The 57671-nt window shown below is 32.4% G+C and carries 61 protein-coding genes (1 of these 61 running past the window's edge); 41 read left to right on the forward strand and 20 right to left on the reverse strand.

The window, feature by feature from the left end; genetic code table 11:
* The coding region (locus tag ACVBFA_RS06365) for an MSCRAMM family adhesin SdrC (protein WP_221843846.1) at positions 1-181 on the forward strand (181 nt) is incomplete at its 5' end.
* Positions 182-546: 365 nt separating this feature from the next.
* On the opposite strand, the gene ACVBFA_RS06370 is transcribed toward ACVBFA_RS06365, so the two are convergent.
* From ACVBFA_RS06370 to ACVBFA_RS06400, 7 genes are all read right to left on the reverse strand, one after another.
* Complete coding sequence (locus ACVBFA_RS06370; protein ID WP_126122480.1) at positions 547-2049, reverse strand: glycosyltransferase; 1503 nt, start codon at positions 2047-2049, stop codon at positions 547-549.
* A 370-nt stretch (positions 2050-2419) separates the two neighbouring features.
* The gene (gene arsC / locus ACVBFA_RS06375; RefSeq protein WP_002486806.1) at positions 2420-2818 is read right to left on the reverse strand and encodes an arsenate reductase (thioredoxin); all 399 of its coding nucleotides are present in this window, start codon (positions 2816-2818) and stop codon (positions 2420-2422) included.
* A 16-nt stretch (positions 2819-2834) separates the two neighbouring features.
* Positions 2835-4127: an arsenite efflux transporter membrane subunit ArsB gene (gene arsB / locus ACVBFA_RS06380; protein WP_002486830.1), complete on the reverse strand. Its 1293-nt coding sequence runs from the start codon at positions 4125-4127 to the stop codon at positions 2835-2837.
* Positions 4124-4441: an ArsR/SmtB family transcription factor gene (locus ACVBFA_RS06385; RefSeq protein ID WP_126122481.1), complete on the reverse strand. Its 318-nt coding sequence runs from the start codon at positions 4439-4441 to the stop codon at positions 4124-4126. The genes arsB and ACVBFA_RS06385 overlap by 4 nt, the downstream gene beginning before the upstream one ends.
* Positions 4442-4584: 143 nt before the next feature.
* The gene (folE2, locus tag ACVBFA_RS06390; RefSeq protein WP_126122482.1) at positions 4585-5463 is read right to left on the reverse strand and encodes a GTP cyclohydrolase FolE2; all 879 of its coding nucleotides are present in this window, start codon (positions 5461-5463) and stop codon (positions 4585-4587) included.
* Positions 5464-5476: 13 nt separating this feature from the next.
* Positions 5477-6142: a bacillithiol biosynthesis deacetylase BshB2 gene (bshB2, locus tag ACVBFA_RS06395; RefSeq protein WP_126122483.1), complete on the reverse strand. Its 666-nt coding sequence runs from the start codon at positions 6140-6142 to the stop codon at positions 5477-5479.
* Between the two features lie 15 nt (positions 6143-6157).
* Entirely contained in the window at positions 6158-6520 is a 363-nt protein-coding gene (locus ACVBFA_RS06400; protein WP_002445755.1) for a YojF family protein, read from the reverse strand.
* A gap of 284 nt (positions 6521-6804) precedes the next feature.
* On the opposite strand from ACVBFA_RS06400, the gene nagB reads away from it, so the two are divergent.
* From nagB to ACVBFA_RS06440, 8 genes are all read left to right on the forward strand, one after another.
* Positions 6805-7536: a glucosamine-6-phosphate deaminase gene (gene nagB / locus ACVBFA_RS06405; RefSeq protein ID WP_049386393.1), complete on the forward strand. Its 732-nt coding sequence runs from the start codon at positions 6805-6807 to the stop codon at positions 7534-7536.
* Positions 7537-7645: 109 nt separating this feature from the next.
* Positions 7646-8278 (forward strand): 3-hexulose-6-phosphate synthase, encoded by a 633-nt coding sequence (hxlA, locus tag ACVBFA_RS06410; RefSeq protein WP_001832167.1) that lies wholly within the window; start codon positions 7646-7648, stop codon positions 8276-8278.
* Position 8279: 1 nt separating this feature from the next.
* Positions 8280-8828 (forward strand): 6-phospho-3-hexuloisomerase, encoded by a 549-nt coding sequence (hxlB, locus tag ACVBFA_RS06415; protein ID WP_049386394.1) that lies wholly within the window; start codon positions 8280-8282, stop codon positions 8826-8828.
* A gap of 120 nt (positions 8829-8948) precedes the next feature.
* Positions 8949-9596: an HAD family hydrolase gene (locus ACVBFA_RS06420; RefSeq protein WP_126122484.1), complete on the forward strand. Its 648-nt coding sequence runs from the start codon at positions 8949-8951 to the stop codon at positions 9594-9596.
* Positions 9597-9713: 117 nt separating this feature from the next.
* Positions 9714-11075, forward strand: coding sequence for a long-chain fatty acid--CoA ligase (locus ACVBFA_RS06425; RefSeq protein WP_049386396.1), 1362 nt, complete (start codon positions 9714-9716; stop codon positions 11073-11075).
* Positions 11076-11077: 2 nt separating this feature from the next.
* Complete coding sequence (locus ACVBFA_RS06430) at positions 11078-12226, forward strand: acetyl-CoA C-acyltransferase (RefSeq protein ID WP_002445760.1); 1149 nt, start codon at positions 11078-11080, stop codon at positions 12224-12226.
* A complete protein-coding gene (locus ACVBFA_RS06435; protein ID WP_002475544.1) occupies positions 12192-12554 on the forward strand; it encodes a protein VraC in 363 nt (120 codons plus the stop codon). The genes ACVBFA_RS06430 and ACVBFA_RS06435 overlap by 35 nt, the downstream gene beginning before the upstream one ends.
* Before the next feature lie 3 nt (positions 12555-12557).
* Positions 12558-12818, forward strand: coding sequence for a hypothetical protein (locus ACVBFA_RS06440; protein WP_002486809.1), 261 nt, complete (start codon positions 12558-12560; stop codon positions 12816-12818).
* Between the two features lie 283 nt (positions 12819-13101).
* Here the strand turns inward: ACVBFA_RS06440 and vraX are convergent, their stop codons facing one another.
* A complete protein-coding gene (gene vraX / locus ACVBFA_RS06445) occupies positions 13102-13281 on the reverse strand; it encodes a C1q-binding complement inhibitor VraX (RefSeq protein WP_002445763.1) in 180 nt (59 codons plus the stop codon).
* Positions 13282-13713: 432 nt separating this feature from the next.
* On the opposite strand from vraX, the gene ACVBFA_RS06450 reads away from it, so the two are divergent.
* Positions 13714-13860, forward strand: a complete 147-nt coding sequence (locus tag ACVBFA_RS06450) for a hypothetical protein (RefSeq protein WP_002486814.1) — start codon at positions 13714-13716, stop codon at positions 13858-13860.
* Between the two features lie 212 nt (positions 13861-14072).
* On the opposite strand, the gene thiD is transcribed toward ACVBFA_RS06450, so the two are convergent.
* Both thiD and ACVBFA_RS06460 read right to left on the reverse strand, forming a co-directional pair.
* On the reverse strand, positions 14073-14903 hold the full coding sequence (gene thiD / locus ACVBFA_RS06455; RefSeq protein WP_002458379.1) for a bifunctional hydroxymethylpyrimidine kinase/phosphomethylpyrimidine kinase: 831 nt from the start codon (positions 14901-14903) through the stop codon (positions 14073-14075).
* A 106-nt stretch (positions 14904-15009) separates the two neighbouring features.
* Positions 15010-15990, reverse strand: a complete 981-nt coding sequence (locus ACVBFA_RS06460) for a linear amide C-N hydrolase (protein ID WP_237638971.1) — start codon at positions 15988-15990, stop codon at positions 15010-15012.
* A 166-nt stretch (positions 15991-16156) separates the two neighbouring features.
* Here ACVBFA_RS06460 and ACVBFA_RS06465 point away from each other — a divergent pair, with 166 nt between their 5' ends.
* From ACVBFA_RS06465 to ACVBFA_RS06480, 4 genes are all read left to right on the forward strand, one after another.
* Positions 16157-16807 (forward strand): uracil-DNA glycosylase, encoded by a 651-nt coding sequence (locus ACVBFA_RS06465; protein WP_002486815.1) that lies wholly within the window; start codon positions 16157-16159, stop codon positions 16805-16807.
* A gap of 9 nt (positions 16808-16816) precedes the next feature.
* Complete coding sequence (locus ACVBFA_RS06470; RefSeq protein ID WP_002445766.1) at positions 16817-17176, forward strand: DUF5327 family protein; 360 nt, start codon at positions 16817-16819, stop codon at positions 17174-17176.
* A gap of 24 nt (positions 17177-17200) precedes the next feature.
* Positions 17201-17569: a DUF423 domain-containing protein gene (locus ACVBFA_RS06475; protein WP_002495847.1), complete on the forward strand. Its 369-nt coding sequence runs from the start codon at positions 17201-17203 to the stop codon at positions 17567-17569.
* A 115-nt stretch (positions 17570-17684) separates the two neighbouring features.
* On the forward strand, positions 17685-19175 hold the full coding sequence (locus ACVBFA_RS06480; RefSeq protein ID WP_002458375.1) for an APC family permease: 1491 nt from the start codon (positions 17685-17687) through the stop codon (positions 19173-19175).
* Between the two features lie 160 nt (positions 19176-19335).
* Here ACVBFA_RS06480 and ACVBFA_RS06485 read toward each other — a convergent pair whose 3' ends face one another.
* From ACVBFA_RS06485 to hemQ, 3 genes are all read right to left on the reverse strand, one after another.
* On the reverse strand, positions 19336-19788 hold the full coding sequence (locus tag ACVBFA_RS06485; RefSeq protein WP_002456857.1) for a threonine/serine exporter family protein: 453 nt from the start codon (positions 19786-19788) through the stop codon (positions 19336-19338).
* A 12-nt stretch (positions 19789-19800) separates the two neighbouring features.
* Positions 19801-20565, reverse strand: a complete 765-nt coding sequence (locus tag ACVBFA_RS06490) for a threonine/serine exporter family protein (protein WP_002456858.1) — start codon at positions 20563-20565, stop codon at positions 19801-19803.
* 503 nt (positions 20566-21068) lie between these two features.
* Complete coding sequence (hemQ, locus tag ACVBFA_RS06495; RefSeq protein WP_002486821.1) at positions 21069-21818, reverse strand: hydrogen peroxide-dependent heme synthase; 750 nt, start codon at positions 21816-21818, stop codon at positions 21069-21071.
* A 170-nt stretch (positions 21819-21988) separates the two neighbouring features.
* Between hemQ and pta the strand changes: the two genes are divergently transcribed.
* The 6 genes from pta (at position 21989) to ACVBFA_RS06525 (ending at position 28070) form a co-directional block, all read left to right on the forward strand.
* A complete protein-coding gene (gene pta / locus ACVBFA_RS06500) occupies positions 21989-22978 on the forward strand; it encodes a phosphate acetyltransferase (RefSeq protein ID WP_002486803.1) in 990 nt (329 codons plus the stop codon).
* Positions 22978-23817 (forward strand): lipoate--protein ligase family protein, encoded by an 840-nt coding sequence (locus ACVBFA_RS06505; protein ID WP_002445773.1) that lies wholly within the window; start codon positions 22978-22980, stop codon positions 23815-23817. The genes pta and ACVBFA_RS06505 overlap by 1 nt, the downstream gene beginning before the upstream one ends.
* A 703-nt stretch (positions 23818-24520) precedes the next feature.
* Positions 24521-25441 (forward strand): mevalonate kinase, encoded by a 921-nt coding sequence (gene mvk, locus ACVBFA_RS06510; RefSeq protein WP_002445774.1) that lies wholly within the window; start codon positions 24521-24523, stop codon positions 25439-25441.
* 4 nt (positions 25442-25445) lie between these two features.
* Positions 25446-26429 (forward strand): diphosphomevalonate decarboxylase, encoded by a 984-nt coding sequence (mvaD, locus tag ACVBFA_RS06515; RefSeq protein ID WP_002490253.1) that lies wholly within the window; start codon positions 25446-25448, stop codon positions 26427-26429.
* A gap of 12 nt (positions 26430-26441) precedes the next feature.
* Positions 26442-27518 (forward strand): phosphomevalonate kinase, encoded by a 1077-nt coding sequence (locus ACVBFA_RS06520; RefSeq protein WP_001832075.1) that lies wholly within the window; start codon positions 26442-26444, stop codon positions 27516-27518.
* Positions 27519-27728: 210 nt separating this feature from the next.
* Positions 27729-28070, forward strand: coding sequence for a DUF1450 domain-containing protein (locus ACVBFA_RS06525; RefSeq protein WP_126122485.1), 342 nt, complete (start codon positions 27729-27731; stop codon positions 28068-28070).
* Positions 28071-28518: 448 nt separating this feature from the next.
* On the opposite strand, the gene merA is transcribed toward ACVBFA_RS06525, so the two are convergent.
* Together merA and hypR are read right to left on the reverse strand one after the other, a co-directional pair.
* Positions 28519-29850, reverse strand: a complete 1332-nt coding sequence (gene merA, locus ACVBFA_RS06530) for a hypothiocyanous acid reductase MerA (RefSeq protein ID WP_164539691.1) — start codon at positions 29848-29850, stop codon at positions 28519-28521.
* Between the two features lie 4 nt (positions 29851-29854).
* Positions 29855-30277: a redox-sensitive transcriptional regulator HypR gene (hypR, locus tag ACVBFA_RS06535; protein WP_002468721.1), complete on the reverse strand. Its 423-nt coding sequence runs from the start codon at positions 30275-30277 to the stop codon at positions 29855-29857.
* A gap of 156 nt (positions 30278-30433) precedes the next feature.
* On the opposite strand from hypR, the gene ACVBFA_RS06540 reads away from it, so the two are divergent.
* The 8 genes from ACVBFA_RS06540 to ACVBFA_RS06575 all read left to right on the forward strand — a co-directional run bounded on the left by ACVBFA_RS06540 (position 30434) and on the right by ACVBFA_RS06575 (position 40164).
* Positions 30434-31372 carry an aldo/keto reductase gene (locus ACVBFA_RS06540; RefSeq protein ID WP_002475598.1) on the forward strand — a complete coding sequence of 313 codons (939 nt, stop codon included), beginning with the start codon at positions 30434-30436 and terminating at the stop codon, positions 31370-31372.
* Between the two features lie 460 nt (positions 31373-31832).
* Positions 31833-34514: an MMPL family transporter gene (locus ACVBFA_RS06545; RefSeq protein ID WP_001832045.1), complete on the forward strand. Its 2682-nt coding sequence runs from the start codon at positions 31833-31835 to the stop codon at positions 34512-34514.
* 23 nt (positions 34515-34537) lie between these two features.
* On the forward strand, positions 34538-35482 hold the full coding sequence (locus tag ACVBFA_RS06550) for a glycine betaine ABC transporter substrate-binding protein (protein WP_001832065.1): 945 nt from the start codon (positions 34538-34540) through the stop codon (positions 35480-35482).
* Between the two features lie 349 nt (positions 35483-35831).
* The gene (locus ACVBFA_RS06555; protein WP_126122487.1) at positions 35832-36401 is read left to right on the forward strand and encodes a TetR/AcrR family transcriptional regulator; all 570 of its coding nucleotides are present in this window, start codon (positions 35832-35834) and stop codon (positions 36399-36401) included.
* A gap of 210 nt (positions 36402-36611) precedes the next feature.
* Positions 36612-37286: an IS6 family transposase gene (locus tag ACVBFA_RS06560; RefSeq protein ID WP_046044337.1), complete on the forward strand. Its 675-nt coding sequence runs from the start codon at positions 36612-36614 to the stop codon at positions 37284-37286.
* A 448-nt stretch (positions 37287-37734) separates the two neighbouring features.
* On the forward strand, positions 37735-38211 hold the full coding sequence (locus tag ACVBFA_RS06565; protein WP_001832180.1) for a GNAT family N-acetyltransferase: 477 nt from the start codon (positions 37735-37737) through the stop codon (positions 38209-38211).
* A 91-nt stretch (positions 38212-38302) separates the two neighbouring features.
* On the forward strand, positions 38303-39601 hold the full coding sequence (locus tag ACVBFA_RS06570) for an HD domain-containing protein (RefSeq protein WP_001832138.1): 1299 nt from the start codon (positions 38303-38305) through the stop codon (positions 39599-39601).
* A gap of 56 nt (positions 39602-39657) precedes the next feature.
* Positions 39658-40164 carry a YwhD family protein gene (locus tag ACVBFA_RS06575; protein WP_001832182.1) on the forward strand — a complete coding sequence of 169 codons (507 nt, stop codon included), beginning with the start codon at positions 39658-39660 and terminating at the stop codon, positions 40162-40164.
* An 86-nt stretch (positions 40165-40250) separates the two neighbouring features.
* On the opposite strand, the gene larC is transcribed toward ACVBFA_RS06575, so the two are convergent.
* The 4 genes from larC to larA are packed head-to-tail and all read right to left on the reverse strand — an operon-like array spanning position 40251 to position 44341.
* Positions 40251-41438 (reverse strand): nickel pincer cofactor biosynthesis protein LarC, encoded by a 1188-nt coding sequence (larC, locus tag ACVBFA_RS06580; protein WP_001832070.1) that lies wholly within the window; start codon positions 41436-41438, stop codon positions 40251-40253.
* On the reverse strand, positions 41435-42211 hold the full coding sequence (larB, locus tag ACVBFA_RS06585) for a nickel pincer cofactor biosynthesis protein LarB (RefSeq protein WP_001832104.1): 777 nt from the start codon (positions 42209-42211) through the stop codon (positions 41435-41437). Before larB ends, larC begins: the two co-directional genes overlap by 4 nt.
* Before the next feature lie 14 nt (positions 42212-42225).
* Positions 42226-43053, reverse strand: a complete 828-nt coding sequence (gene larE, locus ACVBFA_RS06590) for an ATP-dependent sacrificial sulfur transferase LarE (protein ID WP_001832048.1) — start codon at positions 43051-43053, stop codon at positions 42226-42228.
* A gap of 19 nt (positions 43054-43072) precedes the next feature.
* Positions 43073-44341, reverse strand: coding sequence for a nickel-dependent lactate racemase (gene larA, locus ACVBFA_RS06595; protein WP_002495845.1), 1269 nt, complete (start codon positions 44339-44341; stop codon positions 43073-43075).
* Between the two features lie 288 nt (positions 44342-44629).
* Here larA and adhP point away from each other — a divergent pair, with 288 nt between their 5' ends.
* From adhP to ACVBFA_RS06660, 13 genes are all read left to right on the forward strand, one after another.
* The gene (gene adhP / locus ACVBFA_RS06600; protein WP_002487606.1) at positions 44630-45646 is read left to right on the forward strand and encodes an alcohol dehydrogenase AdhP; all 1017 of its coding nucleotides are present in this window, start codon (positions 44630-44632) and stop codon (positions 45644-45646) included.
* An 88-nt stretch (positions 45647-45734) separates the two neighbouring features.
* Complete coding sequence (locus ACVBFA_RS06605; RefSeq protein ID WP_002445784.1) at positions 45735-46127, forward strand: hypothetical protein; 393 nt, start codon at positions 45735-45737, stop codon at positions 46125-46127.
* A gap of 450 nt (positions 46128-46577) precedes the next feature.
* Complete coding sequence (locus ACVBFA_RS06610) at positions 46578-47033, forward strand: DUF1934 domain-containing protein (protein WP_002445806.1); 456 nt, start codon at positions 46578-46580, stop codon at positions 47031-47033.
* A complete protein-coding gene (argS, locus tag ACVBFA_RS06615; protein WP_002487632.1) occupies positions 47030-48691 on the forward strand; it encodes an arginine--tRNA ligase in 1662 nt (553 codons plus the stop codon). The genes ACVBFA_RS06610 and argS overlap by 4 nt, the downstream gene beginning before the upstream one ends.
* A 254-nt stretch (positions 48692-48945) precedes the next feature.
* Positions 48946-49581: an endonuclease III domain-containing protein gene (locus tag ACVBFA_RS06620; protein WP_126122662.1), complete on the forward strand. Its 636-nt coding sequence runs from the start codon at positions 48946-48948 to the stop codon at positions 49579-49581.
* A 54-nt stretch (positions 49582-49635) separates the two neighbouring features.
* Positions 49636-50388, forward strand: a complete 753-nt coding sequence (locus ACVBFA_RS06625; protein WP_126122659.1) for a MerR family transcriptional regulator — start codon at positions 49636-49638, stop codon at positions 50386-50388.
* Positions 50389-50840: 452 nt separating this feature from the next.
* Positions 50841-51728, forward strand: a complete 888-nt coding sequence (locus tag ACVBFA_RS06630) for an ABC transporter substrate-binding protein (protein WP_126122660.1) — start codon at positions 50841-50843, stop codon at positions 51726-51728.
* Positions 51729-52004: 276 nt separating this feature from the next.
* Entirely contained in the window at positions 52005-52949 is a 945-nt protein-coding gene (locus ACVBFA_RS06635) for a FecCD family ABC transporter permease (protein WP_002469602.1), read from the forward strand.
* Between the two features lie 58 nt (positions 52950-53007).
* A complete protein-coding gene (locus ACVBFA_RS06640; RefSeq protein WP_002445812.1) occupies positions 53008-53736 on the forward strand; it encodes an HAD family hydrolase in 729 nt (242 codons plus the stop codon).
* Positions 53714-54511: an alpha/beta fold hydrolase gene (locus ACVBFA_RS06645; protein WP_164539707.1), complete on the forward strand. Its 798-nt coding sequence runs from the start codon at positions 53714-53716 to the stop codon at positions 54509-54511. The genes ACVBFA_RS06640 and ACVBFA_RS06645 overlap by 23 nt, the downstream gene beginning before the upstream one ends.
* 204 nt (positions 54512-54715) lie before the next feature.
* The gene (locus tag ACVBFA_RS06650; protein WP_126122661.1) at positions 54716-55225 is read left to right on the forward strand and encodes an SA0570 family protein; all 510 of its coding nucleotides are present in this window, start codon (positions 54716-54718) and stop codon (positions 55223-55225) included.
* A 244-nt stretch (positions 55226-55469) separates the two neighbouring features.
* Entirely contained in the window at positions 55470-56189 is a 720-nt protein-coding gene (locus ACVBFA_RS06655) for a hypothetical protein (RefSeq protein WP_002445816.1), read from the forward strand.
* A 207-nt stretch (positions 56190-56396) separates the two neighbouring features.
* The gene (locus ACVBFA_RS06660; RefSeq protein WP_002445817.1) at positions 56397-57173 is read left to right on the forward strand and encodes an alpha/beta fold hydrolase; all 777 of its coding nucleotides are present in this window, start codon (positions 56397-56399) and stop codon (positions 57171-57173) included.
* Between the two features lie 172 nt (positions 57174-57345).
* Here ACVBFA_RS06660 and sarA read toward each other — a convergent pair whose 3' ends face one another.
* Positions 57346-57671: the 3' portion of a global transcriptional regulator SarA gene (gene sarA, locus ACVBFA_RS06665; RefSeq protein WP_002475867.1), read on the reverse strand. The gene runs 49 nt beyond the window's last position; only the last 326 of its 375 coding nucleotides appear in the window; its start codon lies beyond the right edge, outside the window; it ends in the stop codon at positions 57346-57348.

Genomic DNA, 57671 nt, shown 5'->3' on the forward strand with positions numbered 1-57671 from the left:
AGATAGCGACTCAGACTCAGATAGTGACTCGGACTCTGATAAAAATGCAAAAGATAAATTACCGGATACAGGAGCTAAAGTAGATCATGATTCTAAAGGCACATTACTTGGAACTTTATTTGCAGGTTTAGGAGCGTTATTAGTAGGGAACCGTCGCAAAAATAGAAAAAATAAAAATTAAATTATTCAAATGAAATTATTAGAAAGAAGCAGATACGACATTTGAATAGAAAGTATATTTAGTCCAACAAATGTAAGGTGTTGATTAAAACTATAATATAACTTTCACGTTTATCATATCTTGTGAAAAAGATGATGCAAACAAGGTCATTTTTATTAAAAATGACTGAAATGTATGATTTATAGAGAAATAGATACAACTCACAATCTGACAGTGATTTAATAGGGGAACCGTGAATTTTAAATGAATTCATGGTTCCTTTCTATCGAATTAATAAAAAATTCTTTTATTTAATACAAAAAATACTATGAAACCATTTAATGATAAATGACTTCATAGCAAAATTTGATTTTTGTTTTTATGCTTTAGTTAAAATGTTGAAGTAAATTTTTCCACAGTAACATGATTTGTGTTTGAGAATACTTTTGTGCAGTTTCAATACAATGGTGAGAAAAAGATTGTTGAAGTTGGGGGTTGTTGAGCAATAATTTTACTTTTTCAAATAGCATGTGTTGATTATTCTTTTCTATTAAATATCCATTCTTACCGTCCTGTATCAATTCACCTGGACCATATTGAATATCATAACTGATAGAAGGCACACCATGTGATTCACATTCTAATAATGCTAAGGAAAAGCCTTCCATATTACTTGTTATTAAATTTAGATATGCATTCTGATATTCATCAGTTAAATCTTTTAAAAAACCTCTTAATATTACGTGTTTTTCTAGTCCTAATTCTTGAATGCGTTCTTTTAAATGTTGTTCTTCTTTACCAAAACCATACATATGTAGTTCGATATTTGGAAACGCATCTTTAAGCCTATTAATAAGTTCAATTTGTTGTATCAATTGCTTTTCAGGTGAGTATCTTGCGACAGAAATAATTTTTTTAGGTGAAACATAGTTATTTTTATTAGAGTCATCGTTCATATCAATGGATGAATAACCAACTGGAATAGCATATACTGGAATGACTCCTCTGATTCTCTCAATTACGTCAGCTTTTTGCTGTTGTGTTGAAACAATGATGGCTTTATACCTTTGTAAATATTCAAAAACCCCTTTATAAACATTTTTGATTGGTGAATGCGTTAAATCAGTAACATCTTTAACATGAGTGCTATGTAACACTGCAATAACAGGGATGTAAGATGCAACCATGTTAAATATATGTGATGTAACAAGGTTACGATCGCTAAAGAATAAGTCACTACTTTGATATATTGTTTCAATAAAAAAAGCGCCTAGCTCAGTTTCATTGTTTAAAAAGTGCGTTTTACCTAAATAATTTAATATAATCTTTTTTGCCACATAGGGATGATTTGAATCAATATCATAATACTTTTCAATTTTCACTTTTCCTTCAGGAGAAAGATAGTACTCTGCTTGTATTTTTTGGTCCGTTGATAAAACTCTAACGCAACTTAAAAATCCACGTGTATCGTATAACTCTCTTTTTATTTTTCTTCTAGATGTATCAAAGTAATTAATATAATCAATTTTTTGATAAGCTTCATCAGCAAAATGCGCATACATTATAAATTGTTGTTGATCATAAATCCGGACGTCATTTGTCTCAGAAACAGGTTTTATAGTATAGCCACATTCATTTCTCCAGTAATGAATCCAATTTTTACTGAACACTGATGTTACGTTACTTGCTTCTTGAAAATAATCATACATGTTTATATAATCTTCGCTATTAATATATTGCGATGCTGTTTGAGTTAAATAGCGATTCCATGCTAGTAATAAGATTTTAGCTTGATAATGATATGCTTTAAATAGGTTTAACCGATTAATCATTGCTTTTTCTATACCAGCAGTTTTATGACCGATGTTATTACCTACAAAATAGTACATAATTTACCTCATATAGTTAAGTTTATTTTACAAACATTGTAACATAATAAAAACTTATAATATTAATAAAACTAATAAACATTTAAAAATAATTTATACGAAAATATATACTACTAACTATATTTACCTCTTTATAATCAAAAAATTTAAAATAACGAGTCACTTACAAACGAGCTTATAATAAAATTTATTGTGTGTGAATACAACTATTGTGATAGCACCCACAATAAACGATTTTAGTTGTTTATCATGATTACTCCACTTAGTATATTTCTGTTATTGTAGTTTCACTCATCAGTATGATAGCCAAGTATGTTGTTAAATTTGTTGAAAAGTATAAATAATAGTGAGTTTTAAGTTTTGAGTTAAGTTACTTTCTATGAGCAAATGTTTCGATCGCTGCTTTAATCTCATCTCTTACACGTTGAAATTCTGACCAATCTTTACCAGCAGGATCATCAAATCCCCAATGTTCTTTAGTGACGTTTTTAGGTAAAACTGGACAGTTTGCATCTGCATCACTACACAATGTGACAACTATATCAGACGCTATTAAAATGTCATTGTTTATTAGGTCAGAAGTGTGATGTGAAATATCAATACCGACTTCTTTCATAGCTTTTATAGCATGCGGATTAACACCATGTGTTTCAATGCCAGCAGAATATACATTCCATTTATCACCTAATATTAATTTTCCAAAACCTTCAGCCATTTGACTGCGACAAGAATTACCAGTACAAATAAAATAAATAGTTTTCTTTTGCATAAAAAAATCTCCTAATTTAAAAGATAATAAGTGTTAGGTAAAGACCTAACAAAGTAAAGAATAATACAGGTATAGTAATTACAATACCCGTTTTAAAGTAAGTACCCCAAGAAATTTTAACTCCTTTTTGAACTAAAACATGTAACCATAATAATGTAGCAAGAGATCCAATGGGTGTGATTTTTGGTCCTAAATCTGCTCCGATCACATTGGCATAAATCATTCCTTCTTTTATAGAACTTATAGCATGCGATTGATCGATGGCTATCGCATCAATAAGTACGGTAGGCATATTATTCATAATTGCTGAAAGAAATGCGGATACAAATCCCATGCCCATAATACTGCTAAAAAGTCCGTGCTGAGCTATTGATGATAAAATATCTGCTAAAATCAATGTCATCCCTACATTCTTTAAGCCAAAAATAACAAGATACATACCGATAGAAAATATCACGATATTCCACGGAGCCCCTTTGATAACTTGTTTCGTATGCACTACATTAGACTGACGCGCTAATAATATAAAAATCACAGCTATAGCTCCAGTGATAAATGATACAGGTATATGTATGAACTCACTCACTAAGTAACCTACAAGTAATAAAGCTAAAATAATCCATGAAATTTTAAATAATCGTGTGTCTCGTATAGCATCTTTAGGTTCAGAAATACTTGATATATCAAAAGTTTTAGGGATGGATTTTCTAAAGTAAAACCATAAAACTAAGATACTAGCTAATAGAGAAAATAAATTAGGTATAAACATACGCATTAAATATTCAACAAATTTAATACCAAAGTAATCTGCTGATACAATGTTAACTAAATTACTTACAACAAGTGGCAATGAGGTGGAATCTGCGATAAACCCACAAGCTATAATAAAAGGAAATACTAACTTATTATTGAAACCTAAATTTCTTATCATTGCTAAAACAATAGGCGTCAAAATTAAGGCTGCACCATCATTAGCAAAGAATGCTGCAATAAGCGCCCCTAATATCATGATATATATAAACATCTTTAATCCATGTCCATTAGATGCCTTAACCATATGAATAGCTGACCATTCAAAGAATCCTATCTCATCAAGAATCAATGATATAAGAATGACTGATACAAAAGTTAGTGTAGCATTCCAAACAATTCCGATCACTTCTAATATATCTGTAAAATTTACTACACCCGTAATAATAACTAAAAGTGCTCCAATGATTGCTGAAATACCTATGTCTAACCCTTTAGGTTGCCAAATGATTAAGGTTAAAGTGATGAAAAATATTACAATTGCTAATACAGTAGTCATGAAATTTCACCTTTCTTTATAGTATGACAAATACATTGGTTATGAGTTGAATGAAGTAAATTTAATTGATTTGTCACTTGTTCAAATAAGTGGTGATTAAGTTCGTATATTTGTTTATTGCCAACTTTGTTTGCAAACACTAATTTGCAATCAACAAGTAACTTCATATGGTGGCTTAGTGTTGGTTGTGAAAAGTTAAAATGTATAAGTAAATCACACGCACACAATTCACCACAAGACAATAAATCTAAAATTTCTAATCTGCTAGGATTCGCAATGACTTTTAATATGTTAGATAATTGAATATATGACATAGCATGGCCTCCTATAACATAACATAGATTATCATCTATATAGATAAACGTCTATGCTATATTGGCATTTTAGTTAAAAAAACATGCCAGTTGTATCTTATAAAATAAAAATACAACTGGCATTGTAATTGAAACTTGATATTTTATTTGCGATATTTCAGGCGTGCGAAAGCATCATGCTGGTGGATAGACTCTTCATTACGACATTCAATATCAAACCCTTCAATCCAATCAAATTCAACTAAGTCTGCTGCAATTAGTCGAATTAAATCTTCAACAAATCGTGGGTTTTCATAAGCACGTTCTGTTACTCGTTTTTCATCAGGACGTTTTAAGATTGGATATAAGATAGAACTAGCGTTGGCTTCCATAGCGTCTAAAATTTTATCTTTATAATCATCGATGACATTATTATTTTTATCTAAATATGCTTTAACTGTAACGATACCACGTTGATTATGTGCAGAATATTCACTAATTTCTTTTGAGCAAGGGCATAGTGTTGTTACTTTAGCTTGAATAGTTAATTCTTTGCGTGTAACGGTATGATTTTCAATAGCCAAACCATAAGTAACATCTGCATGGCCTACAGCTTTAATATGCGTAACAGGACTATAACGATCAAAGAACCATTTACCTGATACATCAACACCTGCAGCATTTTGATTCATTTTATCTTGTAGCATACGCAACAATTGATGTAGTGTGTTAAATTCAAGTTCAATGCCATTATCATAATGTTTTTCAACGCTTTCTAATATGCGACTCATATTAATGCCTTTTTCATTTTTATTTAAACTCGTTGAAAAACTAAATAAACCAGCTGTTTGATACTGATCAATTAAAACTGGATAAGTTAAATTTTTAATGCCTACTTCCTCTATTTCAAATAAGAAATTTTTGTGAGTGCTTTGTAAATCGGTCATTTCATTTTTAGTAGTTGGTTTCGTACCTTTGACAGGGTCAACAGAACCGAAATGTTTCCAACGACCCTCTCTAGTGGATAAGTCAAATTCTGTCATGTTTTACCTCCATTTAAGATTCAAAGTGATATGTCCAAAATGGCTCTATTTTTAAGAAACTTTGTGCTTGACCATCTATTTCGGGACTAGCAAGTTGTTTTAAAAATGGTCCTGTTTGTGAAGCATGCGCTTCGAAAGCTTTGAGTTTTATATCACTATATTGCGATATGTCATTTTGAATATCAGGTTCTCCAAGAATTTCCGGTGCATCATTGCTAAACGCTACAAGTGTAAGACGTGGGCGATCTGATACATGCATGCGCCCAACTGTACGTACTACAGCTTCTGCAGTTGCTTCGTGATCAGGATGGACTGCAAATTTAGGATAGAAAGAAATAATTAATGATGGATTTGTTTCGTCAATAAGTGATTGAATCATTTGATCCATTTGATCGTTAGGTTCAAATTCAACAGTTTTATCTCTTAACTCCATTTTCCTTAAATCTGTAATCCCAATTGCTTTGCATGCTTCTTCTAACTCACGCTCACGTATAAGTGGTAAAGATTCTCTTGTTGCAAAAGGAGGATTACCTAGATTACGTCCCATTTGTCCTAGGGTGAGACATGCATATGTGACGGGAATACCTTTTTCAATGTAACTTGCGATAGTTCCAGCAGACGAAAAGGTTTCATCATCAGGATGAGGGAAAATCACAAGTACGTGTCTTTCATCAGTCATGAATAGCAACCTCCTTTATATAGTAAATGGCTGTTTACTTATTTCTATTGTAGCAGCCAATTGTCCTTCATAATTAAAACCTGCAATTAAAAATTCGTTGTTCTTATTAACTTCATAGTGCGTAAGTCCTTGCACGTAAACCCAGCCACCATCTTTTAATTTAAGACCTACACGATATGGATCTTTATCGCCGCCTTTAAGTTGTGCATGTTCAAAAGTCACGACAATATTTCTTAAAAATGTTCCAGCGTTAAATACGCGTTGATCGAAATGATTTGCATAAGCACCATTTGTTGTTTCAACGTGTAGGTAAACAGGCTGATTTGCGTAAGAAGTTAATAAATCTAGCACTTCTTGTTCTTTAATTGGTTCCAACACGTTCACTCCCTTAAACTAAATAATATGTTACTGACGGACTACCGATAAACATATTCTTTACCAGCAAACTCGTTTATCTATCTATTTTACTAGAAAGCTATGTATATTTGTACACGAATGCTCGATTTAATTAGGAAAAATTCAAGAAAAAACGTTGAATACTACATATAGAGCGTTAATATGTTTAAAATCTTAATCATTTGTTACATTATAGTTTAAGAGATACAAAAGAGTAAGGCGTAAGTCATCAATCATTGCGATATTGAAATTAGAGGTGTTTGATATTGAAAATTATTAATTTAGATTCAAAAAATCTTGCGTCATTTTATGTAGCATGCGAGTTGTTTAAACAGATACAGCAGTCCCCTCATACCAAACTCGGTTTAGCAACTGGTGGAACTATGACTGACGTATATCATTACTTAGTAAATTTATTAACCAAAAATAAAGCTGATGTATCGCAGGTTGAAACATTTAATTTAGATGAATATGTAGGTTTAAAAGCAAGTCATCAGCAAAGTTACCATACCTATATGAATAAAGTGCTATTTGAGCAATATCCTCATTTTGCTAAAAATCACATTCATATTCCTGATGGCTATTCAGAAAATCTAGAAGCAGAAGCGGAACGATATAACAAATTATTAGATGAAAGAGGTCCGATTGATATTCAAATTTTAGGAATTGGAGAAAATGGTCACATTGGATTTAATGAACCAGGAACAGACTTCAATAGTGAAACACATGTGGTGAACTTAACAGAAAGCACTATAAAAGCAAATAGTCGATATTTTGACAATGAAGCGGATGTTCCTAGACAAGCAGTTTCAATGGGATTAGCAAGTATTTTAAAAGCTAAAAGGATTATACTACTTGCATTTGGTCCAAAGAAAAAAGAGGCCATAAGTAAACTGTTAAATGAACAGGTTACCGAAGATGTACCTGCGACCATTTTACACACACATCCTAATGTTGAAGTTTATGTAGACGATGAAGCAACACCAGATTGTTTATAATTATTTAGTTGTTTTTATATACAAAATATTTTATATGTTTAATAAGTTTAGTGAAGGGTATGAAATTATAAGCAAAAGAGAATTTCTCAAAACGAAAGGATGAATTTCATTGGAACTACAGTTAGCCATTGATTTATTAAATAAAGAAGAAGCAGCAAAATTAGCGCAAAAAGTTGAAGAATATGTAGATATTGTTGAAATCGGTACACCAATTGTAATTAACGAAGGCTTACCTGCAGTTCAACATTTAAATGAAAATATTAATAATGCTAAAGTATTAGCTGACTTGAAAATTATGGATGCAGCAGATTACGAAGTAAGCCAAGCAGTAAAATATGGTGCAGATATTGTTACAATTTTAGGTGTTGCTGAAGATGCTTCGATTAAAGCAGCAGTTGAAGAAGCGCATAAACATGGAAAAGCATTGCTTGTTGATATGATAGCAGTGCAAAACTTAGAACAACGTGCTAAAGAACTAGATGAGATGGGTGCAGACTATATCGCAGTTCATACAGGTTACGACTTACAAGCAGAAGGAAAATCTCCATTAGATAGCTTGCGTACAGTTAAATCTGTAATCAAAAACTCTAAGGTTGCAGTAGCAGGTGGTATTAAACCAGATACTATCAAAGATATTGTAGCTGAAGATCCAGATTTAGTTATTGTTGGTGGCGGTATTGCGAATGCTGACGATCCTGTAGAAGCAGCAAAACAATGTCGAGCAGCTATTGAAGGTAAATAAGATGAGTGAATTTAATAATTATCGTCTTATTCTTGAAGAGTTAGATGCTACTTTATCTCAAGTAGACAATACAGAATATGAACGTTTTTCTAATGATGTTATAGGTGCAGATCGCATATTTACAGCTGGTAAAGGTCGTTCAGGTTTTGTTGCAAATAGTTTTGCAATGCGCTTAAATCAATTAGGTAAAAATGCCTACGTTGTAGGTGAGTCAACAACACCTTCAATTAAAGAACATGATTTGTTTATTATTATTTCAGGTTCAGGTTCTACAGAACATCTAAGATTATTAGCTGAAAAAGCACAATCTGTGGGGGCAAAAATTGTCTTATTAACTACAAATGCGGAATCGCCAATTGGTAATCTTGCAGAGACGGTTGTTGAATTGCCTGCAGGTACTAAACATGATGTTGAAGGTTCAAAGCAACCACTTGGTAGTTTATTTGAACAGGCCTCACTTATATTCTTAGATAGTATTGTATTACCTTTAATGGATGCATTTCACATTAGTGAAAAAACAATGCAAGAGAATCATGCTAATTTAGAATAACTAAAATGAGAGATAAGCACTTTTGTCTATGATTAGACAAAAGTGCTTTTTTAATAAATGGTGCAACATTACTCCTTTAAGTGTATATTTATAATATAACTAAACTATGAGGTGAACATCATGAATTTTGATAGTTATATTTTTGATTTTGATGGAACGCTAATTGATACAACAACGTGTCACGTCAAAGCTACGCAAAACGCTTTTAAAAGATTAAATTTAGATGAACCTGCAGAACAAGCTATTTTACATACATATCATTTAAATTTATACAACAATTTTAAAACGCTAGCTTCACATGAATTGTCTTTTTATCAAATAGAAAAATTAATAGATGAATATCATCGTTGTTTTAGCAACGATGAAATACATCAATCAAAAGAATATACCGGAATAAGTGAAGCATTACAATTTTTACATAACCAAAAGAAAAAAATATTTGTAGTATCTAATAAAGAGACACTAACAATGCAAAGGTATTTAGATTATCTCGGATTAAGCCGTTTTATAACTGATTCATTAGGTGTCTGTATTAAAAATGAAGACAAACTTCTTTGTGAAATGATCCAAAATTTGATACAAAAACATCATTTAATGGTAGGTAAAACCGTGTATATAGGGGACACAGCACAAGATATCAAGAATGCGAATCAAGCTCATGTGCAAACATGCGCTGTCACATGGGGAGCACAATCTGCACACGAATTGTTGCATGAAAATCCTCATTATGTTGTTAATGATCCAGAAGAACTTTTAACAATTTTATAATATTTTCAATGGTAGGATAATCATTCATGAGGAATTTTATCCTGCTCTTTTTTTAAAACTATGAAGCAAGTATAATGTAAACATAATTATATAGAGTGTTTACAAGTGGTGATGAAGATGAAAAAAATAATGGAATATTTACAGCATTATATTAATCAATACCCGCATCGATTAGCTTTAGTGTTTGAAGATCGATATCTAACGTATGGAGAATTAAGTAAAGAAATTCATCAGGCTAGTATGCGCTATAATGAAGTAAAATTAAACGAAAAAGTAGGGCTAATGGATGACCATCCTGTAAATAATATTATTAACTATTTTGCGGTACATCAAAGAGGTGGAATTCCTTGCTTTTTTAATCATCAATGGAGTAATGAAAGGATACATCAACTTGTAAAAAGTTATGACATACAATGGTTAATTAAAGATAATCATCTTATCTTAAATCATGATAACTCAATTTATAGTGATGAGGTTATCCCACGTAATGTTATACATATAGGTTTCACGTCAGGAACTACAGGTTTACCCAAAGCATTTTATAGAAATGAACATTCTTGGATAGTTTCTTTTAAGGAAAATGAGAAATTACTCCAGAATTGTGAAGAAACCATTGTAGCACCTGGTCCTTTATCACATTCACTTTCATTGTACGCATGTATTTATGCATTAAGTACTGGAAAAACATTTATAGGTCAAAAAAATTTTAATCCACTATCTCTTATGCGTCTTATTAATCAGTTGAACAAATCGACAGCAATATTTGTAGTGCCAACGATGGTACAACAACTTATTTCTACACAACGACATTGTTCATCGATTAAAAGTATTTTGAGTAGTGGTGCTAAACTTACATTGCAACAGTTTCAACAAATCAGCACTTTATATCCACAAGCAAATTTAATAGAATTTTTTGGGACATCTGAAGCAAGTTTTATAAGCTACAATTTTAACCAATCATCTCCTGCTCATTCTGTAGGTAAACTTTTCCCTCATGTCGAAACGCGATTATTAAATCAAGATGATGATGCAGTAGGATTATTAGCCGTTAGAAGTGAAATGGTGTTTAGTGGTTATGTGGGACAGAGCAATCAAGAGGGGTCATGGATTAAAACAGGTGACTTCGCTTATATTAAAAATCAACATTTGTTTTTAGTAGGTAGAGAGAGTGACCGTATTATAGTTGGGGGAATCAATGTATATCCAACAGCTATTGAAAGCTTAATTATGGATATTGAAGGCATTGATGAGGCGCTTGTCATCGGTATACCACATGCTAAATTTGGAGAAATAGCGATATTACTTTATTCAGGTAAAGTACAATTGAATTACCGACAAATTAAATCTTTTTTAATGAAACAGCTTTCAAGACAAGAAGTTCCATCAAAATTAAAGAAAATTGACCATATGATATACACAGAATCGGGAAAGATTGCTAGAAAAGAGATGAAAAATAAATTTATTAATGGAGAGTTATAAAAATGAAGCAACCTGTTATTATTGCAGCAAAACGTATAGCCTTCGGTAAGTATGGTGGCCGATTGAAGCATTTAGAACCTGAATCATTACTAGAACCTTTATTTAATCATTTTACAGATCAGTATCCAAAAGTAATGTCTCTTTTGGATGACGTCATTTTAGGTAATACGGTAGGTAATGGTGGTAATTTAGCTAGAAAATCATTACTCGAAGCAGGATTAGATTTTAAAATACCTGGTATAACAATTGATCGTCAATGTGGTTCAGGTCTTGAAGCTGTTATACAAGCTTGTAGGATGGTACAAAGTGGTGCTGGAACAATATATATTGCAGGTGGTGTTGAGAGTACTAGTAGAGCTCCTTGGAAAATCAAACGCCCGCAGTCAGTTTATGAATCTGAGTTTCCACAATTTTTTGAACGGGCGCCTTTTGCAAGAGAAGGAGAAGACCCTTCAATGATTGAAGCCGCTGAAAATGTAGCGAAAAAATATCACATCAGTAGAAATGAACAAGATGACTTTGCTTATCGCAGTCATCAGTTGGCATCAAAAAACATGAATAACGGTAATATTTCCCAAGAAATTTTACCGTTCAAAGTGAAAGGTGAATGTTTTAATCAAGATGAAAGTATTAAACCTCAACTCACTCTCAAAACACTTGGCAGACTTAAACCGCTTTTAAATGAAGGAACAGTCACAGTAGGAAACAGTTGTATGAAAAATGATGGTGCAGTATTACTGATTGTTATGGAAGAAAATCGGGCACGTCAATTAGGATTCACCGAAGGGATTAAGTTTGTAAATAGTGCTACTGTAGGTGTTCAACCTCAGTATTTAGGAGTGGGTCCAGTGCCAGCAGTAAATCAATTATTAGCTCGGGAACGATTAACTATAAATGATATAAATGCAGTAGAATTAAATGAAGCATTTAGCTCTCAAGTTATTGCTAGCCAACAACAACTTAACATACCTTTGAATAAGTTGAATTGTTGGGGTGGAGCAATTGCTACAGGGCATCCATATGGTGCAAGTGGAGCAGCGTTAGTCACACGTTTATTTTATATGAAACATCAATTTAGAACTGTAGCAACTATGGGAATAGGTGGAGGAATAGGAAATGCAGCTTTATTTGAAAGATGGTATGGAAATTAGAGAAGTTCAATTTACAAATGAAGAAGTTCAAAATTATTGTGAATTGCTTAATATAAAGTATGACCATTATGTTCCTACTCTTATGTGTGCCAAGTTATGGCCACAATTTGAGTTATTTCAATCTTTTTCAAAGAAGCCTATCATATTAAAAGAGACACACATTAAGACACAACAACAACTTCAGGTCGATTGTACCTATGAAGCGACATTGCATAAGGTTTCACAAAAATTAATTAAAAATATCATTAAGTATACATATGGACTCGAAATAAATAAAGATAAAAAACATTGTATGTATATAAAACAAATATTTATCGAGGTAAGATAAATTATGAAATTTACAACAGAAATGGTGAATGAATATTTAACTTTAGTTAATGATGAGAATCCGATCCATCGCTCCATTGTACCGGGACAACTCATATGTGAAAAAGTATTTTCTGAACTTAATGTGTATTGGATGGATTACAAAATTAAGTACTTAAAATCTATAAATATAGATGAGGAAGTACAATTTTTAATAAAAGAAAATGATGAAATTGTAGTTTTTAAAACGTATGATGATATCAAACTAACAATTACTAGAAGTTGAGAATGATAAAAATAATAATCTTTTTTAAAATTAAATAATTAAAAACGCTAATGTTAGCAATGCTCAAAGGTTCTCTCCGAGCTACAAAAGGGGACAAGTTTTGGCTAACATTAGCGTTTCTCACTTGTTAGGGTGAGTGTTAATTTAGGGATGATAGAATGTCTTTAAAACTAAACGTATTAAGGGACTAAATGCTTTAAAACTCATTTTATTTGGGACTGGAAAGACAAAAGTGCTAAATCTCAATTAGGTTTGATGCAATGTCTAGCTGTCTAGAATAACGTTAACGATATGAGTAACTTGTCGGCATGTTGTCAACGTCATTCTCTAGTAGAGAGAGCAATTGATAGATTTCATACTTATTAAAAGTTTCATCACACTTTATAGTAATTGTCTTGAAAGTTTTAGTAATGATTTCATAAACGGGTGTTCCATTTTCTATATTTCTTCTGTAGATAATCATGTTGTTTATACCTCCCTTGCCTCTCTACACTTTAAATAATAAAGGATAAACCATAAGAAATCATGGGTCTGTAGTATCAAGTTTACATACGACGATAAACTGATTACTTTCTAAGACTTTATATGTATACAATGTTTATTACGGTTTGAAAGGAAAGAGAAGAGAGGCTGAGACATAATTCCTAGAAAAATAGCCAGTAAATGGATTTTCATAAATTCATTTACTGGCATCTTTATTTAAAATACTTCGTATTGTTGGCTCGCTTTCTTAGGGGACAGCTTCAGCCTGTAGTCTTCAGCTTGTCCTGTTCCCTCAAGAGTCTCGCCAAAATACTTTGTGTTTATATGTAATTTTACATTAAAATACTTTGAAAAATAAGGCCCTTTCGTATAATTTAATAAATACCAATAAACAAAATTAACGAGGTGCTTTATGTATAAAGACTATAACATGACTCAACATACTCTACTAATGGAAACTTCAGTTCTTATCCCCACAAATGATATTTCACGACATGTAAATGATATTGCAGAAACAATTCCCGATACTGAATTCAGACATTATCGTGGCTTAATATAAGAAAAGTAACAGCTCAAAGAGCTGAAAATCATCAAAAATTTATAAAAAAGACAATTCCTATATTATTTCAATAGAAATTGTCTTTATTTACTTATCTTGGACCTTTTTGTCCCAGGCTTTCCACATCTATATAGATATTGATTTAATTATAATTACAAAGTTTGTAGGAATTAAATGAGCCTATAAATTAGGGCTAAAATGTACTAGTATTTTTAAACCTCAGTGACTTCAACGTTAATCTGTTCAATACGGTTATATGCACCATGATCAACAGGTCCTACAAAGTCATTCATTTTCCAACCATTTTTGATTGCTGAAGCTACAAATGCTTTAGCAGCAATGATTGCTTCTTTTGGAGATTTACCGTTCGCAAGATAAGCTGTTGTGGCAGCAGCAAATGTGCATCCTGCACCATGATTATAACTTTGTTGGAACATGTCAGTAGTTAATTGATAAAATTGTTGGCCATCATAGTACAAGTCATAAGATTTATCTTGATCGAGTGCTTTGCCACCTTTAATAATGACATGAGGTGTGCCTTTGTCATAAATCACTTGAGCAGCTTTTTTCATGTCCTCAATTGATGTTAATTTTCCTAAACCAGAGAGTTGACCTGCTTCGAATAAATTCGGGGTAACTACTGTAGCTTTAGGTAGTAAATATTGAATCATTGCTTCTGTGTTTCCTGGGTTAAGTACTTCGTCTTCACCTTTACAAACCATTACTGGATCAACTACAAAATAGTCTGCACCAGATTCAACAAAAACATCTCCGGCACGTTTAATAATGTCTTGTGTTCCTAACATCCCTGTTTTAATAGCATCAGGTCCAATTGATATTGCTGTTTCAAGTTGTTTTTCGAAGACATTCATATCAATGGGTGTTACATCATGGGACCATGTTTCTTTATCCATTGTCACAATAGATGTTAAAGCTACCATTCCATATACATCAAGTTCTTGGAACGTTTTAAGATCTGCTTGCATACCGGCACCAGCACTTGTATCTGAACCAGCTATCGTTAATACTTTTTTTAAAGCCATCATTCATTCACTCCCATTAATTTCTAGTGTCTTTATCATATCATGTTTATCACGTACGCTAAATTATTATATTTTGTAAAATTCAAAATCAATCATCATACGTTAGTTACTGTATTGATGTTATCTTTAATTCGTGATTAATAGGTAAGAATGTCAACTCATTCTTACTTAAAAGATCTTCAGTTAATTTTATTTTGAAAATTTGATTACTAAAGTATGGCTTAATATAATAGCTTCTTTCTTTACTTTCCATCACTAATTGATATTGTGTGTAATGTATTTTATTGGCATCGATAACTGCACCTTGAGGGATACTGACTGATTCTAGAACTTTAAAACAATTCATTAAATTTTCATCTTCATTATGGGAACAGCGTAGTTGGTGTCTTAAATATGTAGCCCGTATAAAACGTTCTGTTGAAGTATAACCACCCGGTAAGCCATTTGTTTCTGCTTCACAGCCCATTGATCTTACTAGCATTTTACCTATTAATTGATTGGTTGATTTCTGTGGTGTTAAATAAGCATAATTTCTTAAGTTAGATAGATGCCAATCTAATTTAGGCGCATTTGTTAAGGTATGAACATAATTATCTTTAACTATTAATAAGCCATTGTAAGGTTCTATGGCTACGGTATGTCCTGTTTCATCAGTGACCATGAAATGTAAAGGAGGAACGATATTCAAAGTTGTATTTTTTTCATTCATAATATTGATCTTCTTAACCTTTTGTTTTAATTCGCTAATACTTTTATTAAAACCTAAAACCCAAACAATAAACTCCTCAGGTGCTAAGTTAAAATAACCATAACGTTTATGGGTACTGTATGAGGCTTCACCAGTGAAGTAATGGTTCGAAATAGCTAAACCTTTTTCGTTTATACCATCACCAAATCTATAACGTCCTACTTTTAAATTTGTTCCAACAAAACCATATTCAAGACGCATGTCTGAATCTAGATCAAATTGGTAGTGATAATGACGTGGAACAATGGTTGGGATACCATTAAATTCAAATGCAAAGTCCATCGTTCTAGCTAAATAATGATAACGTTGTTTTGTATATAAAGAAATAGCCGTACACATATATAACACTCCAAACTACTGAAATTTATCTATAGTAATTGTAATATAATTAAAAATAGATTGATTGTAAACCTAAAATATATAAAGGTTTACAAAAATTAATGCTTATAAAATCAGTCATTTTTCCAATATGAATATGTTAAAATGTAGCTTGAGGTGAAAACGAATGAAATGGTCAGAGGTATTTCATGATATAACAACACGCCATGATTTTCAGGCGATGCATGACTTTTTAGAAAAAGAATATACGACTCAAATCGTTTATCCAGATAAAAAAAATATCTATCAAGCATTTGATTTAACGCCTTTTGAAGATATCAAGGTTGTTATTTTAGGACAAGATCCTTATCACGGTCCTAATCAGGCACATGGTTTAGCATTTTCAGTGCAACCTCATGCTAAATTTCCACCATCTTTAAGAAATATGTATCAAGAACTAGAAAATGATATAGGGTGTCATAGAACTTCGCCCCATTTACAAGACTGGGCAAGAGAAGGTGTCTTGCTATTAAATGCGGTATTGACTGTTCGACAAGGTGAAGCACATTCACATCGAAATATTGGGTGGGAAACATTTACGGATGAAATCATACAAGCTGTTTCTAATTATCGTGAGCATGTTGTTTTTATTCTTTGGGGAAGACCTGCTCAACAAAAGGAACGATTCATTGATACATCTAAACATTTAATTATTAAATCGCCACATCCTAGTCCACTATCGGCTTTTAGAGGATTTTTTGGTTCTAAACCTTATTCAACTACAAATAATTATTTAAAATCTAAAGGAAAAACACCAGTTCAGTGGTGTGAAAGTTAGGTGAGAATAATGAACAAAGAACAGATTCTACAATTGATTGAGCAAGAATTGGTACAAGCAGATGAAGCTCAGACAGATACTGAATTTGAAAAGCATATGTATGCTATACACATGCTCACATCTCTTGTTAGTTCTCATCAAAGTCGTTCAACAATAGAGAAATTAAATCGTTCTAAACCAATGAATAGTAATATAAAAGATGATTATGAGATGAAACAACAGACTTCACAAAAACATGATGTAACTGCAGCTGAAATAGAAGCAATGGGTGGTAAAGTACCACAATCAATGAAAAAGCATCATACTTCTAATAATATGATGATTACAGATGATCATGTTGGTAATGGTGAATCTATTTTTGATTTTTAAATATAAAGGAGTACATTCAAAATGATGAAAGTTTTTATTATTTTAGGTGCATTAAATGCAATGATGGCTGTCGGTACTGGGGCATTTGGAGCACATGGATTGGAAGGTAAATTATCAGATAAATACATGTCAATATGGGAAAAAGCAACAACTTATCAAATGTATCATGGATTAGGTCTGTTAGTTATAGGTTTAATAAGTGGTACAACATCAATGAATGTAAATTGGGCTGGTTGGTTATTATTCTTTGGTATTGTCTTTTTCAGTGGTTCCTTGTATTTCTTAGCCTTAACACAAGTTCGTATTTTAGGTGCAATTACGCCAATAGGTGGTGTTCTATTTATAATTGGTTGGCTTGTTCTTGTAATTGCTACACTTAAATTCGCAGGGTAATCACTTCATACAATCTTGTTACAATATGACGTTCTTTACAATTTAATGGTAAAAATTTATGAGTTAATTCACTCACCTTTTAGGGTATACTATACTCTCGAGGTGAGTTTTATTTATGGAAAATAAAAATAACAATGTAGATAGAGGTAACCTTAAGCAGAATCTTTCTGAGAAATTTGTATGGGCTATTGCATATGGTTCGTGTATCGGATGGGGCGCTTTTATATTACCAGGGGATTGGATTAAACAATCAGGGCCTATTGCTTCTTCAATAGGTATAGTAATCGGTGCGTTATTGATGATTCTTATTGCTGTAAGTTATGGCGCACTCGTTGAAAAATTTCCAGTTTCAGGGGGCGCATTTGCTTTTAGTTTTTTAAGTTTTGGAAGATATGTAAGCTTTTTCTCTTCATGGTTTTTAACATTTGGTTATGTTTGTGTTGTTGCGTTAAATGCGACAGCATTCAGTTTGTTGATTAAATTTTTATTACCAAATGTTTTGAATAACGGAAAGTTATATACAGTAGCTGGTTGGGATGTTTACATAACTGAAATTGTTATCGCAACAGTGCTACTTATAGTGTTTATGTTGATTACTATTAGAGGTGCCAGTGTGTCTGGTTCGTTACAATATTACTTCTGTGTTGCAATGGTCCTTGTAGTTGCACTTATGTTTATAGGTTCTTTCTTTAGCAGTCACTTTAGTTTGAGTCATTTAGAGCCATTAGCAAGTGTAGATAAAGGATGGTTTCAATCAATCATTATGATTGTCTCTATTGCACCATGGGCGTACGTAGGGTTTGATAATATACCGCAAACTGCTGAAGAATTTAACTTTTCTCCTAACAAGACGTTTAAACTTATTGTTTATAGTTTACTAGCTGCGTCACTCACTTATGTAGTGATGTTACTTTACACAGGCTGGCTAGGTACACAAGCAACAAGTTTAAATGGTAACTTATGGCTTACCGGTGCAGTGACTCAAGATGCATTCGGTTTTATTGGCCTTGCAGTATTAGCAGTGGCAATTATTATGGGGATTTTTACTGGATTAAATGGATTTTTAATGAGTTCGAGTCGCTTACTATTTTCAATGGGGCGCTCTGGCATTATGCCAACGGTATTTAGTAAATTACACAGTAAACATAAAACACCATATGTCGCTATTATCTTCTTAGTAGCTGTATCTTTAATTGCTCCTTGGTTAGGTAGAACGGCATTAACATGGATTGTAGATATGTCATCTACAGGTGTTTCAATTGCATATTTTATTACTTGTTTATCTGCTACGAAATTATTTAGTTTTAATAAACAGAGTAATACGTATGCACCAGTTTATAAAATTTTTGGTATTATAGGATCGATTGTATCCTTTGTGTTCTTATGTTTATTGCTTATTCCAGGTTCTCCTGCAGCACTTTCGATACCATCATACATCGCTTTAGGAATTTGGTTGGTAATAGGATTAATCTTTTTTATCATTCGCTTGCCAAAACTTAAGAAAATGAATAATGATGAATTGAGTCGATTGATTTTAAATCATTCTGAAGACGAAGTTTTAGAGATGATTCATGAACCTGGTCAATCTAATTCAACGAATAAATAAATTTAAAAGTTATTTTGTGACAATATTATAAAATCCCAAAATGAAATTTTTTAGAATTTCATTTTGGGATTTTTATTTATCATATATTTTCCAACAATATTTAACCATAAATTTAATTGGTTAGAGTAACGTTAATTTTTAGCGAAAGAGTTTATTGATATTACAATCCTTTTCTGGTACGCGCAAAACCTGAAATAACGATTTTAGAAATTTGATCAGCAAATAATAAACCCAAAGCAATAGCACCTGCTATTAATGTCACTTCAAGCATTGTGTTAATCGCCTTACCAAAGTGTAATAACACTAAGTTTTTAGTGGCATCATAAGCAAGTCCCCCTGGAACTAGAGGTATAATACCTGTAACCATAAAAATAATTACAGGCTCTTTTTTTCGACGAGCCATGTAATGACTAAGTAGACCTAACGCTAAACTTCCGAAAAAGCTTGAGTAAATCGTATGGAGCTCAAAGCCGTTAAATAATACAGTATAAACCATCCATCCACAAGCGCCGACAAAGCCACAAGCAAAATACAACTTCCTAGGGGCATCAAATATGACACAGAAAAAGAGTGAAGCAAGAAAGCTAAATATAAAATTAAATATCCAAAACATATGAGTGCACTCCTAGACTAAAATTAATATTGAACTTACACCAGCGCCTATACCAAAGGCAGTAACTAAAGCTTCTAAAGATTTTGTTGTAAACATTAACATATGTCCTCCGAATAAATCTTGAATAGCATTTGTGATAAGTACTCCAGGTACAATAGGCATGACCGCGGCAATGATAATTGTAGCTAAATCTCCGCTAGGAACAAATGCATGTCCAATTACAGAAATAATACCTATTACCAAAGAACCTATAAATTCTGGAATAAATTGTGCGTGTAGCTTTCGATCTAATATTTCTACTACTAAGTATCCAATCGTTCCAGCTAATACAGCTGTGATGATATCAACCAGACGACCTCCCTGTAGATAGAGGAAGCTCGTAGCGATAATTGCTGCGGCAATTCCTTTGAAGGGTAGACTGCTATCTCTTTTAGCAACATATATTTCCTCTAATTGATACTTAGCTTCTTCAAGCGTCATCGTGCCATTTGTAATTTGACGTGAGATTTCATTAGCTTGAGAAATTTTTATTAAGTTCGTATCTCGAGTTTTAATCCTATACAACCGAGGATATGCTTCGTTATGTAAAACAAATTCAATTACAGTATTAGTCACGAAACTATTACTTTCAGGATAGCCCAATTTTGTAGCAATACGTGCCATGGTATCCTCTACCCGTGTACCTTCTGCTCCAGATTCTAGTAATATACGAGCAGTAATCATAACAACATCTTTTATCAATGCTTCATGAGATGTTTCAATTGTATCCTTATTCATTTCATCACCAAATTTTTTTAAAATTAAGAATAAATCATTATTATAATTATAGTAAAGGTTTTAGGAAAACGCCACAACCCTTGAGGTTTACATGACGTGCAACTTGTTATTTAAAGTCATTTTCATAGAGTTAAGCAGATAAAATAATGATTATATAGATGAATTTTATAATAAATATTAAAAAAAACCTTATAGTTGTACATTTACCTTTATATAATGTTTCAAATATTTCAAAAAGGTTAAAATAATATTAGTTAACGATGACAGTGAATATATTGAGTAGCGACGGTATATTCTATGAGGTTAACTATATACGTAGTAGTGATTTAAAGTTCTCCCAAGGATACTACAACATAAGAGCCTAGTACATCTTAATTGTACAGGCTCTTAAATTTTTTATAGTCATTAAATTTAAGATAAGGTATTATCTTTTCTACATATTAAAAACCCTACACACCAGTAAATTATGATTCTGGTGTGTAGGGTTAATTTTTCACTTTAACTTATATACTAAAAAATTGTTTGAAGTCTTCAATGTTTAAAATGTGCCCAATATAGAAACTACCAAATTCGCCATAACGAGCAGTCGTTTCATCAAAACGCATTTCATAGACAATTTTTTTGAATTGAAGTACATCATTTGAAAATAATGTAACACCCCATTCGTAGTCATCAAAACCTACTGAACCTGTGATAAACTGTTTGATTTTACCAGCATATTTACGACCTATCATCCCATGGTTATACATTAAAGTTTTACGGTCTTCGATAGGTAACATGTACCAGTTATAAGTTTCATTGCGTCGTTTATCCATTGGATAGAAACATATATATTCAGAATGTGGTAATTCAGGGTATAATCGTGCCTTAACATGGGGATTTTCATAAGGATCTTCATCAGATTTGCCTGCTAAATAATTACTTAATTCTATCACTGACACATAGGAATAAGTTGGAATGAGATAGTCTGCGATACGTAATTTATTAAACTCATTTTCAATTCGATTTAACTCTTTCATCTCTGGACGTAAAAACCATAGTAAAAGGTCCGCTTTTTGACCTGTAATGTTATAAATTGCATGATCACCTTGATGTGATTCTCTAGCAACTGCTTTATCTTTAACAAATGTTTCTAGTTCAGTAATCATTGCTTCACGATCATCTTCAGCAATTAAACGAAAAGTTGTCCAGTCTACTGCATAAAATAAATGTAAGCTATACCAACCATCTAAAGTTTCTGCTGCTTCACTCATTATCAATCTCTCCTTTTTCAAAATTCTTATTGGATTCATTTCAAATTCTATCACAAACATTCATTTAACTACTAAAAAAATGTTTACAAAAGCGAAATGGAATTCTGATAAAAAATAACGTATAATTTACTATGTAAACGTTATTATAAGAGAGAATTAAGGAGGATATTATGGCTGATTTATTATCTGTATTACAAGACAAATTATCCGGAAAAAATGTAAAAATAGTATTACCTGAAGGTGAAGATGAACGAGTGCTCATTGCTGCGACTCAGCTACAAAAAACTGACTATGTTTCACCTATCGTTTTAGGAAACGAAGATAATATTAAATCTCTTGCGTCTAAACACGCTTTAGATTTAACGCAAATTGAAATCATAGATCCAGCGACGAGTGAACTTAAAGATGAGCTTGTAGATGCTTTTGTTGAAAGACGTAAAGGTAAGGCAACTAAAGAACAAGCAGTTGAATTATTAGATAATGTAAATTATTTCGGAACAATGCTTGTGTATACTGGAAAGGCTGAAGGTTTAGTGAGTGGTGCTGCACATTCTACTGGAGATACAGTAAGACCAGCATTACAAATTATCAAAACTAAACCTGGTGTATCTAGAACATCTGGTATTTTCTTTATGATTAAAGGTGATGAACAATATATTTTTGGGGATTGTGCTATTAATCCAGAATTAGATGCTCAAGGACTTGCTGAAATTGCAGTAGAGAGTGCTAAATCAGCACAAAGCTTTGGAATGGACCCTAAAGTAGCTATGTTAAGCTTTTCTACAAAAGGTTCTGCTAAATCGGATGATGTTACTAAAGTGCAAGAAGCATTGAAGTTAGCTCAAGAAAAAGCTGAAGCGGATCAATTAGAGCATGTAGTTATTGATGGGGAATTCCAATTTGACGCTGCTATTGTTCCTAGCGTAGCAGAGAAGAAAGCACCTGGTGCAAAAATTCAAGGTGATGCGAATGTATTTGTTTTCCCTAGTCTAGAAGCAGGTAATATTGGTTATAAGATTGCTCAACGTTTAGGTGGATACGATGCAGTAGGACCAGTCCTACAAGGATTAAACTCTCCAGTCAATGATTTATCTCGTGGTTGCTCAACTGAAGACGTTTATAACTTATCTATTATTACAGCTGCTCAAGCCTTACAATAATGGACTTAGCAACTAAATATTTTAATCAAATCAACTGGCGTTATGTCGATCATTCAAGTGGTTTAGAGCCCATGCAATCTTTTGCGTTTGATGACACTTTTTCCGAAAGCGTTGGTAAAGACTTATCTTGTAATGTAGTACGAACGTGGATACATCAACACACCGTGATTTTGGGCATTCATGATTCGCGTTTACCATTTTTAAGTGATGGTATTCGTTTTCTTACAGATGAACAAGGATATAATGCGATTGTTAGGAATTCTGGTGGCTTGGGTGTCGTATTAGATCAAGGAATACTAAATATATCTTTGATTTTTAAAGGACAAACCGAAACGACTATTGATGAAGCCTTTACAGTGATGTATTTATTGATTAGTAAAATGTTTGAGGATGAAGATGTTAGTATCGATACTAAAGAAATTGAGCAATCGTATTGCCCAGGAAAATTTGATTTAAGTATTAATGATAAGAAATTTGCCGGGATTTCTCAGCGACGAGTACGTGGTGGTATCGCAGTGCAAATATACTTATGTATTGAAGGTTCTGGCTCAGAACGGGCATTAATGATGCAACAGTTTTATCAACGTGCACTTAAAGGGCAGACTACTAAGTTTCACTATCCAGACATAGATCCCTCATGTATGGCATCTTTAGAAACTCTTTTAAATAGAGAAATTAAAGTGCAAGATGTTATGTTTTTATTATTATATGCACTAAAAGATTTAGGAGCAAACTTAAATATGGATCCTATTACAGAAGACGAGTGGACACGTTACGAGGGGTACTATGATAAGATGCTAGAACGCAATGCGAAAATAAATGAAAAATTAGATTTTTAGCAAGGTGACACTATAGATAAGTCAAAAAAAATAAGCCTGGGACAAAATAATTGTCTCAGGTTTTTTTACGTATTAGCAGTGATACTTGATGTGAATAGAAAATATTTTTATATAAAATTTTCAATCAAAGGGGTTCTAACCAAGAGAATTTTACATGGAAAACCAATAAAAAAGACAAGTGTTATTCGAGGTTAAAAGAGGACAACAAATTCAATTTAAATTCAATCCTACTACTATTTTGTTTAATAAAAATATCTTTCAAACAAAAGTTAAGATGACTTTGTTAGAAAATGATATATATTCTATCACAAATTTGTAGTATTATAGTTGAGGTGGAAAATTTTAAAAACTTTAGTAAAAAATTTAACGATGTTTACAAAATTGTCATTTAAGGTAAATATATTTCATGATTTTGATAACTCTTTAAAAGAGTTTTATAATATTAAAGTGTTGTGAAAACTTAAACAAAAAGTTATTATACTCTTTTGTTGTTATTTTACTTTTAAATAGTTATAATAAACGCTTGATTATTGGCAATATAATAAATGTATTCGATAAAATTGACATTTAAGTGACATCAATCAAGATGAATATGTAAAGAAATTAAATTAATATCACGTTAAATAGCAAGTCAATCATTTTAACATCGTCAGTACATCTTATGAAGTGATATTTTAAAGAAGGTATATAAAGGTGAGAAAATATGACTAGACAAGGATACGGAGAATCTACTGGAAAGATTATTCTAATGGGTGAACACGCAGTTACATTTGGTCAACCGGCAATCGCAATTCCATTTAATGCTGGGAAAATTAAAGTCCTCATTGAAAGTTTAGATGAAGGAAATTATTCTTCTATCACAAGTGACGTATATGACGGAATGTTGTACGATGCTCCCGAACATCTAAAGTCTATCATTAATCGCTTTGTTGAAAAAAGTGGAGTGAAAGAACCACTATCAGTAAAAATTCAAACTAACTTGCCTCCATCAAGAGGTTTAGGTTCAAGTGCTGCAGTAGCAGTAGCGTTTGTACGTGCCAGTTATGATTTTATGGATCAACCTTTAGATGACAAAACATTGATTAAAGAAGCGAATTGGGCGGAGCAAATCGCACATGGTAAGCCAAGTGGTATCGATACGCAAACGATTGTGTCAAATAAACCTGTATGGTTTAAACAAGGGAAGGCCGAAACATTAAAATCACTAAAATTGAATGGTTATATGGTTGTCATTGATACCGGAGTAAAGGGTTCTACCAAACAAGCAGTGGAAGATGTTCACGTATTGTGTGAATCTGATGAATATATGAAATATGTAGAGCACATTGGTACACTTGTTCACAGAGCTAGTGAATCGATTGAACAGCATGATTTCCATCATTTGGCTGACATATTTAACGCATGTCAAGAAGACTTGAGACATTTAACAGTAAGTCACGATAAAATAGAAAAATTACTTCAAATTGGGAAAGAACATGGTGCCATTGCTGGTAAACTAACTGGTGGAGGAAGAGGTGGCAGCATGCTTCTTCTTGCGGAAAATTTACAAACTGCAAAAACTATTGTTGCTGCAGTTGAAAAGGCTGGCGCAGCACATACATGGATTGAACATTTAGGAGGTTAAATCATTGGTGAAAAGTGGCAAAGCACGAGCACATACAAATATTGCGTTGATTAAGTATTGGGGGAAAGCTGATGAAACTTACATTATTCCTATGAATAATAGTTTATCAATTACCTTAGATCGATTTTATACTGAAACAAAAGTGACTTTTGACCCTGATTTTACTGAAGATCGCCTTATTTTAAATGGAAATGAAGTGAATGCCAAAGAGAAAGAAAAGATTCAAAACTATATGAATATAGTGAGAGATTTGGCTGGAAATCGTTTGCATGCGCGAATTGAAAGTGAGAATCATGTGCCAACAGCAGCTGGACTTGCTTCTTCAGCGAGTGCTTACGCTGCTTTAGCTGCCGCTTGTAATGAAGCTTTGTCATTGAACTTATCAGATACAGACTTATCACGTTTAGCTCGACGTGGTTCAGGTTCTGCTTCTAGAAGTATTTTTGGTGGATTTGCTGAATGGGAAAAAGGGCATGATGATTTGACCTCATATGCACATGAAATTAATTCCAATGGTTGGGAAAAAGATTTATCAATGATATTTGTAGTGATTAATAATCAGTCAAAAAAAGTATCTAGTAGGTCAGGTATGTCACTAACAAGAGATACTTCTAGATTCTATCAATATTGGTTGGATTACGTTGATGAAGATTTAAATGAAGCTAAAGAGGCAGTTAAAAACCAAGATTTTCAACGCTTAGGCGAAGTCATTGAAGCAAATGGTTTACGTATGCATGCCACTAACTTAGGTGCTCAACCTCCTTTTACGTATTTAGTGCAAGAAAGCTACGATGCTATGGCGATTGTGGAACAGTGTCGAAAAGCCAATTTACCTTGTTACTTTACAATGGATGCGGGTCCCAATGTAAAAGTTTTAGTAGAAAAGAAAAATAAACAAGCTGTGATGGAACAATTTTTAAAAGTATTTGACGAATCGAAGATTATAGCAAGTGATATCATCAGCTCTGGCGTTGAAATTATTAAGTAAGGAAGAGATAGAATGATTCAGGTAAAAGCCCCCGGAAAACTTTATATTGCAGGCGAGTATGCAGTAACCGAACCAGGATATAAATCTATTCTTATTGCAGTAAATCGCTTTGTAACGGCGACAATTGAGGCGTCAAATAAAGTTGAAGGTAGTATTCATTCCAAAACATTACATTATGAACCAGTTAAATTTGACCGTAATGAAGATAGAATTGAAATCTCAGATGTTCAAGCTGCTAAGCAACTGAAATATGTTGTGACAGCTATAGAAGTGTTTGAACAGTATGTGCGTAGTTGTAATATGAATTTAAAGCACTTTCATTTAACCATTGATAGTAACTTAGCAGATAACTCTGGTCAGAAGTACGGATTAGGTTCAAGCGCCGCTGTTTTAGTATCTGTTGTTAAAGCTTTGAATGAATTCTATGGTTTGGAATTATCAAACCTTTATATTTATAAATTAGCTGTAATTGCAAATATGAAATTACAAAGTTTAAGTTCATGTGGTGATATTGCGGTTAGTGTCTACAGTGGTTGGCTTGCATATAGTACGTTCGACCATGACTGGGTGAAACAGCAAATGGAAGAAACATCGGTGAATGATGTTTTGGAAAAAAATTGGCCAGGCTTACATATCGAACCTTTACAAGCTCCCGAAAATATGGAAGTCCTTATTGGATGGACTGGGTCTCCAGCTTCTTCTCCACACTTAGTGAGTGAGGTCAAACGTTTAAAATCAGATCCAAGTTTTTATGGTGATTTTTTAGATCAATCTCATGCTTGTGTAGAAAGTTTAATCCAAGCTTTTAAAACTAATAATATCAAAGGTGTTCAAAAGATGATACGTATAAACAGACGTATTATTCAATCTATGGATAACGAAGCATCAGTTGAAATTGAAACAGATAAGCTAAAAAAATTATGTGATGTCGGTGAAAAGCACGGTGGCGCTTCTAAAACTTCAGGTGCTGGTGGTGGCGATTGCGGCATTACTATTATCAATAAGGTAATTGATAAAAATATTATTTATAACGAATGGCAAATGAATGATATCAAACCATTGAAATTTAAAATTTACCATGGACAATAAGTAAAGTAACTCGTGATATAAGTCATTTAGGGTTCGAGGCTCAACCGGGGGTGGGACTGTGTATTCAGTTCCACTTTCTTATTTTATTAGTATATGGTATGTATAAATTTTAAAGTGAAAAGTATCTTGAATTTTATAGTAAAAAGAGTAAAATAAATAGAGTTATATTAACGATGATGGAAGAGTTTATATAGAAAGGTGGGTAGCAAGATGAAAAATAAATTTTTAATCTGTGATGAGTGTCAGGCTGTGAATTTAAAATCTTTGAAGCGAAAATTAGAAAAATTAGATCCGGAAGCTGAAATTGAAATAGGCTGTCAATCTTATTGTGGACCAGGTCGACGTAAAACATTTGCATTTGTTAATAATCGACCACTTGCTGCATTAACCGAAGAAGAACTTATGGAAAAGGTTACAAAACAATTAAAAAAACCACGTAATCCAGAAGAAGAAGAGCGACTTAGAAAACGTAACGAAGAACGAAAACGTCGTAAAGAAGAACAAGATCGCAAACTTAAGGAAAAGTTAAAGAAGCGCAAAGCAGAGAAATAAATCAAAACCACCTGAGACATGAATGATTGTCGCGGGTGGTTTTAATGTTAATAGTACATAATTAAGTTGCAAATTCGAATATATGAAGCCATTTAATTTTCATTACTTTGTAATATGATAGAAGAAAGCATTAAATATGAATACTGTCATATTCTTATTAAAGACTGATGAGTTCTAAAAAATGAATTTATCGGTCTTTAATTTTAAATAGTCATAATAGATAATTCCTACATTTGTAGTATCTAATCATCAGAGATCAAAGAATAGAGTGGAGCGTAGGAGAAGGATTCACCTGCATAAGAACCACTAATGATCAGAGATCAAAGTATAGAGTGGAACGCAGGAGAAAGATTCACCTGCATAAGAACCACTAATGATCAGAGATCAAAGTATAGAGTGGAACGCAGGAGAAGGATTCACCTGCATAAGAACCACTAATGATCAGAGATCAAAGTGGTTCTAAAAACAAGTCATTAAAGGATTCGGTCATTGTCGGATGTGTGTATATATTATCTCTTAATACTGTGTAAGGAATATGTTGATCTATAGCAAGTTTGATTAAGTTAATCAGTTCTTCTGATTCTTTGCCATATAATGACGCTCCTAAAATTTCTTTTGTATCTTTATTAATTACTGCTTTAAATAAACCTCTGGAATCATTATTGATTTTGTGACGGGGTATGTTACTGACAAAGACTTTATTTTCTAGAATATCGTATCCTTGTAATTTCGCCTCACTTGCAATTAGTCCTACTCTAGATAGAGGAGGATCAATAAAGACCGTATAAGGTATTGCACCACGATTTTCAGTTGTTCTAGAACCATCACCAAATAGATGTGATTTAATGATTCTATAATCATCGAGTGAAATATACGTAAATTGCAATCCACCTTTAACATCACCTGCAGCGTATATGTGTTTCACTGTACTTTGCAAATGTTTATTTACAATTACTTCACCTTGTTTTCCAATTTTTACATCTGTATTTTCAAGACCTAAGTGATTTGTATTTGGCTTACGACCTGTGGCTAAGAGCACAGTATCAGCTGATATTTCTCCATGATTTGTGTGTATGATAGTTTGATCTTTATTGTTTGAAAATGCAATAGTACTAGTATTAGTGTTTATAGTCACACCTTTATCTTGTAAATCTTTGACAATAAGATTTGCAATGTCTTGATCTTCATTTGTCATGATAGCATCACCACGCTCAAGAATTGTTACATGTGTTCCAAAATTTGAAAACATTGAAGCGAATTCGAGAGCGATATAACCACCACCAATAATAACAAGTTCTTGAGGTTGGTAGTCAATATTTAGTAATCCAGTAGAATCATATATATTTTGAGCTGTATCTATCCCTTTGATATCTGGGATATTCGCACGTGAACCAGTGTTGATTACTATCTTATCTGCTGTAATTGTTTCTTGAATTGTTCCATTATTATCCTGTAGTTCTATTACCTCGTTAGAAATAAAATTAGCTTTATAATTCAGAACATCTATATTGTCCTTTGAATTTAAGCCTTGATAGTTCTTGTTATTCAATGCCTGTACGACTTCTTTTTTTCTAGTAATAGCCTCTTTGAATGAACTACCTTCAATACCATCATGAATTAATGTTTTAGTCGGTATACATCCGATATTAATGCATGTACCGCCATACATCTTTGTTGATTGTTCTACCACTGCAACCTTTTGTCCGTGACTAGCAGCATGTGCCGCTAATGTTTTACCTGCTTTTCCAAAACCAATAATAATCAAATCATAATTTTTCATGTTTTTATCCCTCCTGTAAAATATCTGCCAAAACATCTGTAATATTTTTATTTTTGTAAAAATCTAATATTATTTGATGTTCTTGAGAATAATAATGTGACATTGTATGAGCAATTTTCTTAGAAATTTGACAGTGACTGTCAGAATCGCCAGTAAATCGTCTTTGGCTATTATTTTTATCTAAAACAAAGTGTTGATATAACTTGGCTAAATCTACTTGAGCAGTATGTTGATTGGCTTGATAGCCTCCTGCTTTACCACGCTGAACTTTGATATAGTTGTGTTCAGTTAAATATGCTAGAACTCGCCTAAGTTGTACAGGGTTCAGACATGTTAATTTAGCTAATTCTTTACTATTAAATTGTTCTTGATCATGTTGAGCAAGAAAACATAGTACATGTACTGCAATATTGAATTCTAAATTCATTTTTACCCACCTTAATGTAACTTCATTAGTTACATTAAAGCGTATAATGATTTTAAGGTCAAGATAATTGCTCCTAATAGATAATTAACACGAATGAATAAGTTATGATTTGGGTATAATATATTTGAGTATTTTAAATAAAGGAGATGACTTTAAATGGTAAAACAAGTACGATTAGGTAAATCTGATGTCAATGTTTTTCCTATCGCATTAGGCACAAATGCAGTAGGTGGTCATAATTTATATCCTAATTTGGATGAAGAGCAAGGTAAAGAAGTTGTACGTCAAGCTATTGATAATGGTATAACATTATTAGATACAGCATATATCTATGGGCCAGAACGTTCTGAAGAATTAGTTGGACAAGTTGTAAAAGAATATCCACGCGAGAAAGTGCAAATTGCAACAAAAGGTTCGCATGTTATTAAGGAAAATGGAGAAGTTGTTCAAAATAACGATCCAGAATATTTAAAACAGCAAGTTGAAAATAGTTTGGAACGTCTTCAAGTGGATTATATTGATTTGTATTATATTCATTTTCCTGATGACGATACACCAAAAGATAAAGCAGTGGCGGCTCTCAAAGAGCTTAAAGATGAAGGTAAAATTAAAGCAATAGGTGTATCTAATTTCTCTTTAGAACAATTAAAAGAAGCGAATAAAGATGGATATGTTGATGTTGTTCAATTAGAATACAATTTATTACATCGTGAAAATGAAGAAGTAATGGCATATGCTGCAGAAAATAATATTACATTTGTTCCTTACTTCCCACTTGCTTCAGGTATACTAGCTGGCAAGTACGATGAAAATCAAACATTTGAGGATCATCGTGCAGAACGTCCTGATTTTCAACCAGACGTATTCAAAGATAATGTGCGTCGTGTAAAAGCATTAACTGATATTGCAGAGGCACATGATACAACGATTGCCAATGTCGTATTAGCATTTTATCTTACACGTCCATCACTAGATGTTGTCATCCCTGGTGCAAAACGTGCAGAGCAAGTTGTTGAAAATATTGATGCTGCAAATATTGAATTATCGCAAGGTGAAATAGACAAAATTGATAGTTTATTCCCAATTAAAAAATAACTTAAGAGATAGATTAAGAACCTGAGACATCATTTGTTGTCTCAGGTATTTTTTACGCAATAAAAAATAGGGTTCTGTTGCAAAGTTAAAAATCATGTAATATTTATACTGAAAAACGAAAAATAATTAATACTAATAAAACTCTTTACTGTTAAAACAATATTTGCTTTTATAGTTTTGTATAGATGTGCATATAATTTTAACTTTGCAACAGAACCTGTTTTCTTATATATCTCCTTAATACACGCTATTTTCACCAACAATTTTTCCAAAGTGTTGCATTTTCCAACGACGTAAAACTTTTAATGGTACCGAACGTGGGTATAACTTGTTACATTATCAAATGTAACATTTTAAATATGCTTAATTTGAGGTATCGATTTAATGTAATTGCTCACAAAACATCAGCACACTACCCATACTTTAAGCGATATAAATTAATGAAATAGGGGGAAATGTCTTGGCAAAGCTATTATACAAACTAGGAAAATTTATAGCTAAGAACAAATGGCTAAGTGTTATAGGATGGCTTGTTATACTAGGTGTTATTATCACGCCATTAATGATAAACTCACCGAAGTTTGACAGTGACATCACTATGAACGGCCTTAAGTCATTAGACACAAACGATAAAATCAGTAAAGAATTTCATCAGGACAGTGAGAAAGCCTCGATGAAAATAGTCTTCCATTCTAATAAGAATGATGGACTCAATAATAAAGATACGAAGAAAGATATTGAAGATGCTTTAGACAATATCAGACAAAATGATGATTATATCCAAAATATCTCTAATCCATATGACAGTGGACAAGTTAATGATGAAGGCGATACTGCTATCGCTAACGTAAGTTATGTAGTTCCACAAACTGGATTAAAAGATTCTTCTAAACATATCATCGACAAAGAATTAAAAGATGTAACTGACAACCATAATGTGCAAATTGAAAAAACTCAAGGTGGCGCTATGAATTCCGAACCTGGTGGTACATCAGAAATTGTCGGTATCATCGTAGCATTCGTAATCTTACTTATTACCTTTGGTTCACTTATCGCAGCTGGTATGCCAATTATTAGTGCAATCATCGGTTTAGGTTCAAGTGTTGGTATCATCGCATTATTAACATATATCTTTGATATTCCAAACTTCACTCTTACACTAGCTGTAATGATAGGTTTAGCTGTTGGTATTGACTACTCACTCTTTATTCTATTTAGATTTAAAGAACTTAAGAAAAAAGGTGTCGATACTGTAGAAGCTATTGCAACAGCAGTGGGTACAGCAGGCAGTGCTGTAATATTCGCTGGTCTTACAGTTATGATTGCTGTTTGTGGTTTATCACTTGTAGGAATCGACTTCTTAGCGGTTATGGGATTCGCTTCAGCGATTAGTGTGTTATTTGCAGTATTAGCAGCATTAACACTATTACCTGCCCTAATCAGTATCTTCCATAAAAGTATTAAAATTAAAGATAAACCAACTAAAAGTAAAGACCCTAAAGATCATTCTTGGGCAAAATTTATTGTTGGTAAGCCAGTTATCGCTGTTATTGTAAGTTTAATTATTTTAATTTTAGCTGCTATACCAGTCAGTGGCATGCGTTTAGGTATTCCAGATGATAGTTTAAAACCAACTGACTCATCAGAATACAAAGCCTATAAATTAATCTCAGATAATTTTGGCGAAGGTTATAACGGACAAATTGTCATGTTAGTAAATACAAAAGATGGTGGAAGTAAAAGCACTATCGAACGTGATTTAAATAATATGCGTAGTGATTTAGAAGACATTGATAATGTTGATACAGTTTCAAAAGCACAACTAACTGACAACAACAATTACGCATTATTCACAATCATTCCTGAAAAAGGACCGAACTCACAGTCAACAGAAAATCTAGTATATGATTTACGTGATTATCATAGCCAAGCGCAAGAAAAATATGACTATGGCACTGAAATTTCAGGACAAAGTGTTATTAACATCGATATGTCAGAAAAACTAAACAACGCTATTCCAGTATTTGCAGGCGTTATTGTTGTATTAGCATTCTTCTTATTAATGATTGTGTTCCGTTCGATCTTAGTTCCATTAAAAGCAGTACTAGGCTTTATCCTTTCATTAATGGCTACATTAGGTTTCACAACATTAGTCATTCAACATGGCTTTATGGGTAGCTTATTTGGTATTGAAAACACAGGACCATTACTTGCATTCCTTCCAGTAATCACAATTGGATTGTTATTCGGACTTGCCATCGACTACGAGCTCTTCTTAATGACACGTGTACATGAAGAATACAGTAAGACTGGCGATAATGATCATTCAATCCGTGTAGGTATCAAAGAAAGTGGACCTGTTATCGTAGCTGCTGCACTTATTATGTTCAGTGTATTCATCGCATTCGTCTTCCAAGATGACAGTGCAATTAAGTCAATGGGTATCGCATTAGGTTTCGGTGTGTTATTCGACGCATTCGTCGTACGTATGACATTAATTCCAGCATTGACGAAACTCTTTGGTAAAGCTTCATGGTACCTTCCTAAATGGTTAGGTGCAGTATTGCCAAACGTTGACGTTGAAGGTAAAGCTTTAGAAGAAGATAATCATCACGACACATCTTCTGAAAAAGGTCATGTCAACGATAAAAATAGTGAATACTCTAGACAAGACAAAGATAACTATGTTTATCAAAATGACAAACGTAACTACAATCGCAATTATAATGACGAAGATTATAACCGTTCTGTGCATTTAAATAATCATCATGACCAGCATCATCGCCAACATCAATATGATAATCAACGTGATGATATCGACTATGAATCACTTTATACTCAAGATGGCGACCATACTCATCATGATGAACGTAATTATAATGATCGACACTATCAAGACAATTACGATAGAAATGATGATTATCGTCACAACAATCATGATCATCAAAATGATAACCATGATTATCATGATTCAAATTTTGATAAAACAACAAACTTATACAAAGAATTAACTGATAGCAATATTGATCAAGATGTATTATTCAAAGCATTAATGTTATACGCTCGTGAAAACAACAAAGGTGTTTACGATAGATATAACCGATCATCTCAACATCGTCATGATGACGAACTTAGAGACTAATATTAAAAAGGGGGAAACACGTTATGTTAAAACGACGTAGTTCGAAATTCTTAGGACTACTAGCCACACTAGCCTTAGCCATAGTGCTAAGTGCTTGTGGTAATAGTGGTAACGGTAGTGGTTCATCAGACGATAGTCAAACATCACTTGGTAATAAAGAAATCGAAATATCTTATATCGCGAGTGATAATTCAACACCACGTTCACTAGTTATAGCAGAAGTATTGAAAAAAGCAGGTTATGATGTAACAACTACACCAGTAACAGCAAGTGGCCCGTTATATGCTGCTGTATCAGAGAACTCTGATTCATTCCATGCATCAGGTATATTCCCTACTACTGATAAAAGTTACTACGATAAGTTCAAAAGTAAATTAACAATTTATGATGATAAACATTTAATTGATAACGCAAAAGTAGGTTTAGCCGTACCTAAGTACGTGCAAGATGTCGACTCAATTAGTGACTTAAAAAACAGTGACTTCGGAAAATCTGTAGATTGGGCAATTCAAGGCACAGACGCACGTAATGGCGTTATGCAAGAAACTAAAGATGAACTTGATAGTGACAACTTGGATAAATATAGCTTGAAAGAAAGTTCTGACCAAGACCAATTCAAGAAAATTCAATCTGCTTTTAAACAACAAGAACCTATCGTCTTCACAGCAATGGAACCTAGCTGGTTCTCTAAAGAATTAGACGTTAAAATGTTGAAAGATCCAGACAACATTTATGGTAATAATAATCAACATATTGACTTAGTATTTAACAAAGACTTTAAAGAAGCACATCCAGCTGCATACACAGTTGCAACACGTATGGCAGATGATTGGAGTAAATCTGACGAAGACAAATTAGCTAAAAAAATCTTTGTTGATAACAAAAATCCAGAACAAGTAGCTAAAGACTATGTGGATGATAATGATAATAAAGTAGATGAATGGTTAGAAGGTATTGAGACTATCTAATTACAAAGTAAAGAAAGACAAATAAAGAATATGCTCGTTTGGTGTAGCATATTTAAAACTCATAATGCAAATTTACAGTAGCAAACCGAGTTGAGAAGGCGCTTAAGACAAACTCTTCTCAATCGTAGCTATTATTGCGAGGGAGTGAAACTAAACTCAGTTTCGCTCCTACTTTTTTATATCGCTCTTATAGTATTAAACGTTTCAAATAACTTATTTACTCTTTTTTTATAAACAAATTTAAACGTAGTATCAGTTGTTATGTTTGGAAAAATCAACTTTATTGTGATAAATTACTCTTATTACGTCAGGCTATCTGACTAGATTAAATAAATAGGAGAATCAGATAATGCCGTCAGCAAATCAAAAGCGTATGATTAAACATATTCATGAAACAGTGTTTATACTTTTACATGATTATCATTTTGATGAAATCACGGTTCAAAAAATATGTGATATTGCAGAAATCAACCGCAGTACGTTCTATAGATACTTCCAAGATAAATATGAATTACTCTACACTTTACCTGACTTTATTACACAACAAATTATAGCTAAAAGTGACACATCAGCAGACATTACAACCCCTGAATCATTTGAAGACTTTATCTATTACATTGGTAATAATAAAAAGATTTTTAAGCATCTATTAGTTTCGTCTCGACAGGCAGATGTATTTAGAAGTTTAACGAATGTGAGTCGCGAAATGATGTTAAATAACCCAACTCGTAAGCGTTACCCCTTAGCGCAAAAGATTAGAGAAAGTAAACATCCTGAAATTGTAGCTGATTTTTACAGTAGTGGCGTAATAGAAGTACTAAGACGTTGGGTAGAAAATGACTATAACTATACAGTTGAAGAAGTGTTTGTAACATTAAATAATGTGCTTGAAACGTCATTATATTGTTATGATAAATAAAAGCAATCTCACATAAATTAAGAGTGAGATTGCTTTTTTGTCATTTGCGTTTTTTAACGTCTACTGTCTTGTAAACCATAAAAATACTATTAGCTATGATTAATAATGCTAGAATGACCATTGGCCAAATACCTATATTAATCATATTAAATATGGTTCTGTTGCAAAGTTGAATTTATATTATAATTTTAATAAAAAGGAGTCTTTTGTATGAACTATTTCAGATATAAACAATTTAACAAGGATGTTATCACTGTAGCCGTTGGCTACTATCTAAGATATGCATTGAGTTATCGTGATATATCTGAAATATTAAGGGAACGTGGTGTAAACGTTCATCATTCAACGGTCTATCGTTGGGTTCAAGAATATGCCCCGATTTTATATCAGATTTGGAAGAAAAAGCATAAAAAAGCTTATGACAAATGGCGTATTGATGAGACGTACATCAATATAAAAGGAAAATGGAACTATTTATATCGTGCCATTGATGCAGAGGGACATACATTAGATATTTGGTTGCGTAAGCAACGAGATAATCATTCAGCATATGTATTTATCAAACGTCTCATTAAACAATTTGGTAAACCTCAAAAGGTAATTACAGATCAGGCACCTTCAACGAAGGTCGCAATGGCTAAAGTCATTAAAGCTTTTAAACTTAAACCTGACTGTCATTGTACATCGAAATATCTGAATAATCTCATTGAGCAAGATCACCGTCATATTAAAGTAAGAAAGACAAGATATCAAAGTATCAATACGGCAAAGAATACTTTAAAAGGTATTGAATGTATTTACGCTCTATATAAAAAGAACCGCAGGTCTCTTCAGATCTACGGATTTTCCCCATGCCACGAAATTAGCATCATGCTAGCAAGTTAAGCGAACATTGACATGATATATTAGTGGTTAGCTATATTTTTTACTTTGCAACAGAACCAAATTATTTATAAGTAGGAAGATAGACGACATTGATAACATTATTTTTGGTAGAAATCGTCCAAAAGCTAACGTAGTGCAATTCATAAAGTAAGCATTTAATCATGTAAAAGAATGGAATGGGGAAATAACCAAATCATGATTTTAAGAAGGTTAGTATGAAATTATAGTATTGAGTGATTATTTAATGATTGCTTTAAAATTTTAAATAATTAGAAATATGTGTATAAAAAATATTGTGTCAAATAATCATATTTAAAAAGTTGTAGTTATTAATAGTTCTAAAATAAATTTTGTGAAGCTTTTTGAATGTCTAGATTGAATTAAGGTATCATACATGTGGTATAATGCCTATATTAATAGTCAAGTAAATAGTTAGGGGAGAAGTCACATGTATAGTGTCAGACAAGCAACTGAAAAAGATGCTGTAGCGATAAGAGATGTTGCGACAAAAGCTTGGTATAACACATATTTAAATATTTATGCTGCTTCAACAGTTAATGAACTGTTGGCCGCTTCATATAATGAAACGCATTTAAAAAAGAGATTAAATGAGCAATTATTTTTAGTGGCAGAAGAAGATAGTGAGATTGTTGGTTTTGCAAATTTCATTTATGGTGAAGAGCTTTATTTATCTGCACACTATGTTAGACCTGAATCTCAGCATAAAGGTTATGGAACTCGTTTGCTAGAAGCGGGGTTAAAAAGGTTTAAAGACCAGTATGAAACAGTTTATCTAGAAGTTGATAACAATAATAGCAATGGCATCGAATATTATCAGAATCATGGATTCGAGATTATTCGCTCATATCAACCTGAAATGTATGGTGAAATCATGGATTTAGCTTTAATGAAGAAATCATTTTAACAATCACATAAATAATTAAGATTGTTTCGTCTAGAGATATGAGAAATAAAAAATAAATATTTTTTGGAATATATAGGATAGGAGGGAAAGTATGACGCTATCATCATATGCAACGAGTAAATTAACAGAAGAAAAGGTATTTAAAGATCCAATTCATCGATTTATCCACGTACAGGATCAATTGATTTGGGATTTAATTAAAACAAAAGAATTCCAACGTTTGAGACGTATTAAACAACTAGGTACTTTATATTTATCTTTTCATACAGCCGAACACAGTCGTTTTGGACACTCTTTGGGTGTTTATGAAATTGTGCGTCGAATGATTGATGAGACATTTATAGGACAAGACGCGTGGGATAATACAGATCGGCCACTCGCGTTGTGTGCTGCGTTGTTACATGATTTAGGTCATGGTCCTTTCTCTCATAGTTTTGAAAAAATATTTAATACAGACCATGAAGCATTTACACAAGCTATTATTACAGGAAATACTGAGGTTAATGGTGTACTAAGTCGAGTCTCTGATAACTTTCCTAAACAAGTAGCTGATGTAATTAATAAAACGCACGATAATAAGCTTGTTATTTCTATGATTTCCTCACAAATTGATGCTGATCGAATGGACTATTTACAAAGAGATGCATATTTTACAGGCGTAACGTATGGCTCATTTGATATGGAGCGTATTTTAAGGTTGATGAGACCATCTAAAGAAGAAGTGTTAATTAAAGATAGTGGTATGCATGCTGTCGAAAATTTCATTATGAGTCGTTATCAAATGTATTGGCAAATATATTTTCATCCAGTAAGCCGTGGTGGAGAAGTTTTATTAAACAATTGTTTAAAACGAGCTAAGCAGCTTTATAATGAAGGATATGAATTTAAAATGTATCCAAAAGACTTCATACCATTCTTTGAAGGAACAATGACGATTGAACAATATGTGGAACTTGATGAAGCAGTTGTATTGTATTACTTGAAGAAATGGATTCATGAAAATGATCCAATATTAAGTGATTTATCAAGACGGTTTATCAATAGAGATTTATTTAAATATATTCCTTTCGACGGTTCAATTATTACCATTTCTGAATTGCAAGAATTATTTGAAGCGGGTGGTATTAATCCTGATTATTACTTTGTAAGTGAAGCATTTTCAGATTTACCTTATGATTATGATCGCCCGGGATCAAATCGTAAACCGATTCATTTATTAAAAAGTAATGGTGGAATTACAGAAATAAGTAATCAATCATTGGTAATCAATAGTATTACAGGGATTAATAGAGAAGACCATAAATTATATTATCCTAAAGAAATGATTTTAAAGATTAAAGATTATCAAATTAAAGGTTCTATTATTAACTTGCTTAATGAATTAAACTAACTGTTAAGAATAAGATATATCGTTTTTATTTAATGACTTATTAGGAGGTGTCTCGTTTGTCTGAGAAAAAAGGTTTCAATTTCAATATTATAAAAAATGATCCACTAGATGGTCATAAAGGAACTAATATTGGTTCAATTAGTTTAGATAATATTGCCCCGGTTTTTATAGATATTGAAAATCAGAAGGCATTTGTTGATATTGGTGGTATGCATGCACGTGCTGAAGTTGAAAAGGGTGTCAAGTGGATTACTGACAAATCGCAAGTTGAAGGTGAGGAGGCTAAAGCATACTGGCTATGTTGGGTGACGACCGAACGTAGTGAACAAGGACCATATTATGCGGGTGTGACTGCATGCTATTTATTAGTTAACAAAAGTATTAGACGTGGTTATAAGAGCATGCCAGAACATGTTAATATGATGGATAAGTCCATGAAACATCAATTTATCATTGACCAAATCGGTGATGATAACAAACAAATTTTAAAAGAATTTCTACAGAATCATAACGTTGAAATGTGGAATAATTCTAGTGAAGAACTATATCGAGCATTTGAATAGAATAAAAGGATAGATGACAGTTTTATGTAGAATGACTGTCCCTATCCTTTTTTTGATGTGCAAAATTTAAATGAATAAGACTTAATTTATTGAAGTATATCTCCTATACGATATGTTTGATAGAGTTGTTGTAATACCTCGTTATGAATTACTTGAAACGGTTGGTTTGTAGTTTTAGCCATCTTCTTCAAATCTTCATACTCGGGTTTCATTTTCATAATTTTTCCATTTTGTAGACCAAATTTAATGGAAACAGTGCCGTGTTGTGTAGAAAGAATTTTAAACGCGCGATTCAAGATCTTTCTATTAACAGAAGTACTTCTGACGCCTAAAGAACTTGTTTCTTGTAAGATAAGTTGTTCGAAATATATCTTATCATGTAATTTACATATTAACGTTAACTGCGTGCTTGGGCGACTTTTTTTCATAAATATAGGCGTATAGTAAGCATCTAAAGCACCTTGTTCTAACGCATTATTCATAAAATCACCTAATGCTTCAGGGGTCATATCATCTATTTGACACTCTATTACTTGAACGCTATCTTGTTGCTCGAATTCAGAGTCAAATTGAATAACCCTTAATATATTAGGGAAATTAAAATCCTTACTGCCAGCACCATAGCCTATATGTTGTATTGTTGCTGAAGGAAATGGCCCAAACGATGAAACGAGTCCCTTAGCAAATGCAGCACCAGTAGGGGTTGTGAGTTCACTTTGAACATCAAAATGTGCGATTGGGATACCTTTAAGAATTTCAGCAGTAGCAGGTGCAGGGATTGGATAAATGCCATGAGCAATATGGATTTTACCATGACCTGTTGGAATAGCTGAACAGTATAATGTGTTAATCCCTAGTTGTTCTAGAGCAATACACCCACCAATAATATCGATAATAGAGTCCATTGCCCCTACTTCATGAAAGTGAACTTCTTCAAACGACATGCCATGAATTTTAGCTTCTGCTTGGCCAATAATTTCAAAAATTTTCTTACTGCGATATTTAACTCTTTCCGGAAGAGTACTGTCATCTATCATTTTAAATATATCATTAACGTGACGATGATGATTTGATTCTTTAACATCAATGTTTAATGTCATTGCATGAATACCTTGTTTTACTCTTTTTTGAAAATGTAGCTTAAATTGATCTAAAGGTAACTTTTTTAGTTCTGATTCAATGTCTTCAGGGTGTGCGCCTAAATCAACTAAAGCAGAAAGTAGCATATCTCCGGCAATACCTGCGTGGCAATCTAAATACAATGCTTTTGTCATAAAGATACCTCACTCTCTTTATTTTCTAGCATATGGATAATCTGTGCAGCGTTGTAACCGCCACCAAATCCATTATTGATATTTAATACGCTGGTTCCGGGTGCACAACTATTTATCATTGATAATAGGGTGGTAACCCCATTCAAGTTTGCTCCATAACCTATACTCGTTGGTACTGCATATATAGGGTGGTTGACTAATCCTCCAACAACACTTGCTAAAGCGCCTTCCATTCCAGCTATAACGATTGAAACTTTACCTTTGCGTATATCATGAATGTTGGATAATAAGCGATGAATTCCTGAAACCCCGACATCATAAAATCGTTTTACACTTACTCCCATGATTTCAGCGGTTAACGCAGCTTCTTCTGCAATAGGTAAATCAGAAGTTCCAGCACAAAGTACAGAAACATAATATTTAGATTGTGGTATATCATTCAGTGGCGTGCTAATTAACTGTGCAGTTTGATGATATTCCAACTTTGGATAATGTTGTAAAATATATTTTGCTTTCATTTCATCAACACGTGTCACTAGAATAACTTCATTATGAAATATCAAACTAGAGATGATTTTAGTGATTTGTTCTTTTGTTTTTCCTTGCCCAAAGATAACTTCGGGAAACCCTTGACGCTGTGCTCTATGTAAGTCAATTTTAGCAAAGCCCAATTCGTCATAATGACTGAGTTGGGCTTTAGCATCATTAATAGATAGTTGATTTGATTTTACAGCTTTGAGCACCTCTTCTATAGAATTATAACTATGGCTCATAGGTACTCACATCCTTATTTAAAACTTGTAGATTTGGTATCAATGATTTCATTCATACTACCTGTACGATAGCCTTCTAAATCCATTGTTACATAGTCAAATCCTAATTCTTTCAAATGTAATATGATACTGTCTTTCAATTTAAGAAGATTAGTTAATTGATCTTCTGTTACTTCAATGCGTGCTATGTTGTGATGATAGCGTACTCGTACGTGGTTGATACCTAGGCTTAAAATGAATTTTTCTGCTTCGTTGACCTTGTTAACTTTTGTGAAACTTAATTCCTCACCATAAGGTATTCTTGATGCTAGACTACATAAGGCTGGTTTATTCCATACAGGCAAGTCATGTTGATGACTTAATTCTCTAACTTCAGATTTATATAGTTTTGCTTCTTGTAAAACGCTACGCACACCAAAGTCGTCTCTTGCTTTTAATCCGGGACGAAAATCATCTAAGTCATCCATAATCATACCGTCTAGCACATAATTAAATCCTAGTTTATTCTTAATATTCTCAAGTTGACTATACATCAAGCGCTTGCTATAGTACCAACTTTCGGGCGTGTTTTTAACGATATTCGCATCTTGAAGTTCAGACATTTCAGTTTCTAATACTTCAACACCTAGACTTTGTCCAAGTTTAAGCGCTAGTTCAAACTCTTCATTTCTAAATAATTCTGATTTTACTACAACAGGTTTAACATAATTAACACCTAAAACATCAATCGCTTTTTTCAGTAACAAGCTACTATCTACTCCACCTGAGAAGGCAATGACTACACTCTGCATGTCTTTCAATAGTGCGTCTAATTTCATTTCTTTAGTATTTAATTCAGTCATAGTTTCCATCCTCCATTTATTATTCTTTGTCTTCTACGTACGGTATCGTTAAAGGACCTTGTGGCATAACACCAATGGTTAATTTACGACCATATCGATGTTCTAATTCTTGTATTGTATGTTCAATGTTAGAGGTTGGGATTAACATCGAGTCTTTAAGTTGTTGGTCAGTAAGTTCTGAATAAACATGCACATTGGCAAAAGTTTGAATACTTGCTTGTTTTTGTACTTGCCATTGGTCAACTTCCTTAAAGTTTGGATCGTGAATAAGTTCTAAAATACCTTGAGGTGTGTCTGCCATTTTGAAAATTTCGGCAAATTTACCATGATCAGGAAAGCCATCTGCACATTCAGATACCATAATAATATGACCGTCTTTTTTTACAATTTTACTCGCTGCACTCATCCCTTTTACTGTTTGATATAAATTTTGATCTAAAGGATAGCCAGAATTTGATGCGATAACAATATCAAAGTGTTGATCACATTTAAACATTGCATGTTCTTTTACATATGCGCATCCTTCTTTGTGTGTATCAAAGATTTCACCAGCAAATGCTGCAGTAATTTCTTTACTTTTATTCAATGCAACGTTAAGTAAAAAGTCAGGTTTACACATACGGTTAACTTCCCGTGCCATGTCTTGAACTGGATTATCTTCTAAATTTCCCCACGTTGATCTCGAATCGCCAATCATCTTTGCATTATGAAAAGTTTGAATTGTTTCTAAACCTGCAATTCCAGGCATTATCCCTTTAGGTCCCCCTGAAAATCCGGCAAAAAAGTGAGGTTCAATAAAACCTGTTACAATTTTAAAATCGGATTCTACATATGCTTTGTTTAAATATACATCACATCCATATTGACTGTGTCCCACTTTAGCTAGACTTTCTTTTTCTGAGCAATGATTGTGAACGATTTTTACTGAATTTACAATATCTTCACCTAACATTTGAATCAATTCATCTCGCGTTTGATCTCGATGAGTCCCTGTACCATTAATAATTACGAAATTCTCACGAGGAACATGATTTAATTCCTCAATTAGTAAAGGTACAAGAATATGGTTAGGCGTTGGACGTGTTATATCACTAATAACAATAGAAACAATATCATTACTGTTTACCATTTCTTTTAAAGATTTAGAATTTGTGGGGTTTCTTAATACATTTTTAATTGCTGATTCATAGTCTTGAATAGCATTGATGTTTTGAGGCTCTATGATTGTGCTATCATCAGGCACATTGATTTCAATTTCAGATTTTCCATATAAAACTTGCGACTTCACTTTCATCCCCTCCGATTAAGATTTTTAAAATACACATCTTCATCCCCAGAATTATAAGGTGTGATTAAGAGCGATGACTTTTCACTAACATGATATATATAGTTAAAAAATTAAAATATATGAATAAAGCATAAAATATGCTATAAAAGTGACGATATTATGTCGCTCTATATACAATTTACAAAAAATTCAGTATAAATGAAAGGACTTTTGGAAAACGATTTCAAAAGAGTGTAAAATAAGGGTGGAAGTAATAGAATTACACTTTAATACTAGGGAGGGCTTTTTATGAAAGCAGCTGTAGTAACCAAAGATCACAAAGTAAGTATTGAAGAAAAACGTTTAAGAGAATTAAAACCTGGAGAAGCATTAGTAAAGACTGAATATTGTGGTGTATGTCACACTGATTTACATGTTAAAAATGCAGATTTCGGTGACGTAACAGGTGTAACGCTGGGACATGAGGGAATTGGACGTGTCATTGAAGTTGCTGATAACGTAGATTCATTAAAGGTAGGGGATCGTGTATCTATAGCATGGATGTATGCAGCATGTGGTAATTGTGAGTATTGCACAACTGGTAGAGAAACATTATGCAGGGATGTTCTCAATGCCGGATATACTGTTGACGGGGCAATGGCTGAAGAAGTCATTGTTGATGCGAATTATGCAGTTAAAGTTCCAGAAAATCTTGATCCAGCGACTGCTTCATCTATTACCTGTGCAGGTGTGACAACATATAAAGCAGTAAAAGTGAGTGGCATCGAACCAGGACAATGGTTAGGCGTATTTGGTGTGGGTGGATTAGGTAATTTAGCATTGCAATACGCCAAAAACGTAATGGGAGCGAAAGTTGTTGCATTCGACATTAATGATGATAAATTAAATTTTGCTAAAGAGCTTGGTGCTGATGCAATCATAAATTCAACTAATGTTGATCCTATTGAGGAAGTTAATCGTCTAACGAATAATAAAGGATTAGATGCAACGGTGATTACTGCTGTAGCTAAAACACCTTTTAATCAAGCAGTGGATGTTGTTAAGGCGGGTGCACGTGTGGTAGCAGTAGGACTTCCAGTAGACAAAATGGATTTAGATATTCCGCGTTTAGTGCTTGATGGAATTGAAGTCGTTGGTTCATTAGTTGGTACCAGACAAGATTTAAGAGAAGCATTTCAATTTGCTGCCGAAAATAAAGTTATTCCTAAAGTCCAATTAAGACAATTATCTGAAATTAACGATATTTTTGATGAAATGGAAAAGGGAACAATCACAGGTCGAATGGTCATTGATATGAGAAGCTAGCACTAAAAGTGAACATAAAAAATAATATAATATTAGGAAATTATATTATCTTTTAATTTGTGAATGTAAAAAAGGGAAGGGACTAATTATGCAATTTAAATTAAAAGAAGATAAAATTTTAGAGTTTTTAGATTTAAATTTCCCACAACAAACATTTGAAAAGGGGCGTCTCCTAATTGGGCAAAATAAGAGACAACCATTACACGTTTATTATTTTGGAGAAAAATTCTTGGCTCTTTTAAATGTAAATTTTAACACTTTTGAATACATTAAAGTAGATGAAGTCGATTATAATGATATAAAAAAAATCACTTTAAAAGACGGACTACTTTTTAAAAAAATGTTTATTGAGACTGAGGATTTTATGTTTAATTATAGTACATCTAAAGCTCTTTTAAGTGATTTTCAAAATAATAATTTTAATCACTTTATTCAAAATAAAAAAGAGCGTGTAATATTTGAAGATGGACATTTCATCTAAAATATATGAATGAAAATTAACTCGAACCTTAAATATTTTATAGAAATGCAATTTGATAATGCTATAATATATTATAGATTTAAAAATATTTTGAGGAATATGAGGTTAAAAGATGAAAAAGACAATGTTCATCATTGCAGCAATGATATTCGGCATCGTATATTTCGATAAATATAGATTTTTATTAAAAAAATATGAAACTGACATTATTGATGTTGAATAATAGCAAATCTGATTGAAGTGATAGGTGACATTTATATTGAATGTGTGAGTTCTCTGTGGCAACAATATCTAGAATAGGAAAGTGCCACTTTCACATCAGTTATGAATTGTGAATATGTAAAAAGAATCTGGGACAAAATTGATGTTTCAGGTTCTTTTCATATTGTGTAAATTTTTGACATGAACACATGTCTTGAGTACTACAAGCAATAGCAGTTTTATGCTATAATGACATTTATTATTGTAAGGGTTAAGGTGAGTAGTAAATTGAATAAAAATATTAACATTCAAACCCATCAAGTTTTGAAACAGAATGGTGAAAAGCAGAGATTTGAGTTTACTACAAAAGGTTTTTGGCAACAAAAATTTGCAGATTTTATACGTTACGAAGAACAAATTGAAGATGCTAAAGTCAATGTTACGATTAAAATTGAAGATACCGGTGTAAAGTTAATTCGTAAAGGTGACATTAATATGAACTTACATTTCGTCGAAGGACATGAGACGACAACACTCTATGATGTACCTGCCGGAAAAATACCTTTAACTGTTAAAACATTAAGTCTTAAGCATTTCGTCACTCATAATGGCGGTAAGCTAAAAATACATTATGAGTTATATCAAGATGAACAAAAAATGGGTTCTTATCAATATGAAATAAATTATAAGGAGATAAGTGAATGAGTATAATCGATCAGGTTAAACAAACGCTAATAGAAGAAATAGAAGTTAGTATTAGAAAAGCTAACCTCGCAGAAGATATTCCAGAAATCAAAATTGAAATACCTAAAGATCCTAAAAATGGAGATTATTCTTCTAATATTGCTATGGTTTTAACAAAGATTGCTAAGCGTAATCCGCGTGAAATTGCGCAAGCTATTGTCGATCATTTAGATACAAGCAAAGCACACGTTAAACAGGTTGATATTGCTGGGCCAGGTTTCATCAACTTTTATCTGGATAATCAATATTTAACAGACATTATTCCAGAAGCTATCACAAAAGGTGATCGATTTGGATATGCAACACAATCTAAGAATACTAACATTTTATTAGAATATGTATCAGCTAATCCAACTGGAGACTTACATATTGGTCATGCTAGAAATGCAGCTGTAGGCGATTCTTTAGCTAATATTCTCATTGCGGCTGGTTACAACGTTACACGTGAATATTATATTAATGACGCAGGTAATCAAATCACTAATTTAGCACGATCAATTGAAGCACGATACTTTGAAGCTTTAGGTGATACGAGTTATGAGATGCCGGCGGATGGTTATAATGGTAAAGACATTATTGAAATCGGGAAAGACCTCGCTGTTAAACATCCAGAAATAAAAGACTACACTGATGAAGAACGCTTAAAAACATTTAGACAACTTGGTGTCGATTATGAAATGGAAAAATTGAAAAAGGATTTATCTGACTTTAACGTGCACTTTGATAATTGGTTTAGTGAAACATCTTTATATGAGAATGGCGCGATTGAAAATACATTATCTAAAATGAAAGAACTAGGCTACACGTATGAAGCAGATGGTGCAACTTGGTTACGTACAAGTGACTTCAAAGACGATAAAGATCGTGTATTAATAAAAAAAGACGGTAATTATACTTATTTCACACCAGATACGGCTTATCACTATAACAAGATTAATAGAGGAAATGATATTTTAATTGATTTAATGGGTGCAGATCACCACGGTTATATTAATCGTCTCAAAGCTAGCTTAGAAACATTTGGTGTAGACAGCGATCGTCTTGAAATTCAAATTATGCAAATGGTTCGCCTTATGCAAAATGGAGAAGAAGTGAAGATGAGTAAGCGTACAGGCAATGCGATTACTTTACGTGAAATTATGGATGAAGTCGGTATCGATGCTGCACGTTATTTCTTAACAATGCGTAGTCCTGATTCTCATTTTGACTTTGATTTAGAGTTAGCTAAAGAGCAATCTCAGGACAATCCAATTTATTACGCACAATATGCACATGCACGAATTTGCTCTATTTTAAAGCAAGCTAAAGAACAAGGTATTGAAGTGTCTACTGATGCAGACTTTTCTAAAATAAATAATGATAAAGCAATCGACTTATTAAAAAAAGTAGCAGAATTTGAATCAACGATAGAGAGTGCAGCCGAACATCGCGCACCTCATCGTCTAACTAATTATATTCAAGATCTAGCTGCAGCATTCCATAAATTTTACAATGCTGAAAAAGTGCTTACAGATGATACAGAAAAAACTAAAGCATATGTAGCTATGATTGAAGCGGTGCGTATTACCTTGCACAATGCATTAGCATTAGTAGGTGTCACAGCACCAGAATCTATGTAAAACTTCATAAAATAGATACACGAGAGCCTGACATATTTATATGTACAGGCTCTTACATTATTTAGTCCTTATTACATATGCATACCAAAAAGAAAAAATAAGCATAGCAAACCGAGATTGGGGTACAGCATAAAGTTTGTTATAAAAGTATTATCAACAATTAGGTAGGACAACACCTCAGACTTCTTGGGAAAATTGGATAATGTAGCATGCGAGATAAAATAATCATTCGAAGTTTTGCGGGGGAAGAAATCATGTTATCAATAGAGAAATTATATCAAATTCTATATCAAAATATGGGCCCTCAATATTGGTGGCCAGCAGAAACACCAATAGAAATGATGCTTGGGGCAATTCTAGTCCAAAATACTAATTGGAATAATGCAGATATAGCGTTATCAAGATTAAAGGAAGAAACTTTTTTTAATGCACAGACAATATTGAAAATGCCTTTAGAATCGTTGCAGCAAGTGATACGTTCGAGTGGTTTCTATAAAAATAAAGCTAAGGCTATACAAGCATTGTTACTATGGTTAAATGAACATCACTTTGATTATAGTAGTATAGCTAAGTTATACGGTGGTAACTTAAGAAAAGAGTTACTCACTATCCGTGGCATAGGTGAAGAGACCGCTGACGTCTTAATAGTATATATTTTTAAAGGTAAAGAATTTATACCTGATAGTTATACTAGACGTATTTTTAGAAAATTGGGATATCAACATACAGAAAGTTATCATCAATTGAAGCAGGAATTAACACTTCCTGAATCATTTTCAAATCAAGATGCAAATGAGTTTCACGCTTTATTAGATAATTTTGGAAAAAATTATTTTAATGGTAAAGGGAAACAACGCTATACCTTTTTAGATACCTATTTTAAAAAATAAGTATTGACCTTAACGTAACGTCATACCTCATACTTTAATTCAGGAGGTGAAATGATGAAAGAACGCTTCAGTCCCAAAATGCTTTCTGACATTACCGGAGTTAGTATACGTACGCTTCATTATTATCATGAAAAGGGGTTACTCGTACCACAACAAATGAGTGCTAATGGGTACCGATATTATAATGTTCAAGATATTTCAAAGTTACAATATATTCTCTTTTTAAAGGAATTAGATTTAACATTAAAACAAATACAGATATATTTTGAAGGTGATAGTGATTTTAGAACTAAAATATTACATGATAATTTTTATCACATTGTTAAAAAAAGAGATCGCTTAAATGATATTATCTGTACGTTAGAACATCATTTTCACCAAGATAATGAAGAGATTGAGGTAACTACAATGCAAAATTTCAATTTAAATGAGCAGTATGAAAAAGAAGCAACAAGTAAGTATAGAGATACCCATTATTATCAAGCATATAAAGATAAACAAAAAAGTAAGGATGAATCAGAACAGCAAAATCATTTTGAGGAAATTAATAAGCAATTAAATATGTTTTTTGACGATATGAATCAGTTATACTTAAACAAAGTTTCTATACTTGAAGCAAGTGGAAAAATTAAGAAATTACAATGTATTTTGAAAGAACAAGTTCCTAATTGTGACAATCAATTTTTAGAATATATGGCTCAGATTTATATTGAAGACGAGCGATTTGTAAAGTTTATTAACAAGCAACGTGAACGTGGTTTGAATTTATACATTTCTGATGCGATAAAAACGTTTATTAAATTATAAAATATTATGTGTCTGGGACATCGTTGATTGTCTCAGACATTTTTAGCATTTTACCGATTGATACTTACATTGTAAAACTGATACCAATACAGAGAAATTCAACGAGAAATTCTACAGACAAGGCAAGTTGGGGTTTGGGCCCTAACATAAGGAAATTCAACGAGAAATTCCACAGACAAGGCAAGTTGGGGTTTGGGCCCTAACATAAGGAAATTCAACGAGAAATTCTACAGACAAAGCAAGTTGGGGTTGGGGCCCCAACATAAGGAAATTCAACGAGAAATTCTACAGACAAAGCAAGTTGGGGTTAAATATATTAATTGATTTAATTCAAAGTTGTCTTTTTCTCATATTTTGTGAAAATCAAATAAAATTGTATCTACAAATATTGGTATATTTTGATATGATGAATAGGAACATTAAAAATAATTTGTGAAAGGGTGATGCTCCAAATGAAAAGTAAACTATGGATAGTTATATGCGCATTGATTGTAGTACTGGCTGCATGTAGTCAAGATGCCAACCACTCATCTAATAATAAAGACACTGAAAAAAGCGATAAAAAATATCATAGAATTGTTTCGCTCATTCCTAGTAACACAGAAATTTTATATCGCTTAGGAATCGGAGAAGATATAGTAGGTGTATCCACTGTGGATGATTATCCTAAAGATGTAAAAAAAGGTAAAAAACAATTCGATGCGATGAATTTAAATAAAGAAGATTTAATAAAAGCTAAACCGGATTTAATTTTAGCGCATGAGTCACAGAAAAATTCTGCAGGTAAAGTGCTAAAGTCACTTAAAGATAAGGGAGTAAAAGTCGTTTATGTGAAAGATGCACAATCGATTGATGAAACTTATGATACCTTTAAATCAATTGGAAAATTAACGGATCGTGAAAAACAAGCTAAAGAACTTGTTGATGAAACAAAACATAATGTAGATAAAATCATTAACTCCGTTCCTAAACATCATAAGAAACAAGAAGTGTTTATGGAAGTATCATCTAAACCAGACATTTACACTGCCGGAAAAGATACATTCTTTAACGATATGTTAGAGAAACTAGATGCTAAAAATAGTTTTGATGATGTTAAAGGTTGGAAATCAGTAAGTAAAGAAAGCATTATTAAACGTAATCCTGATATTCTGATTTCCACAGAAGGTAAATCAAAATCAGATTACATAGAAATGATAAAAAAACGTGGTGGTTTTGATAAAATTAATGCTGTTAAAAATACACGTATTGAAACAGTAGATGGGGATGAAGTTTCTCGACCAGGTCCTCGTATTGATGAAGGGCTAAAGGATTTAAGAGACGAAATATATAAAAAATAATTATTTGAATACGATGTATTGTATTTTGCTTAGATAATTATTTTTCTTAATAAGCTGACAAAGATGTATTTCAAACGCCTGGGACAGTAGTTATTGTCTCAGGTATTTTTAATATTTATGATAAACGGGGATTGAATTAAACTGATGCAAATGCCCTTTGATTCAACCTCATTACTCGATGACTAAATCGTCCAACGAATGGAAGACAGTCGTTTTACACTTTTTAAGTATTGTTTTGTTAATATAGTGATTAAGAAAGTATTGAAAGAGAGAGTTATGAATAAATATAGAAGTGTTATTATATGGTTATTTATTTTAATATTAAGCATGAGCTTAAGTTTATGCTGGGATGTAGGAAAACTTGATGATGTTTTTAATCAAACCATATTATTCCAGGTTCGTTTACCTAGATTGCTTGAAGCCATGCTCACTGGTGCAGTACTTACATTAGCTGGCCAAGTGTATCAAATCGTGTTAAATAATCCACTTGCAGATAGTTTTACATTGGGATTAGCTAGTGGTGCATCATTAGGATCTGGAATTGCTTTATTTTTGGGACTTAGTTTTTTATGGTTCCCTATATTCTCCATTATTTTTAGTTTAATCACACTGTTACTTGTTTTAAGTGTTTCAGCGATGCTAGCCAAAGGATATCCTGTTCAAATGCTTATATTAACGGGATTACTACTTGGTGCACTATTGAATGCATTATTGTATTTGCTTGTTTTGATTAATCCTAAGAAGATGAATCCAATTGCTAGTTATCTGTTCGGTGGGTTTTCATCAGCTGAATATCAGGACGTTATGATTATTAGCATGATAGCATCTGTCGCAATCATAGTATTATTTTTAATGCAAAAAGGAATTAAATTATTGCAAGTTGGTGAATTGAAAAGTCAGTCTTTAGGATTAAATGTACAACAAGTAACGTATATTGTTCTTATAGTAGCTTCCATCATGACAGCAGTTGTGGTCGCATACGTTGGAGTTATTGGTTTTATAGGCATGATTATTCCACAACTGATTAGAAAATTTTATTGGCGTTATCAAATAGGATTACAAATGTTATTGAATATAATCATAGGTGCTGTAGTCATGATAATGGCAGATTTTATAGGAAGTACAATGATACAACCTATTCAAATTCCTGTAGGCATCGTGATGGCATTGCTCGGCGTACCAGTCCTATTTTATATTTTAGTTAAACAGACTAACATATGACGTTCACACTACTCTTTTGCTACAATAGTATTATTAAAAAGTTAAGAGGTCATTGAAAATGAATTTAAACTGCATTAAGGCTATCGTCTTTGATTTAGAAGGCACGCTATTAGATAGAGTTAAATCGCGTGAAAAGTTTATAGAAGAGCAATATGAACGGTTTCATGATTATTTTATTCATGTGCAACTAGCAGATTATAAGAATAAATTTATTGAATTAGACGATGATGAAGACAACGATAAACCTGATCTATATAAGGAAATCATTAAACAATTTCATATCGACCGTCTTAAATGGAGAGATTTATTTAATGACTTTGAAATGCATTTCTATCGTTACGTTTTCCCTTACTATGATACTTTGTATACATTAGAAAAGTTATCGAAACATCATTACATGATTGGTGTGATTGCAAATGGAAAATCCAAAATTAAACAATTTAGATTGCATTCATTGGGGATTATGCACGTTATTAATTATTTAACTACTTCTGAAACTGTAGGTTATCGTAAGCCACATCCTAAAATCTTTGAAGATATGATTGATCAATTGGGGGTTAAACCATCTGAAATAATGTATGTCGGAGATGATGCATTAAACGATGTTGCTCCTGCACGTGCAATGGGGATGGTAAGTGTGTGGTATAAACAAGAAGATGCAGAATTGGAGCCATTAACAGAAGAAGTAGATTATACGATTACTACCATAGAGGAATTGCTTAAAATTTTACCAGATAATTTTGAAACAGAAGGAGAAGAACAACATGGCAATGGATTTAATTACTAAACAAGACGGTACAACATTACACTATAGTACTATGGGACAAGGTTATCCTGTCGTACTCGTGCATACCGCTTTTGATAATTATGCTGTTTTTAATGATTTAGCTAAGGTATTAGCAAAGTCTTTTCAGGTTGTGCTCATCGATCTGAGAGGACATGGTTATTCTGATAAGCCTAGAAATATAGAGTTTTATGACTTTGCTGACGATATAAAATTTTTTTTAGATGCTATATATATTGATGAAGCAGCATTTATTGGGCATGAGATGGGGGCACTTATTGCTGCTGATATGTCTGTTAGAAATCCAGGCTATGTATCCTCAATCATATTAGTTAATCCTACTTCAATAGAAGGTGAATTGCCTGAAGAACGCTTGTTCAGAAAATATGCACATAAAATACGTAACTGGGAAGATGATAAGCAAGAAAAATTTTTGGATAAACGTAGATATTATAAAGCACGTAAGATGAATAAATTTTTAAAGCATGTCGTTGATACAAATAGTATTTCTACTAAAGAAGAAATTCAAGCTGTTAAAGATGTTTTCAAATCCGAAGGTATTGCAGATGTTTTCAAGCATGTTCAAGTTCCTACGCTTATTGTTGCTGGAGAACACGGGAAACGTACAACTACACTAGAAGCTAAAGAAGTCGCAGATTTGATTCAACACAGTGAATTTAACGTCTATCAACATTCAAGTGTATATCCTTTTGTTGAAGAACAGGCTCAATTTACTCAAGAGTCAACAAACTTCATTCACCAATATGCACCTAAATAAAAGAGTTCATACTGAAATTTTGTAAGGTAATAATCAATGAATTAAGCAAGATATGTTTTACTATAAGCGCTGAAACAGTTGTTAAAAGAAAGTTATCTACACAATTTACGTAATCATTTTGTAATATTATTGTTATTTTAGTAATATTTATAGTACAATTAACATGAGCACAGAAGACATAAAGAATCAAAGGAGTGAGTGCTTATGAAAAAACTAATAACATCATTACTTGTTTTAGGATTAGTTTTAACAGGAGTAAGCGTTGGAAACAACGTTGAAGCGGCAACTGGTAATTCAATGAAAACAGTACAACAATTAAACAAAGGTGATAAATCATTAGAAAACGTTAAGATAGGCGAATCAATGAAGAGTGTATTAAAAAAGTATAGTCATCCTATCTATTCTTATAACCCAAATAGTAATGAAAAGTATTACGAATTTAGAACTGATAAAGGTGTTTTGTTAGTAACAGCTAATGGTAAAAAAGAAAGAGGAAATGTTACACGCGTATCAATGACGTATAATAATGCAAACGGCCCTTCATACAAAGCCGTTAAACAACAACTTGGTAATAAAGCTATAAGTCGTGTACATTATAATAATGTTACAGGTAACTTTGGCTATATTCAAAAAGGCCAAACAAGTTATCAATTCAGTTCAAATTCACCAAAAGATAAAAATGTGAAGTTATATCGTATAGACTTAAATAAATAAGAAGAATTGGATATACGTTTTATAAGATAAAATAGTTTGAAATTTGAAGAGTTTAAAGATGAAATCATAATTTGTAAAATGGATTTCACTTTAGCTCTTCTTTTTATTTTAGTTGCTAATGATGATATGATTAATCATTATGTTCAAGTAAAATTGTAAGATGTATGATAAAATTTTAATTTGAAAATAATTAACTTATGAAATCTACAATTTACATCAAGATTTAAATGAAAAGGAGTAAATCATGCGTACGAATGATAAAGTATTACTCGAAAATATTAATGATTATTTTAGTCACAAAGGAATGTCACCACACTTAATTGATGATATAAAAGAAAAATATCGACAAGATATTAAAAAGTCTGAAGAAAAAGATCAAGATTACATTGAATATAGAGGTAAATCACCTGCGCAATTAATATTAACAATTCAGCGTAATTTGTTTGCATTACAACTCAATCCAATGATTTTCTTTATCATTAACTTTATTCTTATTTCATATTTGTACGATAAACAATATGTACCTTTTCAAGCAATTACCGGTATAAGCTTATTTTATTGCTTAGTCATATTTCCAATAACACTCATATTATATGTGCGTATTGCCAAAAAAAACTATTTATACAGTAATAAGTATGAAATGAGAACTGGAATAATCATTGGTATTATTGCTTTAATTCTAGTAATTATGCAAGGATTTCACTTTAATTGGGCTATTATTCCTATTTCTATCTACGGTCATCAGTTTGTATTTTTCGCTGGAATCATTCTAAGTCTTGTTGGTATATTCTTTAAACGTATAGAATTTGTTGGAGTTGGCTTACTATTTTGTCAAAAAACAATAGATGCAATGGTAACTAATCCGGAAATTGCACAGTTTTTCTCTTTAGCAATATGGATTATACTTGTTGTGCTAATCATTTTTTATACGATACGTTTATCTGCACGTACTAAATCATCATAATACAAAGATTTTAACTCAGAAAATATGCTAGACATATCTTTCTGAGTTTTTTAATTTATTAAAATATATCATTTGTTTACCATAAAGCTTGTTTTAGAAAATGAATCACTATTTTAATATAAAAATAATTTAATTACACTGAAAATAACCTGAAAGCGTAACACTATTTTAATATGGGTATATAAATGACTAAAGGGAGGTGCCAATATGAATAAAATTCAAATTTGTAATCAGATTGAACTTAACTATATTGATGAAGGCGAAGGCATCCCCATCATTTTAATTCATGGATTAGATGGAAATTTGGCAGGATTTAAGGATTTAAAAAATGAACTCAAGAAGCAGTATAGAGTAATTACTTATGATGTCAGAGGTCATGGGAAATCTTCACGAACAGAATCATATGAATTAAAAGATCATGTTGAAGATTTAAATGATTTAATGAGAGCATTAAACATCGATTCTGCACATATTTTAGGACATGATATGGGGGGCATCATTGCAAGTGAATTTACTGAAAAATATCAATATAAAGTGATTACATTGACAATTGTTTCGGCTAAAAGTGAGGACATTGCAAATGGTTTCAACAAATTAATGGTTGATTACCAAGAAGAATTAGCAGGGTTTAATAAATCTGAGGCAATGATTATTTTATTTTCTAAATTATTTAAAGAGAAAGATAAAGCAATGAAATGGTATCAAAGCCAAAAATTATACAATAGACCAACTCCGGAAGAAAGTGCAATTGCAGTACGTGCATTGCTTAATATTAAAGATTTAACTCGTGTTCATCATAATGTGTCTATACCTACTTTAATTGTGAATGGTAAGTACGACCCACTCATACAAAATAAAAGTCATTATGATATGGATCAATATTATGATCAAGTTACAAAAATTGTATTTGATAATTCAGGACATGCACCACATATCGAGGAACCAGAAAAATTCCTGAAACTCTATTTAGATTTTGTTAGTTAAAAAATAAGAACATAAATAAAAACCCTTAAATGATTATTGTCGGAAAATCATTTGAGGGTTTTGTAGTAGCAGTAAAGTTTGGACTCAGATCACTATCGTATTAACTTAATAAAAGAGTAAAACAGTCTTATCTTTCATAAGTGAAAGAAATATCTGTTTTACTCCCTAGCCATTATACTTCATTTTCATTATTTGCTTCTTTGATACGGTTGTTTACTCGTTTAAGTAAATCATCGATTTTTTTACGCTGCTTAGAATCTACTAAGATTAAAACAGTTCTTTCATCGTGTTCATTACGTTTTTTATTAAAGTAATTTTCTTGAGATAAATTTTTAACAGCTTTAACAACTTGAGGTTGTTTATAATTTAAGTGATTGATAATATCTTTAAGATAATATTCATCTTCTTTATTCTCACTAATATAAGTTAATACTGCAAATTCTTCAAAGCTGATTGAGAATTCTTTTTTAATTATACCTTTTAATCTGTCAGCATAAG

It is taken from the genome of Staphylococcus sp. MSU001, assembly GCF_052976705.1.

Excerpts from the sequence above, each read along its gene's own strand:
- ACVBFA_RS06435 (WP_002475544.1), top strand. The coding sequence starts at position 12,192 with ATGCAGCTTTATTTGAAAGATGGTATGGAAATTAGAGAAGTTCAATTT.
- ACVBFA_RS06540 (WP_002475598.1), top strand. The coding sequence starts at position 30,434 with ATGGTAAAACAAGTACGATTAGGTAAATCTGATGTCAATGTTTTTCCT.
- arsC (WP_002486806.1), bottom strand. The coding sequence starts at position 2,818 with ATGCAAAAGAAAACTATTTATTTTATTTGTACTGGTAATTCTTGTCGC.
- ACVBFA_RS06425 (WP_049386396.1), top strand. The coding sequence starts at position 9,714 with ATGAAAAAAATAATGGAATATTTACAGCATTATATTAATCAATACCCG.
- ACVBFA_RS06630 (WP_126122660.1), top strand. The coding sequence starts at position 50,841 with ATGAAAAGTAAACTATGGATAGTTATATGCGCATTGATTGTAGTACTG.
- ACVBFA_RS06420 (WP_126122484.1), top strand. The coding sequence starts at position 8,949 with ATGAATTTTGATAGTTATATTTTTGATTTTGATGGAACGCTAATTGAT.
- ACVBFA_RS06555 (WP_126122487.1), top strand. The coding sequence starts at position 35,832 with ATGCCGTCAGCAAATCAAAAGCGTATGATTAAACATATTCATGAAACA.
- argS (WP_002487632.1), top strand. The coding sequence starts at position 47,030 with ATGAGTATAATCGATCAGGTTAAACAAACGCTAATAGAAGAAATAGAA.
- ACVBFA_RS06460 (WP_237638971.1), bottom strand. The coding sequence starts at position 15,990 with ATGTGTACGGCTATTTCTTTATATACAAAACAACGTTATCATTATTTA.
- ACVBFA_RS06465 (WP_002486815.1), top strand. The coding sequence starts at position 16,157 with ATGAAATGGTCAGAGGTATTTCATGATATAACAACACGCCATGATTTT.
- ACVBFA_RS06550 (WP_001832065.1), top strand. The coding sequence starts at position 34,538 with ATGTTAAAACGACGTAGTTCGAAATTCTTAGGACTACTAGCCACACTA.
- adhP (WP_002487606.1), top strand. The coding sequence starts at position 44,630 with ATGAAAGCAGCTGTAGTAACCAAAGATCACAAAGTAAGTATTGAAGAA.
- vraX (WP_002445763.1), bottom strand. The coding sequence starts at position 13,281 with ATGATTATCTACAGAAGAAATATAGAAAATGGAACACCCGTTTATGAA.
- ACVBFA_RS06565 (WP_001832180.1), top strand. The coding sequence starts at position 37,735 with ATGTATAGTGTCAGACAAGCAACTGAAAAAGATGCTGTAGCGATAAGA.
- hypR (WP_002468721.1), bottom strand. The coding sequence starts at position 30,277 with ATGAATTTAGAATTCAATATTGCAGTACATGTACTATGTTTTCTTGCT.
- ACVBFA_RS06650 (WP_126122661.1), top strand. The coding sequence starts at position 54,716 with ATGAAAAAACTAATAACATCATTACTTGTTTTAGGATTAGTTTTAACA.
- ACVBFA_RS06660 (WP_002445817.1), top strand. The coding sequence starts at position 56,397 with ATGAATAAAATTCAAATTTGTAATCAGATTGAACTTAACTATATTGAT.
- bshB2 (WP_126122483.1), bottom strand. The coding sequence starts at position 6,142 with ATGACTGATGAAAGACACGTACTTGTGATTTTCCCTCATCCTGATGAT.
- ACVBFA_RS06450 (WP_002486814.1), top strand. The coding sequence starts at position 13,714 with ATGTATAAAGACTATAACATGACTCAACATACTCTACTAATGGAAACT.
- ACVBFA_RS06620 (WP_126122662.1), top strand. The coding sequence starts at position 48,946 with ATGTTATCAATAGAGAAATTATATCAAATTCTATATCAAAATATGGGC.
- ACVBFA_RS06480 (WP_002458375.1), top strand. The coding sequence starts at position 17,685 with ATGGAAAATAAAAATAACAATGTAGATAGAGGTAACCTTAAGCAGAAT.
- ACVBFA_RS06605 (WP_002445784.1), top strand. The coding sequence starts at position 45,735 with ATGCAATTTAAATTAAAAGAAGATAAAATTTTAGAGTTTTTAGATTTA.
- ACVBFA_RS06570 (WP_001832138.1), top strand. The coding sequence starts at position 38,303 with ATGACGCTATCATCATATGCAACGAGTAAATTAACAGAAGAAAAGGTA.
- ACVBFA_RS06635 (WP_002469602.1), top strand. The coding sequence starts at position 52,005 with ATGAATAAATATAGAAGTGTTATTATATGGTTATTTATTTTAATATTA.
- ACVBFA_RS06645 (WP_164539707.1), top strand. The coding sequence starts at position 53,714 with ATGGCAATGGATTTAATTACTAAACAAGACGGTACAACATTACACTAT.
- mvk (WP_002445774.1), top strand. The coding sequence starts at position 24,521 with ATGACTAGACAAGGATACGGAGAATCTACTGGAAAGATTATTCTAATG.
- folE2 (WP_126122482.1), bottom strand. The coding sequence starts at position 5,463 with ATGACAGAATTTGACTTATCCACTAGAGAGGGTCGTTGGAAACATTTC.
- hemQ (WP_002486821.1), bottom strand. The coding sequence starts at position 21,818 with ATGAGTGAAGCAGCAGAAACTTTAGATGGTTGGTATAGCTTACATTTA.
- ACVBFA_RS06440 (WP_002486809.1), top strand. The coding sequence starts at position 12,558 with ATGAAATTTACAACAGAAATGGTGAATGAATATTTAACTTTAGTTAAT.
- ACVBFA_RS06505 (WP_002445773.1), top strand. The coding sequence starts at position 22,978 with ATGGACTTAGCAACTAAATATTTTAATCAAATCAACTGGCGTTATGTC.
- ACVBFA_RS06430 (WP_002445760.1), top strand. The coding sequence starts at position 11,078 with ATGAAGCAACCTGTTATTATTGCAGCAAAACGTATAGCCTTCGGTAAG.
- ACVBFA_RS06385 (WP_126122481.1), bottom strand. The coding sequence starts at position 4,441 with ATGTCATATATTCAATTATCTAACATATTAAAAGTCATTGCGAATCCT.
- thiD (WP_002458379.1), bottom strand. The coding sequence starts at position 14,903 with ATGGCTTTAAAAAAAGTATTAACGATAGCTGGTTCAGATACAAGTGCT.
- ACVBFA_RS06520 (WP_001832075.1), top strand. The coding sequence starts at position 26,442 with ATGATTCAGGTAAAAGCCCCCGGAAAACTTTATATTGCAGGCGAGTAT.
- ACVBFA_RS06490 (WP_002456858.1), bottom strand. The coding sequence starts at position 20,565 with ATGAATAAGGATACAATTGAAACATCTCATGAAGCATTGATAAAAGAT.
- larB (WP_001832104.1), bottom strand. The coding sequence starts at position 42,211 with ATGAGCCATAGTTATAATTCTATAGAAGAGGTGCTCAAAGCTGTAAAA.
- larC (WP_001832070.1), bottom strand. The coding sequence starts at position 41,438 with ATGACAAAAGCATTGTATTTAGATTGCCACGCAGGTATTGCCGGAGAT.
- ACVBFA_RS06370 (WP_126122480.1), bottom strand. The coding sequence starts at position 2,049 with ATGTACTATTTTGTAGGTAATAACATCGGTCATAAAACTGCTGGTATA.
- ACVBFA_RS06655 (WP_002445816.1), top strand. The coding sequence starts at position 55,470 with ATGCGTACGAATGATAAAGTATTACTCGAAAATATTAATGATTATTTT.
- ACVBFA_RS06475 (WP_002495847.1), top strand. The coding sequence starts at position 17,201 with ATGAAAGTTTTTATTATTTTAGGTGCATTAAATGCAATGATGGCTGTC.
- ACVBFA_RS06560 (WP_046044337.1), top strand. The coding sequence starts at position 36,612 with ATGAACTATTTCAGATATAAACAATTTAACAAGGATGTTATCACTGTA.
- hxlB (WP_049386394.1), top strand. The coding sequence starts at position 8,280 with ATGAGTGAATTTAATAATTATCGTCTTATTCTTGAAGAGTTAGATGCT.
- ACVBFA_RS06470 (WP_002445766.1), top strand. The coding sequence starts at position 16,817 with ATGAACAAAGAACAGATTCTACAATTGATTGAGCAAGAATTGGTACAA.
- ACVBFA_RS06610 (WP_002445806.1), top strand. The coding sequence starts at position 46,578 with ATGACATTTATTATTGTAAGGGTTAAGGTGAGTAGTAAATTGAATAAA.
- ACVBFA_RS06525 (WP_126122485.1), top strand. The coding sequence starts at position 27,729 with ATGAAAAATAAATTTTTAATCTGTGATGAGTGTCAGGCTGTGAATTTA.
- ACVBFA_RS06625 (WP_126122659.1), top strand. The coding sequence starts at position 49,636 with ATGAAAGAACGCTTCAGTCCCAAAATGCTTTCTGACATTACCGGAGTT.
- merA (WP_164539691.1), bottom strand. The coding sequence starts at position 29,850 with ATGAAAAATTATGATTTGATTATTATTGGTTTTGGAAAAGCAGGTAAA.
- ACVBFA_RS06640 (WP_002445812.1), top strand. The coding sequence starts at position 53,008 with ATGAATTTAAACTGCATTAAGGCTATCGTCTTTGATTTAGAAGGCACG.
- pta (WP_002486803.1), top strand. The coding sequence starts at position 21,989 with ATGGCTGATTTATTATCTGTATTACAAGACAAATTATCCGGAAAAAAT.
- ACVBFA_RS06485 (WP_002456857.1), bottom strand. The coding sequence starts at position 19,788 with ATGTTTTGGATATTTAATTTTATATTTAGCTTTCTTGCTTCACTCTTT.
- arsB (WP_002486830.1), bottom strand. The coding sequence starts at position 4,127 with ATGACTACTGTATTAGCAATTGTAATATTTTTCATCACTTTAACCTTA.
- larE (WP_001832048.1), bottom strand. The coding sequence starts at position 43,053 with ATGACTGAATTAAATACTAAAGAAATGAAATTAGACGCACTATTGAAA.